This is a genomic window from Pseudomonas brassicacearum subsp. neoaurantiaca, assembly GCF_013608025.1.
Taxonomy (GTDB): Bacteria; Pseudomonadota; Gammaproteobacteria; order Pseudomonadales; family Pseudomonadaceae; genus Aquipseudomonas.
In genome coordinates this window covers 66,534-124,204 of the sequence record NZ_VDLV01000027.1, presented here as the reverse complement: position 1 = coordinate 124,204, position 57,671 = coordinate 66,534, and the positions used below count along the sequence as shown (strand labels likewise).

The 57,671-nt window shown below is 61.7% G+C and carries 47 protein-coding genes (2 of these 47 cut by a window edge); 19 read left to right on the top strand and 28 right to left on the bottom strand.

Features of this window, described 5'->3' with window-relative positions; all coding sequences use genetic code 11:
- The coding region annotated (locus FHK92_RS16190; protein WP_181288941.1) for a non-ribosomal peptide synthetase crosses the window boundary (this coding region is incomplete at its 3' end): on the bottom strand, positions 1-283 show 283 of its 10,412 nt. The annotated region extends 10,129 nt beyond the left edge of the window.
- Between the two features lie 477 nt (positions 284-760).
- On the opposite strand from FHK92_RS16190, the gene nirB reads away from it, so the two are divergent.
- The 4 genes from nirB to cobA are packed head-to-tail and all read left to right on the top strand — an operon-like array spanning position 761 to position 7,011.
- Positions 761-3,214 carry a nitrite reductase large subunit NirB gene (gene nirB / locus FHK92_RS16185; protein ID WP_181288940.1) on the top strand — a complete coding sequence of 818 codons (2,454 nt, stop codon included), beginning with the start codon at positions 761-763 and terminating at the stop codon, positions 3,212-3,214.
- Positions 3,211-3,528: a nitrite reductase small subunit NirD gene (gene nirD / locus FHK92_RS16180; protein WP_181288939.1), complete on the top strand. Its 318-nt coding sequence runs from the start codon at positions 3,211-3,213 to the stop codon at positions 3,526-3,528. Before nirB ends, nirD begins: the two co-directional genes overlap by 4 nt.
- The gene (locus FHK92_RS16175) at positions 3,528-6,245 is read left to right on the top strand and encodes a nitrate reductase (RefSeq protein WP_181288938.1); all 2,718 of its coding nucleotides are present in this window, start codon (positions 3,528-3,530) and stop codon (positions 6,243-6,245) included. The genes nirD and FHK92_RS16175 overlap by 1 nt, the downstream gene beginning before the upstream one ends.
- 10 nt (positions 6,246-6,255) lie before the next feature.
- Positions 6,256-7,011, top strand: coding sequence for a uroporphyrinogen-III C-methyltransferase (gene cobA, locus FHK92_RS16170; protein WP_181288937.1), 756 nt, complete (start codon positions 6,256-6,258; stop codon positions 7,009-7,011).
- 254 nt (positions 7,012-7,265) lie between these two features.
- Here cobA and FHK92_RS16165 read toward each other — a convergent pair whose 3' ends face one another.
- From FHK92_RS16165 to ppsA, 8 genes are all read right to left on the bottom strand, one after another.
- Positions 7,266-8,300: an OmpA family protein gene (locus FHK92_RS16165; protein ID WP_181288936.1), complete on the bottom strand. Its 1,035-nt coding sequence runs from the start codon at positions 8,298-8,300 to the stop codon at positions 7,266-7,268.
- A 107-nt stretch (positions 8,301-8,407) separates the two neighbouring features.
- Positions 8,408-8,998, bottom strand: coding sequence for an RNA polymerase sigma factor SigX (sigX, locus tag FHK92_RS16160; protein ID WP_025212681.1), 591 nt, complete (start codon positions 8,996-8,998; stop codon positions 8,408-8,410).
- Between the two features lie 91 nt (positions 8,999-9,089).
- On the bottom strand, positions 9,090-9,914 hold the full coding sequence (locus FHK92_RS16155; RefSeq protein ID WP_003199523.1) for a mechanosensitive ion channel family protein: 825 nt from the start codon (positions 9,912-9,914) through the stop codon (positions 9,090-9,092).
- Between the two features lie 2 nt (positions 9,915-9,916).
- Entirely contained in the window at positions 9,917-10,162 is a 246-nt protein-coding gene (locus FHK92_RS16150) for a hypothetical protein (RefSeq protein WP_014337331.1), read from the bottom strand.
- 63 nt (positions 10,163-10,225) lie between these two features.
- A complete protein-coding gene (locus FHK92_RS16145; RefSeq protein ID WP_181288935.1) occupies positions 10,226-11,221 on the bottom strand; it encodes a zinc transporter ZntB in 996 nt (331 codons plus the stop codon).
- Between the two features lie 24 nt (positions 11,222-11,245).
- The gene (gene rraA, locus FHK92_RS16140; RefSeq protein WP_030141937.1) at positions 11,246-11,737 is read right to left on the bottom strand and encodes a ribonuclease E activity regulator RraA; all 492 of its coding nucleotides are present in this window, start codon (positions 11,735-11,737) and stop codon (positions 11,246-11,248) included.
- A 127-nt stretch (positions 11,738-11,864) separates the two neighbouring features.
- Positions 11,865-12,854: an alpha/beta fold hydrolase gene (locus FHK92_RS16135; protein WP_181288934.1), complete on the bottom strand. Its 990-nt coding sequence runs from the start codon at positions 12,852-12,854 to the stop codon at positions 11,865-11,867.
- A 227-nt stretch (positions 12,855-13,081) separates the two neighbouring features.
- On the bottom strand, positions 13,082-15,457 hold the full coding sequence (gene ppsA / locus FHK92_RS16130; RefSeq protein ID WP_181288933.1) for a phosphoenolpyruvate synthase: 2,376 nt from the start codon (positions 15,455-15,457) through the stop codon (positions 13,082-13,084).
- Between the two features lie 184 nt (positions 15,458-15,641).
- Here ppsA and ppsR point away from each other — a divergent pair, with 184 nt between their 5' ends.
- Positions 15,642-16,460 (top strand): posphoenolpyruvate synthetase regulatory kinase/phosphorylase PpsR, encoded by an 819-nt coding sequence (gene ppsR, locus FHK92_RS16125; protein ID WP_003199510.1) that lies wholly within the window; start codon positions 15,642-15,644, stop codon positions 16,458-16,460.
- A gap of 147 nt (positions 16,461-16,607) precedes the next feature.
- Here ppsR and FHK92_RS16120 read toward each other — a convergent pair whose 3' ends face one another.
- Positions 16,608-17,453: a type 1 glutamine amidotransferase domain-containing protein gene (locus FHK92_RS16120; RefSeq protein WP_181288932.1), complete on the bottom strand. Its 846-nt coding sequence runs from the start codon at positions 17,451-17,453 to the stop codon at positions 16,608-16,610.
- A 98-nt stretch (positions 17,454-17,551) separates the two neighbouring features.
- On the opposite strand from FHK92_RS16120, the gene FHK92_RS16115 reads away from it, so the two are divergent.
- Positions 17,552-18,448: a LysR family transcriptional regulator gene (locus tag FHK92_RS16115; RefSeq protein ID WP_181288931.1), complete on the top strand. Its 897-nt coding sequence runs from the start codon at positions 17,552-17,554 to the stop codon at positions 18,446-18,448.
- Positions 18,449-18,631: 183 nt separating this feature from the next.
- Here the strand turns inward: FHK92_RS16115 and FHK92_RS16110 are convergent, their stop codons facing one another.
- The 4 genes from FHK92_RS16110 to FHK92_RS16095 form a co-directional block, all read right to left on the bottom strand.
- Complete coding sequence (locus tag FHK92_RS16110) at positions 18,632-18,856, bottom strand: MbtH family protein (protein ID WP_181288930.1); 225 nt, start codon at positions 18,854-18,856, stop codon at positions 18,632-18,634.
- A gap of 84 nt (positions 18,857-18,940) precedes the next feature.
- Positions 18,941-20,350 (bottom strand): aspartate aminotransferase family protein, encoded by a 1,410-nt coding sequence (locus FHK92_RS16105; protein WP_181288947.1) that lies wholly within the window; start codon positions 20,348-20,350, stop codon positions 18,941-18,943.
- Positions 20,351-20,614: 264 nt separating this feature from the next.
- A complete protein-coding gene (locus FHK92_RS16100) occupies positions 20,615-21,949 on the bottom strand; it encodes a sensor histidine kinase (protein WP_181288929.1) in 1,335 nt (444 codons plus the stop codon).
- Entirely contained in the window at positions 21,946-22,626 is a 681-nt protein-coding gene (locus FHK92_RS16095; RefSeq protein WP_181288928.1) for a response regulator, read from the bottom strand. Before FHK92_RS16095 ends, FHK92_RS16100 begins: the two co-directional genes overlap by 4 nt.
- A 174-nt stretch (positions 22,627-22,800) precedes the next feature.
- Here FHK92_RS16095 and dsbD point away from each other — a divergent pair, with 174 nt between their 5' ends.
- From dsbD to dsbG, 3 genes are read left to right on the top strand one after another with little or no spacing between them, the layout of a single operon-like run.
- Positions 22,801-24,528, top strand: a complete 1,728-nt coding sequence (dsbD, locus tag FHK92_RS16090; protein ID WP_181288927.1) for a protein-disulfide reductase DsbD — start codon at positions 22,801-22,803, stop codon at positions 24,526-24,528.
- A complete protein-coding gene (locus tag FHK92_RS16085) occupies positions 24,528-25,397 on the top strand; it encodes a TlpA family protein disulfide reductase (RefSeq protein ID WP_181288926.1) in 870 nt (289 codons plus the stop codon). The genes dsbD and FHK92_RS16085 overlap by 1 nt, the downstream gene beginning before the upstream one ends.
- On the top strand, positions 25,373-26,140 hold the full coding sequence (dsbG, locus tag FHK92_RS16080; protein WP_181288925.1) for a thiol:disulfide interchange protein DsbG: 768 nt from the start codon (positions 25,373-25,375) through the stop codon (positions 26,138-26,140). The genes FHK92_RS16085 and dsbG overlap by 25 nt, the downstream gene beginning before the upstream one ends.
- Positions 26,141-26,291: 151 nt before the next feature.
- Here dsbG and FHK92_RS16075 read toward each other — a convergent pair whose 3' ends face one another.
- Together FHK92_RS16075 and FHK92_RS16070 are read right to left on the bottom strand one after the other, a co-directional pair.
- Complete coding sequence (locus FHK92_RS16075; protein WP_181288924.1) at positions 26,292-27,104, bottom strand: alpha/beta fold hydrolase; 813 nt, start codon at positions 27,102-27,104, stop codon at positions 26,292-26,294.
- 192 nt (positions 27,105-27,296) lie between these two features.
- Positions 27,297-40,283, bottom strand: a complete 12,987-nt coding sequence (locus FHK92_RS16070) for a non-ribosomal peptide synthetase (RefSeq protein WP_181288923.1) — start codon at positions 40,281-40,283, stop codon at positions 27,297-27,299.
- Between the two features lie 283 nt (positions 40,284-40,566).
- Between FHK92_RS16070 and FHK92_RS16065 the strand changes: the two genes are divergently transcribed.
- Positions 40,567-41,115, top strand: a complete 549-nt coding sequence (locus tag FHK92_RS16065; protein WP_030141922.1) for an RNA polymerase factor sigma-70 — start codon at positions 40,567-40,569, stop codon at positions 41,113-41,115.
- A gap of 104 nt (positions 41,116-41,219) precedes the next feature.
- On the opposite strand, the gene FHK92_RS16060 is transcribed toward FHK92_RS16065, so the two are convergent.
- From FHK92_RS16060 to FHK92_RS16050, 3 genes are all read right to left on the bottom strand, one after another.
- A complete protein-coding gene (locus FHK92_RS16060) occupies positions 41,220-42,233 on the bottom strand; it encodes a GNAT family N-acetyltransferase (protein ID WP_181288922.1) in 1,014 nt (337 codons plus the stop codon).
- A 68-nt stretch (positions 42,234-42,301) separates the two neighbouring features.
- Positions 42,302-43,078 carry a substrate-binding periplasmic protein gene (locus tag FHK92_RS16055; protein WP_181288921.1) on the bottom strand — a complete coding sequence of 259 codons (777 nt, stop codon included), beginning with the start codon at positions 43,076-43,078 and terminating at the stop codon, positions 42,302-42,304.
- 116 nt (positions 43,079-43,194) lie between these two features.
- Positions 43,195-43,821, bottom strand: a complete 627-nt coding sequence (locus FHK92_RS16050) for a TetR/AcrR family transcriptional regulator (RefSeq protein WP_181288920.1) — start codon at positions 43,819-43,821, stop codon at positions 43,195-43,197.
- Positions 43,822-43,991: 170 nt separating this feature from the next.
- On the opposite strand from FHK92_RS16050, the gene FHK92_RS16045 reads away from it, so the two are divergent.
- Together FHK92_RS16045 and ppnP are read left to right on the top strand one after the other, a co-directional pair.
- Positions 43,992-44,534, top strand: coding sequence for an exonuclease domain-containing protein (locus tag FHK92_RS16045; RefSeq protein ID WP_181288919.1), 543 nt, complete (start codon positions 43,992-43,994; stop codon positions 44,532-44,534).
- A gap of 87 nt (positions 44,535-44,621) precedes the next feature.
- Complete coding sequence (gene ppnP, locus FHK92_RS16040; RefSeq protein ID WP_181288918.1) at positions 44,622-44,906, top strand: pyrimidine/purine nucleoside phosphorylase; 285 nt, start codon at positions 44,622-44,624, stop codon at positions 44,904-44,906.
- 80 nt (positions 44,907-44,986) lie between these two features.
- On the opposite strand, the gene FHK92_RS16035 is transcribed toward ppnP, so the two are convergent.
- Together FHK92_RS16035 and FHK92_RS16030 are read right to left on the bottom strand one after the other, a co-directional pair.
- Entirely contained in the window at positions 44,987-45,796 is an 810-nt protein-coding gene (locus tag FHK92_RS16035) for an MOSC domain-containing protein (RefSeq protein ID WP_181288917.1), read from the bottom strand.
- A gap of 68 nt (positions 45,797-45,864) precedes the next feature.
- Positions 45,865-46,788 (bottom strand): chemotaxis protein CheV, encoded by a 924-nt coding sequence (locus FHK92_RS16030; RefSeq protein WP_030141915.1) that lies wholly within the window; start codon positions 46,786-46,788, stop codon positions 45,865-45,867.
- Between the two features lie 480 nt (positions 46,789-47,268).
- On the opposite strand from FHK92_RS16030, the gene FHK92_RS16025 reads away from it, so the two are divergent.
- The 3 genes from FHK92_RS16025 to FHK92_RS16015 all read left to right on the top strand — a co-directional run bounded on the left by FHK92_RS16025 (position 47,269) and on the right by FHK92_RS16015 (position 49,523).
- Positions 47,269-47,739, top strand: coding sequence for a hypothetical protein (locus tag FHK92_RS16025; RefSeq protein ID WP_181288916.1), 471 nt, complete (start codon positions 47,269-47,271; stop codon positions 47,737-47,739).
- A 234-nt stretch (positions 47,740-47,973) separates the two neighbouring features.
- Positions 47,974-48,867, top strand: coding sequence for a sensor histidine kinase (locus FHK92_RS16020; protein WP_181288946.1), 894 nt, complete (start codon positions 47,974-47,976; stop codon positions 48,865-48,867).
- A complete protein-coding gene (locus tag FHK92_RS16015; protein ID WP_181288915.1) occupies positions 48,864-49,523 on the top strand; it encodes a response regulator in 660 nt (219 codons plus the stop codon). Before FHK92_RS16020 ends, FHK92_RS16015 begins: the two co-directional genes overlap by 4 nt.
- On the opposite strand, the gene yegS is transcribed toward FHK92_RS16015, so the two are convergent.
- Complete coding sequence (yegS, locus tag FHK92_RS16010) at positions 49,507-50,424, bottom strand: lipid kinase YegS (protein WP_181288914.1); 918 nt, start codon at positions 50,422-50,424, stop codon at positions 49,507-49,509. The genes FHK92_RS16015 and yegS overlap by 17 nt on opposite strands.
- A 315-nt stretch (positions 50,425-50,739) precedes the next feature.
- Here yegS and FHK92_RS27800 point away from each other — a divergent pair, with 315 nt between their 5' ends.
- Complete coding sequence (locus FHK92_RS27800; RefSeq protein ID WP_258232674.1) at positions 50,740-51,048, top strand: hypothetical protein; 309 nt, start codon at positions 50,740-50,742, stop codon at positions 51,046-51,048.
- Positions 51,049-51,109: 61 nt separating this feature from the next.
- Here FHK92_RS27800 and FHK92_RS16000 read toward each other — a convergent pair whose 3' ends face one another.
- Together FHK92_RS16000 and moaB are read right to left on the bottom strand one after the other, a co-directional pair.
- Entirely contained in the window at positions 51,110-52,300 is a 1,191-nt protein-coding gene (locus FHK92_RS16000) for a molybdopterin molybdotransferase MoeA (protein WP_181288944.1), read from the bottom strand.
- 22 nt (positions 52,301-52,322) lie between these two features.
- Positions 52,323-52,862: a molybdenum cofactor biosynthesis protein B gene (gene moaB / locus FHK92_RS15995; protein WP_030141908.1), complete on the bottom strand. Its 540-nt coding sequence runs from the start codon at positions 52,860-52,862 to the stop codon at positions 52,323-52,325.
- Between the two features lie 78 nt (positions 52,863-52,940).
- On the opposite strand from moaB, the gene mobA reads away from it, so the two are divergent.
- Positions 52,941-53,543, top strand: a complete 603-nt coding sequence (gene mobA / locus FHK92_RS15990) for a molybdenum cofactor guanylyltransferase MobA (protein ID WP_181288913.1) — start codon at positions 52,941-52,943, stop codon at positions 53,541-53,543.
- A 75-nt stretch (positions 53,544-53,618) separates the two neighbouring features.
- The gene (locus FHK92_RS15985; protein ID WP_030141906.1) at positions 53,619-53,840 is read left to right on the top strand and encodes a YgdI/YgdR family lipoprotein; all 222 of its coding nucleotides are present in this window, start codon (positions 53,619-53,621) and stop codon (positions 53,838-53,840) included.
- Positions 53,841-53,917: 77 nt separating this feature from the next.
- Here FHK92_RS15985 and FHK92_RS15980 read toward each other — a convergent pair whose 3' ends face one another.
- The 3 genes from FHK92_RS15980 to FHK92_RS15970 all read right to left on the bottom strand — a co-directional run bounded on the left by FHK92_RS15980 (position 53,918) and on the right by FHK92_RS15970 (position 55,531).
- Positions 53,918-54,808, bottom strand: a complete 891-nt coding sequence (locus tag FHK92_RS15980) for a pseudouridine synthase (RefSeq protein ID WP_181288912.1) — start codon at positions 54,806-54,808, stop codon at positions 53,918-53,920.
- A 72-nt stretch (positions 54,809-54,880) separates the two neighbouring features.
- On the bottom strand, positions 54,881-55,201 hold the full coding sequence (locus FHK92_RS15975; protein ID WP_181288911.1) for a transcriptional regulator: 321 nt from the start codon (positions 55,199-55,201) through the stop codon (positions 54,881-54,883).
- 90 nt (positions 55,202-55,291) lie between these two features.
- Positions 55,292-55,531, bottom strand: coding sequence for a glutaredoxin family protein (locus FHK92_RS15970; protein WP_181288910.1), 240 nt, complete (start codon positions 55,529-55,531; stop codon positions 55,292-55,294).
- A gap of 189 nt (positions 55,532-55,720) precedes the next feature.
- On the opposite strand from FHK92_RS15970, the gene FHK92_RS15965 reads away from it, so the two are divergent.
- Positions 55,721-57,433 (top strand): cation:proton antiporter, encoded by a 1,713-nt coding sequence (locus FHK92_RS15965; protein WP_181288909.1) that lies wholly within the window; start codon positions 55,721-55,723, stop codon positions 57,431-57,433.
- Positions 57,434-57,439: 6 nt separating this feature from the next.
- Here FHK92_RS15965 and FHK92_RS15960 read toward each other — a convergent pair whose 3' ends face one another.
- Positions 57,440-57,671 carry the 3' end of an ammonium transporter gene (locus FHK92_RS15960; RefSeq protein WP_181288908.1) on the bottom strand. Its footprint extends 977 nt past the window's final position, so the window shows 232 of its 1,209 coding nt (coding positions 978-1,209); its start codon lies off the right edge, out of view — the gene reads right to left on this strand; its stop codon occupies positions 57,440-57,442.

Sequence of the window (57,671 nt, the reverse complement as noted above, 5' to 3'; positions counted from 1 at the left end):
TGGCGAAGGCCTGTTCCAGCGCCGACAGGCTCAATGCGCCCTTGAGCCGTACCGCCCCGGGCAGGTTGTAGGCGCCGCTTTCCGGGTCCAATTGCCAGAGAAACCACATGCGCCGCTGGGCATAGGACAGCGCCTGGCGATCCTCGGCTTCGACGCCCTGGGGAATAGGGAAACGGCTGAAGTCCACGCCCTCCTTGTCCAGCGCGGCGAGGAACATCTGGCGCTTGTCCAGGGGCAGCCCGATAAACCGGCGAGCAAGTTTCAAGGCGTCTTCAGCATTCATTTCTGGGTATCCGGAATCAGTGGGCACAAGGCACAAAGGCATGTCGTCCCTATGAAACGAACGCAAACCGGAAAAATTAGCGATTGGGAATAAGTGTCAGCAAGCGCTGACAGAACGGGATTCAGGCCCGCGCGCAGTGACCGCTTGCCTGCCATTACCAGGCCATCGGCCCGACGCTCCATTACTGGGCAATACGCTTTGATTCGGTGCAATAAATCTTCCTGCCACTCACCCAACCTGGGTATCGGCCAGTAGATCCAGGCGTCCGAGCCACTTGGCACAACCACTGCATAACGTCTATCAACATACATTTGGCAACGCCTTCAACGATGAGGGCGGTGCTTCCCGAGAGAACGGGACCAGGACAAAGGCGTCCTCGCTAGCTTGCTAGCGAGACGCCTTTTTTTGTTTTCGAAAAAATTGCCGAGCCAGCCTGACCGCCGTGATGAGACAGGCCTGAGCCCGCGGAGAACCCTGATGAAAAAACTCAAACTGGTGATGATCGGCAACGGTATGGCCGGGGTTCGAACCCTCGAGGAACTGCTCAAGCTGAGCAACGAGCTCTACGACATCACGGTGTTCGGTGCCGAGCCCCACACCAACTACAACCGCATCCTGCTCTCGCCCGTGCTGGCCGGTGAGCAAACCTTCGAAGAGATCGTGCTCAACGACCTGAGCTGGTACCTGGACAACAACATCAAGCTGCTGCTCAACCGCAAGGTCGTGGAGATCGACCGGGTCAAGCGCCGGGTCATCGCCGAAGACGGCAGCGAAGCCGAATACGACCGCTTGCTGATCGCCACCGGCTCCACGCCGTTCATCCTGCCGATCCCCGGCAACACCCTGGACGGCGTGATCGGCTACCGCGACATCGCCGACACCCAGGCGATGATCAACACCGCCAAGACCCACAAGCACGCCGTGGTAATCGGAGGTGGCCTGCTCGGCCTGGAAGCCGCCAACGGCTTGAAGCTTCGCGGCATGGACGTGACCGTCGTGCACATCGGCGAATGGCTTCTGGAACGGCAGCTGGACAAGACCAGCGGTCAGCTGCTGCAAACCGCGCTGGAAAACCGTGGCCTGAAATTCCGCCTCTGCGAACAGACCCAGGCCCTGCACGACGCCGGCAATGGCCGGGTCGGCTCGGTCCAGTTCAAGAACGGCGACATCATTCCTGCCGACCTGGTGGTGATGGCCGCCGGTATCCGCCCCAATACCGAACTGGCGGAAAAATCCGGCATCCCGTGCAACCGCGGGATCCTGGTCAACGACACCCTGCAAACCTACGACCCGCGCATCTACGCCATCGGCGAATGCGCCAGCCATCGCGGCACCGCCTACGGCCTGGTAGCGCCGTTGTTCGAACAGGCCAAGGTCTGCGCCAACCACCTCGCACAACTGGGCTTCGCAACTTACAAAGGCTCGGTCACGTCGACCAAATTGAAAGTCACCGGTATCGACCTGTTCTCCGCCGGCGACTTCATGGGCGGCGAAGGCACCGAGACCATCACCCTTTCCGACCCGATCGGCGGCGTCTACAAAAAACTGGTGATCAAGGATGACGTGCTGGTCGGTGCCTGTCTGTACGGCGATACGGCGGATGGCGGCTGGTATTTCCGTCAGATCCGTGAGAATCACGCCATCAGCGAGATCCGCGATCACCTGATGTTCGGGGAAAACGCCCTGGGCGACGTAGGACATCAAGGCCAGGACAAAGCCATGAGCATGGCCGACACCGCCGAAGTCTGCGGCTGCAACGGCGTGTGCAAGGGCACCATCGTCAAGGCGATCCAGGAACACGGACTGTTCAGCGTCGATGACGTGAAAAAACACACCAAGGCCGCCAGTTCCTGCGGCTCTTGCGCCGGGCTGGTGGAGCAGATCCTGATCAACACCGTCGGCGGCGCGGCGGATGTGAAGCCGAAAAGCGAGAAAGCCATCTGCGGTTGCAGCGACCTCAACCATGGCCAGATCCGTCAGGCGATCCGCGACGAGCACCTGCTGACCATCGCCGGGACCATGAGCTACCTGAACTGGCGCACCCCGAATGGCTGCGCCACTTGCCGCCCTGCGTTGAACTATTACTTGATTTCCACCTGGCCCGGCGAAGCCCACGATGATCCACAGTCGCGCCTGATCAACGAACGCGCCCACGCCAACATCCAGAAAGACGGCACCTATTCCGTGGTCCCGCGGATGTGGGGCGGCGTGACCAACCCGTCCGAACTGCGGCGCATTGCCGACGTCGCCGACAAATACAACGTGCCCATGGTCAAGGTCACCGGCGGCCAGCGCATCGACCTGCTGGGCATCAAGAAGCAAGACCTGCCCGGCGTGTGGAAAGACCTCGACATGCCGTCCGGCCACGCCTACGGCAAATCCATCCGCACCGTGAAAACCTGCGTGGGCAGCGAGTTCTGCCGCTTCGGCACGCAGAACTCCACTCAGTTGGGGATCGAACTGGAGCACGACCTGTTCAACATGTGGTCGCCGCACAAGGTGAAACTGGCCGTCTCCGGTTGCCCGCGCAACTGCTCGGAAGCGGGCATCAAGGACGTAGGAATCATCGGCGTCGATTCCGGCTGGGAGATGTACATCGGCGGCAACGGCGGGATCAAGACCGAGGTCGCCGAGTTCTTCGTCAAGCTCAAGACCGCTGAAGAAGTGCGCGAATACAACGGTGCTTTCCTGCAGCTCTACCGCGAGGAGGCCTTCTACCTTGAACGCACTGTGCATTACATGCAGCGGGTCGGCATGGAGCACATCAAGAAAGCCGTGCTGGAAGACCCGGAGCGGCGCAAAGCGCTCCATGAACGCTTGAAGTTTTCCCTGTCGCTGGAACAGGACCCTTGGAAACAGCGGTTGGAACAGCCCCAATTGAAGAAAGAGTTCGAGATCATCCCCGTCAAGAACCTGGAGGTGCCGGCATGAACTGGCTGGATATCTGCGCGCTGGAAGAAATCAACGCGCTGGGCTCGCGCATCATCAATGGCCCGAAAGGCGACATCGCAATTTTTCGTACCAGCGACGATGAAGTTTTCGCACTCGACGACCGTTGCCCGCACAAGGGCGGCCCGCTGTCCCAGGGTTTGATCTACGGTAAACGCGTGGCCTGTCCGCTGCATAACTGGCAGATCGACTTGGAAACCGGCCTGGCCCAGGCCCCGGACGTGGGTTGTGCCCATCACCATTCGGCACGGGTCGAGAACGGTCGCGTGTTGCTGGCCCTGCGGGACGCAAGCTGATGAGCCGCCAGACCACCGCCTCGACCTGCTGTTATTGCGGGGTCGGTTGCGGCGTGCTGATCGAGCATGACGGCGAGCGCATCCTCGGCGTCAGCGGCGATCCCGCCCATCCGGCCAACTTTGGCAAATTGTGCAGCAAGGGTTCGACGCTGCACTTGACCGGCGACCTCGCCGCACGCGCGCTCTACCCCGAGCTGCGCCTGGGCAAAGGCCTGGCTCGCAGCCGCACCGACTGGGACAGCGCCCTGGACCACGCCGCCAGCGTGTTCGCCGAGACCATCGCCGAGCACGGCCCGGACAGCGTGGCGTTCTACATCTCAGGCCAACTGCTGACCGAGGATTACTACGCTTTCAACAAACTCGCCCGGGCCTTGGTCGGCACCAACAACATCGACAGCAACTCGCGGCTTTGCATGTCCTCTGCCGTGGTGGGCTACAAGCGCAGCCTGGGCGCCGACGCCCCGCCGTGCAGCTATGAAGACCTTGAACTGAGCGACTGCGTGATGATCGTGGGCAGTAACATGGCCTACGCCCATCCGATCCTGTTTCGTCGCCTCGAAGAGGCGAAATCCCGCCGACCAGAGATGAAAATCATCGTCATCGACCCTCGGCGCACCGACACTTGCGACCTGGCGGACCTGCACCTGGCGATTCTGCCGGGCACCGATGTCGCGCTGTTCCATGGGATTTTGCATTTGTTGCTGTGGGAAGACTGGATCGACCGCAGCTTCATCAAGGCCCATACCGAAGGCCTCGCGGACCTGAAAAATCTGGTGCGCGACTACACACCCACCATGGTCGCTCAACTCTGCGGTATCAGTGTCGAGCAACTGCATCAATGCGCCGAATGGGTCGGCACATCGCCCAGTTTCCTGTCGTTGTGGTGCATGGGCCTGAACCAATCCACCTCCGGCAGCGCGAAAAACAGCGCGCTGATCAATCTGCACCTGGCCACCGGCCAAATCGGCCGGCCGGGCGCGGGGCCGTTCTCATTGACGGGCCAGCCCAACGCCATGGGCGGCCGGGAAACCGGCAGCCTGTCAAACTTGCTGCCGGGCCATCGCGAAGCCGCCAACCCGGAACATCGCGCTGAAGTGGCCGATTACTGGGGCGTCGACCAACTGCCCGCGACCACCGGATCAAGCGCCATCGAACTGTTCGAACAAGTGCGCAGCGGCAAGATCAAGGCCCTGTGGATCGCCTGCACCAACCCGGCACAGTCGATGCCTGACCAAGCCGCCGTACGCGAAGCCCTGCAAGCCTGCCCGTTCGTGGTTCTGCAGGAAGCTTTCCGCACCACCGAAACCGCCGCATTCGCCGACCTGCTGCTGCCGGCGGCCAGTTGGGGCGAAAAGGAAGGTTCGGTGACCAACTCCGAACGGCGCATTTCCCACGTTCGCCGGGCAATCAACGCACCGGGTGAAGCGCGACCTGACTGGGCGATCACAGTGGATTTCGCACAACGCCTGGAGAAACGTCTGCGCCCGGGGCAATCCAGCCTGTTCGCCTTCGACGCGCCGGCCCAGTTGTTCGATGAATACAAGCAACTGACCCGTGGTCGCGACTTGGACCTGTCCGGCATCAGCCATGCGCTGATCGATCAACTCGGCCCCCAGCAATGGCCTTTCCGCGAGGGTGCCACGGTCGGCACCGCCCGTTTGTACGTGGATGGGATTTTTCCTACCGAAAGCGGCCGTGCCCGATTCATCGCTGACCCTTATCGCGCCGCCAAGGAACTGCGTGACGCCCGCTACCCGTTGACCTTGAACACCGGTCGCTTGCGTGACCAGTGGCACGGCATGAGCCGAACCGGTACCGCCGCACAGTTGTTTGGCCATGTGAACGAAGCGGTGCTCAGCCTGCATCCCGATGAATTGATTCGCCATCGCCTGCAAGCCGGTGATCTGGTCAGCCTCAAGAGTCGTCGCGGCAGCCTGATCGTCGCCGTCGACAGCGACGAAAGCGTGCGTCCCGGCCAGGCGTTCCTGCCCATGCATTGGGGCGACCGGTTTCTCAAGGGTGGGGTCAATACCCTGACCCAGCCGGCATTCGATCCGCTATCCAAACAGCCAGAGCTCAAGCACAGCGGAGTACGCCTGGAAGCAGTCGACCTGCCCTGGCAACTTTTCGCCTTGGTCGAAGGCGATGTTCAACAGCATTTGGAGACGTTGCGCCCACTGTGCGAGGCGTTTGCCTACGTCAGCCTTAGCCTGACCGGTCGTGAACGTCCCGCGTTGCTGATTCGCGCCGCCAGTGCCGTTGCGCCCGAAACACAACTGTTGAAGGCGATTGACGAACAATTGGGACTGATCGAAGGGCCGGTATTGGCCTACGACGATCCGCGTCGCGCCATCGGTAAACGGGTGCGGATCGAAAACGGCCGTATCACCGCCATACGCCTGGCCGGCGAAACCGTGGCTCGGCATTGGCTGCAGAACCTGTGGCTGGAAGGTCGCGCCGACGAGCAACTGCGGCGTTGGCTGCTGGCGCCTTTGAGTGCACCACCGGGCAACGCCGGCGCCGCCGTGGGCGGCGGGAAGACGCTGTGCAACTGCATGAATGTCAGCCAGCGAGCGGTGTGCGCAGGCATCGAGCGTGGCCTGGATTTGCAGGGCCTGAAGAAGGAGCTGGGCTGCGGCACGCAGTGCGGCTCCTGTGTACCGGAAATCAAGCGTTTGCTGGTTGCCACCGCGCAACCGGTGGCCGCGATATCGTGAGGAAAACACTATGAACGCAAAAGTCTGGCTGGTAGGTGCGGGTCCCGGCGACCCTGAATTGCTGACCCTCAAAGCCGTGCGCGCCTTGCGCGAAGCCGACGTGGTGTTGATCGATGACCTGGTCAACGACGCGGTGCTGGAGCACTGCCCCGGTGCGCGCATCATTGCCGTGGGCAAGCGCGGCGGCTGCCGCTCGACCCCTCAGGCGTTCATTCACCGGTTGATGCTGCGTTATGCCCGCCAGGGCAAATGCGTGGTACGCCTCAAGGGCGGCGACCCGTGCATTTTCGGCCGGGGCGGTGAAGAAGCGCAGTGGCTGCGCGAGCATGGTGTTGAGGTGGAACTGGTCAACGGCATCACCGCTGGCCTCGCGGGGGCGACCCAGTGCGACATTCCCCTGACGTTGCGCGGCGTTGCGCGGGGCGTGACGCTGGTCACCGCCCACACCCAGGATGGCAGCAGCTTGAACTGGCAAGCGTTGGCAAAAGGCGGAACCACCTTGGTGGTGTACATGGGCGTGGCAAAACTCAGCGAAATCCGTGAGCAATTGCTGGCCGGCGGCCTCGCGGCGGATACGCCCGTGGCCATGATCGAAAACGCTTCCCTGCCTCATCAGCGCGACTGCCGCAGCGACCTGGCCTCGATGGAAATCGATGCCGGTGCGTTTCAACTCAAGAGTCCGGCGATCCTGGTGATTGGTGCGGTGGCCGCTGCTGCCGAATTGGCCGTCTCCCCACCTGCCTTCGCGCAGGCTTCAGCCCTCTAAAAGACAACTCCAAAACCTGTGGGAGCGAGCTTGCTCGCGATGGCGGTGGTTCAGTCACACATACAATGACTGACACACAGCCATCGCGAGCAAGCTCGCTCCCACAGTTGGATCTGCATACGCCGGGGGAGATAAGTCGGCAGTATGGTGGCCTTCGCGAGCAGGCTCGCTCCCACAGGTTCTATGCCCCCTGTACAAATCCCAGGCAAAGAAAAACCCGGCCTGGGCCGGGTTTTTCCAAAGCTTCGGGCTAATTACTTAGCTTGGGCTTCAACCTGCGCTTCTACGCGACGGTTAACTGCACGACCAGCTTCAGTGGCGTTGTCGGCAACTGGGCGGGATTCGCCGTAGCCAACAGACTGAACGCGGGACGATTCAACACCGTACTGGTTGGTCAGAACTTGCTTGACGGCGTTTGCACGACGCTCAGACAGCTTCTGGTTGTAAGCGTCAGGACCGACGGAGTCAGTGTGACCTTCAACAGTGGTGCTGGTGGATGGGTACTGCTTCATGAAATCAGCCAGGTTCTTGATGTCGCCGTAGCTGTTTTCTTTAACAACAGACTTGTCGAAGTCGAACTTGACGTCCAGCTCAACACGTACGACTTCAGCAACAGCTGGGCAGCCATCAGCGTCAACGGTTACGTTGGCTGGGGTGTCAGGGCACTTGTCGACGTTGTCGCACACGCCATCGTTGTCGCTGTCGGAGCAGACTTCAGCTGGTGCTGGAACTGGAGCAGCAGCAGGCTTGGAACCGCCACCGAAGTTCACACCGATACCGACGCTAGGAGCCCACTCGGTGTCGCCCTGGTCGATGTTGTACTGAGCTTCAACGCCGGCACGGGCGTAGAAGTTCTCGGTGAAGTACAGCTTGGCGCCGCCGCCAACGTTGGCGAAGGTAGAACGGTTACGACCGTTGCTGCCGTTCTGGTCGATGCTCTGGTCCGAGAAACCGGCAGAGACGTAAGGACGAACCATGTCACCTGGGTTGTTGAAGTGGTACAGAGCGTCCAGAGCGGTGTTGGCGCCCTTGACGTTGGTGCCGTCGTCAGTGCGTGCGTTGTGCACTTCGTCGTAAGCCAGACGCAGTTCTACGTCGTCGGTCAGGAAGTAACCAACCGAACCGCCGAACAGGTTGCCGTTGTTCTTGAAGTTACGAGCGCTGTCGAATTGCTCTTTCTTGGCGAAGCCTTCGATTTCAACTGCGCCTTGGCCTTGTGCCAGAGCGCCGAACGAAGTGGCGGCAATAAGAGAACCAATGGCAAAGCCCAAGGTGTTTTTCAGTTTCATCCGTTAAATCCCCATCTGGTGATTGTGAAGCAGTCCCGCAAACCGGGGGACAACTCGGCGGCAAGTCTATCAGAACTTGCCTACACGTAAGAGATATTTGCGCCGAACTAAGTTTCAGCAATGCCTGCAAATTTCTCACGCAGCTTGTCAAGAGCGCGCTTGTAACGCATTTTTGTCGCGCTCAAACCCATGTGCATTATGTCTGCGATCTCTTGGAATTCCAGTTCTGCGACAAATCGTAGCACCAGAATTTCCCTGTCGATCGGGTTCACATAAACTAACCAGCGATCCAGTCCGCCCTTTTCCTCAGGTTTGGGCGCCTTTTCTTCAGACGCTTCCTCGAGAGGGTCAAGGCTCAACGCGTCCATCAACCGACGCTTTCGCCGTTCCTTGCGATACTGTGTGATGCATTCGTTGTAGGTGATGCTATATAGCCACGTCTTGAACTTCGATTTCCCCTCGAAGTTCTTCAAGCCGTACAGCACCTTCAGCATCACCTCCTGACAGACATCGTCAGCATCGCGATCGTTCCCAAGATACCGTGCACAAACGTTAAATAATGTCCTCTGGTAACGCCGCATCAATTCTTCATAAGCGCGTGTTACGTGGAACAGCTCCGTATGCGCGCGCGCAACCAACTCCTCATCGGAGAGATCACGGGGGTCGTAGCGCGTGGATAGCGATTGGGGTTTGTTCAAAACAAGTCGGGCCGACAGTCTAGGTCAATGTGCGCCGCAATCTGCGATGACAGGCATTTTGCGGCGGCATACATTAGCAGGATTTGCCGGGTTAGCGGCTACTCACATGCTGTTCCAGCAGGATCCGATTGGAAAGCGACACCAACTCGCCCTCCTCGGTCAGCAATGTGGTTTTCACCGTGCCGATCTCTTCGATCTGGCCTTCGACCTCGCCAACACGCACTTGTTGCCCAACCTCATACAGTTCACGCACATAGATTCCCGCAAGAATCTGGCCGGCGATTTCCCGGCTTCCCAACCCCATTGCCAGCGCGACCGCCAGACCAACGGTAATCAAGACAATCACGATCACATGGTTGAGCAGGTCTGTCTTGACCTCCAACTGACTGATCGCGACCGAAATACTGATGATGATCACCAGGCCCTGGGCGATTCGCCCCACGCCGGCGGCGTAATCCAGACCGACGCCTTCGGCTGCGCCGCGTACCAACCCGTTGGCCAGTTGCGCCAGCAGCACGCCGACCAGCAGCACCAGCGCGGCACCGAAGACCTTCGGCAAATACAGCGCCAGCATGTCGAGGGTCGCCGAAACGCGTTCAAGACCAAGGGACTCAGCGGCGGAAACCAGGAATATAAGCAGCACGAACCAATAGACGATCTTGCCCACCAGCGTCGAGATTGGCACCTGGATGCCGCCACGGGACAACAGCTTGGTCAGGCCGGTGCCGCCCATCAGGCGATCAAGACCCAATTTGGCGAGCAGTTTGGACAGCAGCGTGTCCAGCAGCTTGGCCACGACGAAGCCCAACAACAGCACCACCAGGGCGCCGAACAGATTGGGAATGAAATTAGCCACCTTGGTCCACAACGCGGTCATTGCCGTGACGAGGCTCTGGGTCCAGAGATCGAGTTCCATATTCAGTCAGCCTTATCAGCGGTGCGAGTAACAGGTTTGCGACGGGAAACCGGCGAGACGTGGGCCGACCCGTTGTTCAGGGCGATCATCAGCGCGGGCAGCCAACGGCCCAGCAGACTGAACAGATCGCCAGCGCCGACCTGGCGGTTGGCGGTTTTGAGTACACGGCCCAGGCAAGCGTCATCGTCCCGGCTGGACGGCGAGGCCTTGAGCATGTCGCGCAGAGACTGTTCAAACGGATCGTGCATACGCACCTCTCGTGATGTCTGTGGAAGACGCGATCAAATTTCGTCGGGTCACATGAAATCCCATCACACCCAACGCAAACGGCGGAACAGCCACCATTGCCCCAGGGCCACGCAGACCATCAGCAGGCAGGCGACCACGAAGCCGTAGGGGCTCGCGGAAAACGGAATGCCGCCGACGTTGATGCCCAGCAGCCCGGTGAGAAAACTCATCGGCAGGAAAATTCCGGTGATGATGCCGAAGCGGTACATGGTGCGGTTCATGCGCACCGAAAGACGCCGGTCCTCCGCCTCCAGCACAAGCCCCACGCGCTCTCGGGTCAACTCCAGCTCCTCGAGATAACGGGTCAGGCTGTTGTTCAATTCATTCCAGTAATCGCCATCGTCCTCGACGAACCAGGGCAACTTTATCCGTGACATCTGCCCGAAAATGTCCCGCTGCGGCGCCAGGAATCGCTTCAGTCCGGCGGCCCTTCGGCGGATGTGCAAGATAGCGTCATGCTCGGGGGTGTACCGTTCGTCGGTGTCGAGTTTTTCTTCCTCGGTATCGACGATTTCGGACAGGCACGTCACCAGATCCTGCACTTTGTTGGTCAGGTATTGCGCCATATAAAGGATGAGTTCCGACGCCGTCCTCGGCCCCTTCCCTTCGGCCAATTCGGCCAACAGCTCATCGGTGGCCCGCAACGGACGCAGCCGCAGGGAAATCACCCGCTGGGCGGCGGCGAAGATGCGCACCGAGACCATGTCTTCCGGCTCGGCACCCGGGTTCAGGTTGATTCCGCGCAAAAACAGCAGCAGCTCGGCGTTGGGCAGCGGCAGCAGGCGCGGCCGGGTGTTCTCTTCCAGCAGCAGATCGCAATTGAACTCACTCAAGCCACTGGATTTGCGCAACCACGTATGAGTTTGCGGATGACTGCGATCCCAATGCAGCCACAGGCTTTCATGGGCCTGCAACTGCAGATCGTCAAGTTCGGTCCGGGCTATTGAACGCGCGCCGCCTTTACCGTCCAGCACCAGGGCATGCACCAGCCCCCATTGCGCGTTTTCTTCCTCGAACATCCTCATCCCTTATGGTCAAGACGCTTATTCAGGCATTTTCAGCGGGCTCGGCGAGACGATCACGCCGTTGTTGTCGGCATAGACATACTCGCCCGGACGGAACGTCACGCCAGCGAAGGTCACTGCCACATTGAGCTCGCCGACGCCACGCCGATCAGTCTTCATCGGGTGGCTGGCCAGTGCCTGGACGCCAAGGTCGGTCTGGGCAATGACGTCGACATCGCGGATGCAACCGTAGATCACCAGCCCTTCCCAGCCATTTTTCGCAGCCTTTTCAGCCAGCATGTCGCCCAGCAACGCCCGGCGCAGGGATCCACCGCCATCGACAACCAGCACCTTGCCCTTGCCGTCGAGTTCAACCTGTTCCTTGACCCGCGAATTGTCCTCGAAGCACTTGATGGTCACGATTTCACCGCCGAAGGAATCGCGGCCACCGAAATTGCTGAACATCGGCTCCAGGACTTGCACCAGGTCCGGGTAGGCATCGCACAGGTCGGGCGTGAGGTAATGGTTCATCGAACAACTCCTGCTGGGCTTGAACGTCTGGCTGAATGAACAACCGTTTGTGACCGGAACAACGTAGCGCGTCATATCTTAGCCGCAAGCCGGCCAGAGCGAAATGCCCCTGGCCAGAGCCTCGGTATCAGACCGCTTCGGCCAGCCTGGGCTGATCCGGCAGCAATGACGCCTGCTGGTCTTGCAGCCAGCGCGCCACCAGCGGCCAGACCTCCGTTTGCGCGGCCTTGCTGACGAGCATCTCGACATGGCCAAAATCACTGGTGAAACCCTGTTCCCGCCCCAGGCAGACAAACTGCTTGTGCTCGGAACCGATCTGTTCGAACAGTTTGCGGCAAGCCCAGGTGGGATCCTGATGATCGTTGGCAGCGCTCACCGCCAATACCGGCACCTGCACATCGGCCAGGCCTGCCCACCAGTTCTTCTCGGCATCGCCGAAACGCCCGAACAGGCCATACCAACGCATGCTCTCCAGGGCCAGGCCAATGGGTTCATCTTCCGGTCCGCGCTTGAGCCTTGAGCCGGACAATTGCGCGAAACGCTTGAGAATGAAGCGCCCGCTCCATTCCACCGGCGGGATTTTCAACGGCCAATAGGTGCGGCTGACCTGGGTACCGAAAAATGCCGCCGACGCCATGGCGGGCTCGCCCAGGTAATGGCCACCCAGGGCTGCCGCCAAGGTGATACCGCCCAAGGAATGGCCAACCCAGTGCGGCACTTGTCCACTTTGCTCGCGCACAAAGGCGCCGATCGCCGGCAGGTCATAACGGGCGTAGTCAGCCACGCGGTTGTTGCGATAGCCCTGGTTACGCTGGGACAACCCATGGCCACGCATCTCGGGAATCCAGACATCGAAGCCCAGGCGAGCCAGGTACGCTCCCAGGCCGAGGCCCTTGGGCGAGTACCAGAAGCGTCGGTTGGAAAAACTGCCGTGCAGCAGGATTACCGGGACACCACGGGTTTCGCCGGCATCGGCCATACCCAGCCGGGTGACGGCCAGCTCGACGCTGTAGTCCGGGCTGTTGCCAGGTTTGAGGCGATAGACATCTTCGCTCAGATCACCGCGCCGCTCGGCGCTGATCAGGGCGACGGGAAATAGATTGCTGCTGCTTTGCATGATCTTCTTGCACAAAAAAGGGCGGTTTCCTTGTGGAGCCCGCCCTATTTCAAATCAAAAGGGGCCATCTGACCGAATACTACTGAGAGGAAACGGTGGCGATGGAGCTTGCTCCCGCTGGGCTGCGCAGCAGACCTTCTATGAGTGCTTCGCACTCAAGCGGGAGCAAGCTCCCTCGCCACGGTGGATTCCACCAACCGATATTCCGGTGAGGCCCCTTCACTCGATCAGGCCGAAGCCTGACCCTCAGCCAGGAAAAACCAGGTTTCCAGGACGGAGTCCGGGTTCAATGAAACGCTTTCGATGCCCTGCTCCATCAGCCACTTGGCCAGGTCCGGGTGGTCCGAAGGGCCCTGGCCGCAGATGCCGATGTACTTGCCAGCCTTGTTGCAGGCGGCGATGGCATTGGCCAGCAGCTTCTTGACCGCCGGGTTACGCTCGTCGAACAGGTGGGCGATGATGCCGGAGTCTCGGTCCAGGCCCAAGGTCAGCTGGGTCAGGTCGTTGGAACCGATGGAGAAGCCGTCGAAGAATTCGAGGAATTCCTCGGCCAGGATTGCGTTGGACGGCAGCTCGCACATCATGATCACGCGCAAGCCGTTTTCACCACGGGCCAAGCCGTTTTCCGCCAGCAGGTCGACCACCTGGCTCGCTTCACCGAGGGTCCGCACGAACGGCACCATGATCTCGACGTTGTCCAGGCCCATCTCGTTGCGCACGCGCTTGAGGGCACGGCATTCGAGCTCGAAGCAATCGCGGAACGACTCGCTGATGTAGCGCGAAGCACCACGGAAGCCCAGCATCGGGTTCTCTTCTTCCGGCTCATAGAGCTTGCCGCCGATCAGGTTGGCGTATTCGTTGGACTTGAAGTCCGAGAGGCGCACGATGACTTTCTTCGGCCAGAACGCCGCCGCCAGGGTGCTGATACCTTCAACCAGTTTTTCGACATAGAAACCGACCGGATCGTCGTAGCCGGCAATGCGCTTGTCGACGCTGTCCTTGATTTCCTGCGGCAGGCCGTCGTAGTTCAGCAGTGCCTTGGGGTGCACGCCGATCATGCGGTTGATGATGAACTCCAGGCGGGCCAGGCCCACGCCGGCGTTCGGCAACTGCGCGAAGTCAAAGGCGCGGTCCGGGTTGCCGACGTTCATCATGATTTTGAACGGCAGCTCCGGCATGGCGTCCACGGAGTTTTTCTTGATGTCGAAGCCCAGCTCGCCTTCGAAGATGTAGCCGGTGTCGCCTTCGGCACAGGAAACGGTCACGCCCTGGCCATCCTTCAGCAACTCGGTGGCGTTGCCGCAACCGACCACGGCCGGAATACCCAGCTCACGGGCGATGATCGCCGCGTGGCAGGTGCGGCCGCCGCGGTTGGTGACGATGGCGCTGGCGCGCTTCATCACCGGTTCCCAGTCCGGGTCGGTCATGTCGGACACCAATACGTCGCCGGCCTGGACCTTGTCCATCTCCGAGACGTCCTTGATGATCCGCACCTTGCCGGCGCCGATGCGCTGGCCAATGGCGCGACCTTCCACCAGCACGGTGCCGGTTTCCTTGAGCAGGTAGCGCTCCATGACGTTGGCCTGGGTGCGGCTCTTCACGGTTTCCGGACGGGCCTGCACGATGTACAGCTTGCCGTCGTCACCGTCCTTGGCCCACTCGATGTCCATCGGGCACTTGTAGTGCTTCTCGATGATCATCGCCTGCTTGGCCAGCTCGCTGACTTCGGCGTCGGTCAGGCAGAAGCGCGCGCGGTCGGCCTTGTCGACGTCGACGGTCTTGACCGAACGACCGGCCTTGGCTTCGTCGCCGTAGACCATCTTGATCGCCTTGCTGCCCAGGTTGCGACGCAGGATGGCCGGGCGACCGGCTTCCAGCGTGCCTTTGTGGACATAGAACTCATCCGGGTTCACCGCGCCTTGTACGACGGTTTCACCCAGGCCGTAGGCGCCGGTGATGAACACGACGTCACGGAAGCCCGACTCGGTGTCGAGGGTGAACATCACGCCGGCAGTGCCGGTTTCGGAACGGACCATGCGCTGCACACCGGCGGACAGGGCGACCAGCTTGTGGTCGAAGCCCTGGTGCACGCGGTAGGAAATGGCACGGTCGTTGAAAAGGGAGGCGAAGACTTCCTTGGCGGCCCGGATGACGTTTTCCACGCCACGGATGTTCAGGAAGGTCTCCTGCTGGCCCGCGAACGAGGCGTCCGGCAAGTCTTCGGCGGTGGCCGAAGAGCGCACGGCGACGGCGATGTCGGGGTTGCCTTCGGAGAGCTTGGCGAAAGCGGTGCGGATCTCGGCGTTCAGTTTCTCGGGGAACTCGGCTTCCATGATCCATTGGCGGATCTGGGCACCGGTCTTGGCCAGGGCGTTGACGTCATCGACGTCCAGGGCATCGAGCGCATCGTGGATCTGCTTGTTCAGGCCGCTCAGTTCCAGGAAATCACGATAAGCCTGGGCGGTCGTGGCGAAGCCACCTGGCACCGAGACGCCAGCGCCGGCGAGGTTACTGATCATCTCGCCCAGGGATGCGTTCTTGCCCCCCACATGCTCTACATCATGGACGCCGAGCTTATCGAGGGAAACTACGTACTCTACCAAGGTGATCTCTCCACTAACTGTGTTGGAAAAGCTCAAGGCACCGGCGACTCCAGGGGAGCGCTTGCCGGCGATATGGCCTGGACCTGGAAAATAAGTGAGAATGCGGGCCAAGGGCGGCCGGCAAATCGCGCCTATCATATCCAAGAATCGTGACTAGCTCACTAGCTTAAGGCCCAAGGCGCAAATGAAACGATCTGCTTTCTTTATCTCCGACGGCACCGGCATCACGGCCGAAACGCTAGGCCAAAGCCTGTTGGCACAGTTCGAAAACATAACCTTCGCCAAATTCATACGTCCGTACATCGACAGCGTCGACAAGGCGCGGGCCATGGTACAGCAAATCAATAAAGCCGCCGAAACCGACGGTTTCCGGCCGATCATCTTCGACACCATCGTCAATCAAGACATCCGTGAGATTCTTGCAACGTCGAATGGTTTCATGATCGACATTTTTTCCACGTTCCTGGCGCCCCTGGAGCAGGAGCTGAGCGAGCATTCCTCCTACTCGGTCGGCAAGTCCCACTCCATTGGCCACAACTCCAACTACATGGAGCGGATCGAGGCGGTCAACTTCGCGCTGGACAACGACGACGGCGCCCGCACGCATTATTACGACAAGGCCGACCTGATCCTAGTGGGTGTGTCGCGGTGTGGTAAGACGCCGACGTGCCTGTATATGGCGATGCAATTCGGCATCCGCGCGGCCAACTATCCGCTGACCGAAGACGACATGGAGCGCCTGCAACTGCCCAGCGCCCTGCGCGCCCACCAGCACAAGCTGTTCGGCCTGACCATCGACCCGGACCGCCTCACCGCGATCCGCAACGAGCGCAAGCCCAACAGCCGCTATTCGAGCTACGCCCAGTGCGAATTCGAAGTGCGCGAGGTGGAAAACCTGTTCCGGCGGGAGAACATTCCCCACATCAACTCCACGCATTTTTCCGTGGAAGAGATATCGGCGAAGATCCTGGTGGAGAAAGGGGTGGAGCGGCGGTTCAAGTAAACCCGCGACACAACAAAACCCTGTGGGAGCGAGCTTGCTCGCGATAGCGGAGTGTCAGCCAACACTGATGCTGCTGACGAACCGCAATCGCGAGCAAGCTCGCTCCCACAGGTGAGTCTTCCACAGGGACTCGGTGGTGTTCTTGAATCAGCGTTTCAACCGCTTGACCAACGCCTGCCCCACCTCCAGCGCCGACGCCGGATTCTGGCCGGTGATCAACTCCCGATCCGTCACCACATGGGACGTCCACGGCGACGTATTGCTGCTGTATTGGCCGCCCGCCTGCTCCAATGCACTCTGTGGGTAGAATTTCATGGCCCCGCCGCCCAGCAGCCCCTTGGCCAATTCTTCTTCCTGGTTACTGATCACCGTCATTTTGTACCCGGCGTAGATCCAGCCGGACTGGGCCGAGGCCTGGCCCTTGGCGGTCAACTGGCCGACGAAGCCGCTGGCATCGGGTAGCGTCGACAACAAGGCTATCGGCCCGTGGCAAACCAGCGCGGTGGTCTTGCCTTTGCCATGGAAATACGTCAATACCCGGCCCAGCGGCGCGCTGGTGAGCAGATCCTGCATCGGCGCGTGCCCGCCGGGAATGTACAGCGCATCGAACCGATCCAGGCCCATTTGCTCGACACGGGCCAGGCTGATCACCGGCGACTCCTCGGAGGAGGTGATTTTTAGCTGGGCCAGCAATGCCTGGTAGCGCTCGAGCTCCGCCGCGTCGTTATTGAAATACATCTTGTCCACCGAGGAGCGGTCCAAGGTCGGCGCCCTGCCCTCGGGAGTGGCAAAGGTCACGTGGTGACCGGCGTCCAGCAACAGTTTCACCGGCTGTAGCAACTCGTTGAGGTAGAAGCCGGTGGAGAAGACCTGGCCATTTTTCAGATCCAGATGATCGGCGTCCGACAGAACCACGAGCACGTTGTCGGCACGGGCTGCGGCACTGATGCCTGCCAGAACGACAGACGTTGCCAAGGTAGTGAGCTTCTTCATGATGACTCCGCTTCGATAAAAGATGCGCTCACTGTATTGATGCGCCTGCCGGCGATAAACTGGCCGCCAGGAACATCACTTGGCCTCTGGAGGCAATAATGGCCCGTCGATTCGATCATTTGGCCGACGTGGAAGCCTTCGTCACCGTCGTGGAAAAAGGCACCCTCAGCGCCGGCGCCGTGGCGCTCGGGACCACGCCTTCGGTCTTGAGCCGCGCCATCTCGCGCCTCGAAGCCCGGCTCGGGGTGCAACTGTTGCGCCGCACGACGCGCCGGCTGAACCTGACCGATGCCGGAACGTTGTACCTGGAACAGTCCCGCTCGGCCTTTGCCCTGATTGACGATGCCGAACGGCGAATCCAGGGCCAGGATGGCGTGTTGACCGGTCGCGTGCGCCTGAGCGTGCCAACCACCTATGGCCATTACCGCCTGCCAGCGCTGCTCTCACGTTTCGCCCAGGCGTGCCCGCAGGTGCGGGTCGAGCTGAGCATCACCAACCGCAACGTCGACCTGGTGGCCGAAGGGTATGACCTGGCGATCCGCCTCGGGCCGCTGCCGGACAGCGGATTGGTCGGCCGCAAACTGGAAGACGCCCGCCTCTGCCTGGTGGCCGCGCCGCGCTACCTGGAGCATGCCGGCACGCCCAGGCACTTCGACGAACTGGCCGCCCACGCCTGCCTGCCCTTCGTGATGCCCAGCAGCGGACGCGTCGCCCCATGGCTGTTCCGTGACAATCAGGAAGACCGGGAATGGTTGCCGACAGGCAATGTTCAAGTGTCCGACGACGTGCTGGGCATCGTTTCCCTGGCACAGGCCGGACTGGGGATCTGCCAGACCTATGAATTCATCGTCCGGGAACGAGTCGAGCGAGGGGAACTGGTGGAATTGCTCGAGGACTTCGGTGGGCGCAGCCGACCGTTTTCAATCATCTACCCGCCCCATCGACAATTGCCAGCGGCGGCACGGGCGTTGATTGATTTTCTGGTAAAGCAGTAACGGGTAACGCCAGCCCCTGTGGGAGCGAGCTTGCTCGCGATTGGGGAGTGTCAGCCAGCGTTGATATTGCTGATCCGCCGCCATCGCGAGCAAGCTCGCTCCCACAGGGTTCTGATGTTACTGCAGGGTTTGTATTCCACATCCCTCCTGTGGAAGGCCTCCTTGCTGCCACAGGTTCTTCATTCAGTGAGCCGCCGCCTGCTCTTCCATCTTCTTGCGCAAGCTCAACGGCCGCATGTCGGTCCAGACCTCTTCGATGTAGGCCAGGCATTCCTTTTTGAAGCCGCTTTTGCCGACGGCGCGCCAGCCTTCCGGAACGGCCTTGTAGTCTGGCCAGATCGAATATTGTTCTTCGTGGTTGACCACGACCTGGAAGAGGATGTCCTCGCGGTCGAATACTGAAGTCATGGTGTTTCTCCGTCGTTGCTCAAGGTTTGCCGCGCCATCGGCGCTGCCAAGGTATGAAAAGGAACGTACCGGGCCGGCTCAAAATTAGGCATCGGCGACGGCGGCTTCCAGGGCGCGCCGGAAAATCTCGGCGACCCGGTCGATTTCCGCTGCGGTAATGATCAACGGCGGCAGGAAACGCACCACCCCGCCCTGTCGGCCACCCAGCTCGAGGATCAATCCGCGCTTGAGGCATTCACGCTGCAACCGTGGCGCCAGGCGTGCATGAACCGGCGGATGTCCCAGGGCGTCCGGCTTGCCGGTCGGGTCCACCAACTCGACGCCAAGCATCAGCCCGCGACCGCGAATGTCGCCCAACTGCGGGAAATCCCGCTGCAGGATGTGCAAGTGCTCGCTCAAGCGCTCACCCATGGCGGCGGCGTGGGCCGACAAGTTGTGCTCCACCAGGTAGCGCATCACCGCCGAACCGGCGGCCATGGCCATCTGGTTGCCGCGGAAAGTCCCGGCATGGGCTCCCGGCAGCCAGGTGTCGAGCCAGTCGCGATACACCACGACCGCCAGCGGCAGGCTGCCGCCAATCGCCTTGGACAGCACGACCACGTCCGGAATGATTCCGGCGTGCTCGAACGCGAACATCTTGCCGGTCCGGCCAAAGCCACTCTGGATTTCATCGACGATCAGCGCCACCCCGGCCTGCTCGGTGATTCGCCGCAGGCCGCGCAGCCAATCCAGGTCGGCCGGTATGACACCGCCCTCGCCCTGCACCACTTCGACGATGACCGCTGCTGGCAATTGCACGCCGGCCTCAGGATCGTTCAACAGGTTTTCCAGGTAATGCAGGTTGGCCTTGATCCCCTCCGCACCGCCCAGTCCGAACGGGCAGCGGTAATCGTAGGGATACGGCATGAACTGGACGCCATTGCTGAGCAAGGCCCCCAAAGGTTTCTTCGGCCCCAGGCTGCCCATCAGGCTCAACGCGCCCTGGCTCATCCCGTGATAACCGCCCTGGAACGACAACACCGTACTACGCCCCGTTGCGGTGCGGACCAGTTTGAGCGCCGCCTCCACCGCGTCGGTACCGGTGGGTCCGCAAAACTGGATTTTCGCTTCGGCGGCGAGGGCCGGCGGCAACAGGCCGAACAGGTCCTGGACAAAGCGGTCCTTGACTGGCGTGGTCAGGTCCAGGGTATGCAGGGGCAATTCATCGGCGAGCACTTGCTGGATCGCCTCGATCACCACCGGGTGGTTGTGCCCCAGCGCCAGCGTGCCGGCGCCGGCCAGGCAATCGATGAACGTGCGGCCCTCGACATCTTCTACGTACAGACCCTTGGCGCGCTTGAGGGCCAGGGGGATTCGCCGTGGATAGCTGCGGGCATTGGATTCCTGGCGGCTCTGACGAGCCAGCAAGGGTGATTCGTTGAATTGGTAAAGCGTCTCGACCGGCGCAGGGCTGACCCGTGCTGGCGGTGCTTGGACAGGACTGGTGACTGGCATGTTCTCGACCCCGGGATGAGTGACCAAAAGGCGCACCGGGCAGGTGCGCATTCCGAAGCGCACATGCAGGTTTCCTTGTTGTGGAAACGCATCAGCGAGGCAAGGATTTACTGCCGAGTGAAGACCGTGGCGAGGGAGCTTGCTCCCGCTGGGCTGCGGAGCAGCCCCTCAAGCCAGGACACGCGGACTGTCAGATGAATCAAGCCCACAGGTTTGGGCACGCTGCGCGGTCCAGCGGGCGCAAGCTCCCTCGCCACGGGTTATCTACGAACCGGGCGATAGTTGTACCGGCACGGTCAACTCGACCCGCAGCCCGTCCGGGCGGCTGTCGAATTGCAGGCCACAGCCGCAACGCTGGACGATGGCTTGGACAATTGCCAGCCCGAGCCCGCAGCCATTGCTCTGGCCATTGCGCCAGAAGCGCTGGGTCAGGTGTTGGATATCGTCGGCAGCGATGCCAGGGCCGTGATCGCGCACTTGGAAACGCACGCGCTGGCCAACCATTTCCAGGTTCAGCTCGACGTCAGTATCGTCCGGCGTATGGCGCAAGGCGTTTTCCAACAGGTTACGCAGCGCGGCGATGGACAGCACCGCCGGCATCTGCACAGGCGCATCGGTCAGTTGAGGCGACACCTGCAACCTGATCCGCTGGGGCGCGCCGCCGGTCGCGTCCTGGATGGCCAGCCGCGCAACCTGCTCGGCGTTGCATTGCACCCCGTCATCGAACGACAGGCTGCCCTCCACCCGGGCCAGCAGCAACAGTTGTTCCAGCGTGCGATGCAACCGGTCGGCGCCCTCTTCCGCCCGGGCCAGGGACTGGTCACGGGCGGCGCCGTCGGTCATGCGCGCCACTTGCAGGTGAGTCTTGATGGCCGTCAGCGGGCTGCGCAGTTCATGGGCGGCATCGCCGGTCAACCGTCGCTCGCGCTCGATGGTCTTGCCGATGCGCAGGAGCAACTGGTTCTGGGTTTCCAGCAAGGGCCGCAACTCGCTGGGCAGTGGATGAATCTGCAGCGGCTCGAGGGAATCGGCGTTGCGCCGCGTCAGTGCATCGCGCATGCGGTTGAGCGGCGCCAGGCCCTGGCCGATGCCCAGCCACAGCAGGCACAGGCAACCGAGCAAGGCCACGCCGACCGGCACCGAGGCCGCCAGCAGCACCGACAGGTTCAAGGCCTCGCGCTCGATCTGGCGGTCGGCGGTGGTGATGCGCAAGTCACCTCGGGCCAAGGTGAAGCTGCGCCATGGTGCGCCATCGATCATCTGGTCGTGGAAGCCCATTTTCTCGGCTTCCAGGGGCTGCCCCGGGGTGTCATGGCTGCGCGCGAGAATTTCCCCGCGCAGGGAGCTGACCTGGCAGGCCATGCCGCCCGGGACATTCAATTGCTCGGCGCTGAAATGGGTGCCTTCACCTTTGCTCGGAACCGGCGGCAACTGCTCCAGCAACCCGGCGACCATCCGCGCCGAGGCCACCAGGCGTTGGTCGAGGGAGAACATCATCTGGTTGCGCAGGTCGCTGAGCATCCATGCCGCAGCCAAGGCCCAGATCAGGGTAAAGGCCGCGCCGAGGGTCAGGCTCAAGCGCAGTCGCAGGCTGATCACTTGGAGGATTCCCCGCCATCGGCCGGCCCCAGGCGATAACCCAGGCCGCGCACCGTCTCGACAATCCCGTTGCCCAACTTGCGCCGCAGGTGATGGATATGGACGTTCAGGGCGTTGCTTTCCAGCTCGTCGTTGAAGCCATAGACGCTGTCCTTGAGCTGCTCGGTGGAGAGTACCCGGCCACGGCTGTGCAGCAACGCCTGCAACAACGACTGCTCGCGGCGGGACAAGTCCACCGGCTGGCCGGCCAATGTGGTTTCCCGGCTGCTCGGGTCATAGGTCAGGCGGCCATGTTCGATCAGGTTGACACTGCGCCCAGCCACGCGCCGCAGCAGCGTGTGCAAGCGCGCCGCCAGTTCGCGCAGGTCGAAAGGCTTGAGCAAGTAGTCATCGGCCCCGGCCTGCAAGCCATCGACACGGTCAGTCACCGAATCCCGCGCGGTGAGGATCAGCACAGGCATTTCCAGGCCTTGCTGGCGCAGTTGCTTGAGCAACTTGAGGCCGTCTTCATCCGGCAGGCCCAGGTCCAATACCATGACGTCGAACGTCGCCACGCCGACCATCGCGCGGGCCGCCGATGCGGTGGCGACGTGCTCGACGGTCAGGCCTTGAGCCGTGAGCCCGGCAACGATGCCGCTGGCAATCAACTCATCGTCTTCGCAGACCAGTACGTGCATGGTTAGCCCCACGGAAAAAGGTAGATTAGGCGGGCGGCCGATTAAGCCGACATTATGCGACGAGTCGGGCAAATATGGGCGATCATTGGCACTTGCCAGTATCGCTGGGTTAATCGACGGTTAATCGCCAGTCGCCACTGTGCCTCTCACTAGCTTCGTTCTAAGGCTTTGTCCATGCGTCGATTGTTTTTGCTGTGGCTGTTCGTGATCTCGGGCCTGGCCCAGGCCGCCAATCCTTTCGAAACCAAACCCGATTTCCTGCCGGTGGAGAAGGCATTCGTCTTCACTTCCGAACGCCTGGATTCTGGTGAAACTCAATTGTTCTGGCAGATCGCCGACGGGTATTACCTATATCAGCAGCGGCTCAAGTTCGATGGCCTGGCCGATGCGCAGAAACCGAAGCTGCCCGAGGGCGAAGCACACAGCGACGAATTCTTTGGCGACCAGCAAGTGTATCGCCAGGCCCTGGAGCTGAAGATTCCCGCCGGGGCGACCGGCAAGATCAAGGTCGGTTTCCAGGGCTGCGCCGATGCAGGCCTGTGCTATCCGCCCCAGACCCAAGTCGTCGATCTGGGCGGTGCCGCGCCGGCAACAGCCACGGGCGAGGCGCAGGACCAGGCCCTGGCCAGCGGCCTGCAACAGCGCGCATTGGGCTGGAGCCTGCTGGTGTTCTTTGGCCTGGGACTGTTGTTGGCGTTTACCCCCTGCTCACTGCCGATGCTGCCGATCCTGGCGGGATTGGTGGTGGGCAGCGGCGCCGGACCCCGTCGCGGCCTGGCATTGGCCGGCAGCTACGTGATCAGCATGGCCCTGGTGTACGCCGCCATGGGTGTGCTCGCGGCGGTGTTGGGGGCCAATCTCCAGGCATTGCTGCAGCAGCCCTGGCTGCTGGGAGCTTTCGCGGCGGTGTTCGTGGTGCTGGCGTTGCCGATGTTCGGATTCTTCGAGCTGCAGCTGCCGGCCGCGCTGCGCGATCGGCTGGAAAACGCCGGCCGTCAGCGCCGTGGCGGCAACCTGCTGGGCGCCGGCATTCTCGGGGCGTTGTCCGGTCTGTTGGTCGGCCCTTGCATGACCGCCCCCTTGGCCGGCGCGCTGCTGTACATCGCCCAGAGCGGCAATGCGCTGCACGGCGGCCTGATCCTGTTCACCATGGGCGTCGGCATGGGCCTGCCGCTGTTGCTGCTGGTGACTGTCGGCAATCGCTTCCTGCCCAAGCCCGGCGCCTGGATGAACCTGCTCAAAGGCGTGTTCGGCTTTCTGTTCCTGGGGACCGCGCTGCTGATGATCCGCCCGGTCATCGATGGCTCGCTGTGGATCGGCCTGTGGGGCGCGCTGCTGGTGATCGCCGCCTACTGCGCCTGGCGCCAGACCGAAGGGTTCGGTCGCGCCGCCTATCTGTGGGGCAGCGTATCGCTGCTGTTCGGGTTGTGGGGCAGCTTGCTGGTGATCGGGGCAGCGGGCGGCAGCGATGACCTGTTCAAACCGCTGGAGGTCTACGGCGGTGCCCGCACCACCGCGACCGCCGAGGCCCGGGACGCGTTCACCACCGTCAGCGAACCCGCCGCCCTGCAACGCGAACTGGACGCCGCCAAGGCCCAGGGCCAGTGGGTCATGCTGGATTACTACGCCGACTGGTGCGTGTCCTGCAAGATCATGGAAAAACAGGTATTCGGCCGCGCAGAGGTGCTCGACGCCCTGAAAGGCGTGCGCCTGCTGCGCCTCGACGTCACCGCCGACACGCCCGCCAGCCGCGAACTGCTCAACCGCTATCAGGTACCGGGACCACCCAGCCTGTTGTGGATCGGCACCGACGGTGAAGAACGTCGCAACCAGCGGATTACCGGCGAAGTCGACGCCAAGGGTTTCCTGGAGCGCTGGAACATGACCCGGAACGCGCCTTGATGCTGACGTTGACCTTGGGCACCTTTGCCATCGCCCTCAATCACTTGCTGCTGATCAGCGCATTGGCCTTGGCGACTTTCGTCGGCTGGAGGGTCGCAAGGCGCGGCGGCGAAAACCCCGAATCGGTGCTGTTCGGACTGTTCTTGCTGGGACTCCTGGCCGCAAGGATCGGGTTTGTCATCGCTTACTGGGCCCATTATCGGGATGACCCGTGGCAGATCGTCGACCTGCGCGACGGCGGCTTCCTGGCCTGGCCGGGCATCGTCGCGCTGCTGGTCGGCGCCCTGTTATGGGCGCGCCGCCGTCCGGGCCTGCGTCGACCGCTGGCTTTCAGTGTCACCGGCGGCCTGCTGTTCTGGCTCGTAGGAACAATGTCACTGACGATCTATGAACAAGGCACCCGCTTGCCGGAGATTGACCTGCGCACTGCCGACGGCGAAACCGTGAACCTCATCGATTATCAGGGCGGCCCGTTGGTGATCAATCTGTGGGCCACCTGGTGCCCGCCCTGCCGGCGCGAAATGCCTATATTGGAAGAAGCCCAGAAACAGCGCCCGGACCTGACGTTCCTGTTCGTCAACCAGGCCGAAAGCATGCAGAGCGTCAGCACCTACCTCGCCACGCAGGGCTTGAGCCTCACCAACGTGTTGTTCGACGGCAGCGGTCGCCTTGGCCAGGCTGTCGGCTCGATGGCGCTGCCAACGACGCTGTTCTACGGCGCCGATGGCCGCCTGCTCGGCAGTCATCTGGGCGAGTTATCCGAAGCGAGCCTGGCCCGGGCACTGGAATACTTCGAAACGCCGGGTTCGACCACGGCGGCCCACCCCGCGACAAGGAAACTGCCATGCCCCGCCTCCACCACCTGCTGACCCTGGCCTTCGCCGGCGCGCTGTTGCAAGCACCGCTGCTCCAGGCCGAAGAGTTGCCTGCGGCTATCAAGAAGATCGAAGCCAAGGGCGCGAAGATTGTCGGCACCTTCGAAGCACCGGACGGCTTGCGCGGTTACGCAGCGCAGTACCAGAACCGTGGCATGGCCTTGTACCTGACGCCGGATGGCCAGCACGTGCTGCTGGGCAACCTGTATGACACCGACGGCAAGGACCTGAGCGCCGAACCGCTGCAAAAGCTGGTCTACGCCCCGATGGCCAAGGCCATCTGGGCGAAGATGGAGACCAGCCACTGGATCGCCGACGGCAACAAGGACGCTCCGCGCACGGTGTACCTGTTCAGCGACCCGAACTGCCCTTATTGCAATATGTTCTGGGAACAGGCTCGGCCCTGGGTTAAGGCCGGCAAGGTGCAGTTGCGCCACATCATGGTGGGCATCATCCGCGAAGACAGCCCGGGTAAATCGGCCGCGCTGCTCGCCGCCAAGGAGCCGGAAAAAGCCCTGGCGGACCATGAGAAGGCCGGCAAGGCCAGTCCGCTCAAGCCGCTCAAGGAGATACCGCCGGCCATCCAGGCAAAACTGGACGCCAACCAGGCGTTGATGGACGAGCTGGAGCTCTCCGCCACGCCGGCGATCTTCTATCTGGATGACCAGGGCGAACTGCAACAGCAGCAAGGCGCGCCGTCGCCGGACAAACTGGTGAAGATTCTCGGGCCGAAGTGATCCGGTACACCGACCTGTGGCGAGGGAGCTTGCTCCCGCTGGGTTGCGCAGCAACCCCAAGAAAAGCGGATGCAATCAACCTGACGAACCGCAGCAACTGAACCAGGGGCTGCTGCGCAGCCCAGCGGGAGCAAGCTCCCTCGCCACAAAGTCAGTGCATCCGTTTCAGGAATTTCAACAACGCCTCGGTTACAAACTCCGGATTCTCCAGGTTGGAAATATGCCCCGCCTGCGGAATCATCACGTGGTCACACCCGATCAGCTCGGCCATTTCCAACGCTTCGGACGGTGGCCGCGGCTTGTCTTGGTCGCCGCACATCACCAGCGTGCGCTTGGCGTTCAATCCGGGCAGGCGCGGCAGGATGTCGTCCCGACCAAAAATGATCCGCCCCAGCGGCACGATGCTGTCGTGCAGGCGGTCGGTCGGCAGTGCGGCCAGGGTGGCACGGAATTGTTGATAGAGCGCCGACTGCGGATCGATGCCCGGCCGGAAGAAGATCGGCACAATGATGTCCAGCAAAGGCTCGGGAATCGCACCGCTGGCTTCGATCTTGTCGAACAGCGAGAAGTAATACAGCCGGGTCGGTTCCGGCTCGACGCCGACGTAGGTGTCCATCAGTACCAGCGACTTCACGCGCTCGGGCGCGGCCAGCGCCAACCGTGCGCCCCACATCCCGCCCACCGACAATCCGACCAGGTTGAAGCAATCGATTTCAAGGTGATCCATCAACGCCAGCGTTTGACGGGACAGGTCGTCCAGCGAGTTCATGCCCTCAGGCAAACGCCCGGACTGCCCATGGCCCCACAGTTCCGGGACGATGACTCGATAGTGCTCCGATAAAGCATCAATCTGCGGCGCCCACATGCTCTGGTCCCACAAATAACTGCTGCCCAATACCACCACCGGGCCATGGCCTTGATCCAGGTAATGGAGCGGTTGTCCGTCGATTGTTGCAAAGGGCATGGGTGACCTCCGTGATCGTCTGAAAAAACCTTGGGGAGACTGGGCCGCGAAGCGCCAGACGTCAACCTTGGGTCCTGAGGTGCTGTCAATGGCCTCATCGCGAGCAAGCTCGCTCCCACAGTGGATTTGTGAACACCGGTCCATTGTGGGAGCGAGCTTGCTCGCGATGGGGCCGCTACAGGCACCGCAGCACTACAACCCTTCCAACTCCGCCATCAAATCATTCAACCGATCCACCTTTTCCTCGGTGATTTCACTGGCCTCCAACCCACCGATATATTCAGCCAATTCCCGCACGGTGCTGCACTCGAACATCGCCCTGAGCGGTACGTCGCGTTGCAGGGCTTTTTGCACACGGGAGGCGATTTGTGTCGCCAGTAACGAATGCCCGCCCAGCTCGAAGAAATTGTCCCGTACGCCCACCCGCTCGACCTTCAATACCTCGGCCCAGATATCGGCCAGGGTTTGCTCAAGATCGCTGGTGGGCGCCTGGTAGTCCTGGCTCTGCAACTGACCGATCTCCAACACAGGCAAGGCCTTGCGGTCGAGTTTTCCATTGGCATTGAGGGGAAAACGGTCGAGCCACAGCCAGTGCGGCGGCACCATGTATTCCGGCAACTCGCTGCGCAAGCGCTGTTTGATTCGATCCAGGCGTTCGCTCGGGCTGAGCGTGGCGTCGGCGGCGACCAGATACCCCACCAGGTGCTTGCCATTGGCGCCTTCCTGCACGCCGACGGCCGCGTCGCGGACTTCGGGCTGCTCGTGCAGCCGTGCTTCGATTTCCCCCAGTTCGATGCGATAGCCACGAATCTTCACCTGATGGTCGACGCGCCCGACGTATTCCAGCACGCCATTACTGCGGCGGCGCGCCAGGTCGCCGGTGCGGTACAGCCGCTCGCCCGGTGCGCCGAACGGGTTGGGCACGAACACCGGCGCCGTACGCAGCGGATCACTGACATAGCCACGCCCCACTCCGGTGCCGGCGACGCACAGCTCGCCCACCGCGCCCACGGGCACCAGTTCCAGCGCGCCGTCGAGCAGGTACAAGCGGTTGTTGTCGGTCGGGGTGCCGATGGGCAGGTAGGTGCCACGGGTCGAGGCCATGTCAACTCGGAAGAACGCCACGTCATCGGAACATTCGGCCGGGCCGTAGGCATTCACCAGGCCAATGTCCGGGTAACGCGCCAGCCATTGATGGGCCAATTCCGGTGGCATCGCTTCGCCGGTGGGCAGCATCCAGCGCAAGCCATCCAGGCCAATGCGCTTCTGGGCGAGCAGGCCCTGGATCAGTGACGGCACGCTCTCCAGCACGGTAATGCCCTGACGTCCGACATGGTCCAGCAGTGCTTGCGGATCGTGGGCGATGGCATTGGGCACGATGTCCACCCGAGCGCCGAACAACGGCGCGGCCAGGAACTGCCAGACCGAAATATCGAAGCTCTGTGACGCGGTCTGGGCAATTACATCGGTTTCATCCAGCGCCAGGTACGGCACCTTGCTGAGCTGGTTGTTGAGCATGCCGCGCTGCTCGACCATCACACCTTTGGGCAACCCGGTGGAGCCTGAGGTGTAGATCACGTAGGCGAGGTTGTCCGGCCCGCTGTAGACGCCGGGATTGTCCACCGCCCTGTCACTGGCCTGGATGTCTTCCCAGACCAGCAGCTTCGGCCGCCCGGCGCAGGCGAATTCTTCCAGCAACGCCAATGCCTGCTCATGACAGGCCCGCGTGCACACCAGCAACGGCGTGCGACTCAATTCGATGATGCGACTCAGGCGTTGGCTCGGCAGGCCCGGATCCAGCGGCAGGTAACCGCCGCCGGCCTTGAAGCTGCCGACAATCATGCCGAGCAAGTGCAGGTCGCGCTCGGCCAACAGCGCCACTGGTTGGTCGAGACCGACGCCCGCCTCGATCAGCGCATGACCGAGGCGGTTGCTGCGCTCGTTCAACTCGGCATACGTCCAGGTGTCGTCCTGGCAACAAGCGACGATACGTTGCGGATGCGCCGCCACCTGGGCCTCGAACAGCTCGACGTAACTCTGCTCCAGCGGATAGCTACGCGCGCTCTGGTTGCAACCTTCGATGAGGAAATCTATCTCTTCAGATCCGATCAGCGCCAGCTCGGCCATGTCGCCGTGGAAACCTTCCATCAACGCCAGCAGCAATCGCTTGAACTCGCCCAGCAGCCCTTGGACCGTCGACTCATCGAAGTAACGCTGGTCGTAGGACAGATGCAGCCCCAGGTCGTCGCCCGGATAGCACACCGCCGTCAGCGGGAAGTTGGTGTGGGTGCGCCCTGAATCGGAGGTGGCATTGAGGCTCTGGGCGCGGTCCAGCACCGAGACCTCCACCGGTGCGTTCTCGAACACGAAAAGACTGTCGAACAACGGCTGGCCCTTGGGCAGCTCGCTGACCTCCTGGATGCTCACCAGCGGCAGGTATTCGTACTCGCGCAGTTGCATGTTGCTGTCCAGCAAGCCGTTGAGCCATTGGCGCACGCTGCAGCGCTGGTCATCCGCCGGGATCCGCACCCGCAAGGCAACGCTGTTGATGAACAGCCCCACCGTGCGCTGCATCTGCGGCAGCTCCACCGGACGCCCGGCCACGGTGACGCCGAACAATACGTCGCGATCACCGCTGATACGGCGCAACACCAGGGCCCACGCGGCCTGGGCGAAGGTGTTGACGGTCAATTGATGGGCCTGGGCCAGCTCCCGCAGGCGCGCACCGTCACGGGCATCGAGGCGGGTGTAGCAATCGCCGACAACCATGCCGCCGCTGTCGCCGGCGTGTTCGCGCAGGAACGGCCGGTCACCAGGGATCGGCGTGGTCCGCTCGAAGCCTTGCAGGTTCTGCTGCCACCACTGCCGGGCTTCGGCCAGGCCCTGGTGCTGCAGCCAGCCGATGTAGTCGCGATAGCGCGGCGGCACGGCCAGGCGAGGCTCGCGCTGTTCACCGAGGGCGGTGTAGATCTCGAAGAAATCATCCATCAGCAACGAACGGCACCACGCATCGATGAGGATGTGATGGTTGCTCATCATGAACCAGTAGCGCGTCGCGCCGACCCGGATCAAGCGCAAGTGGAACGGGGCCTCGTTCAACAGATCGAAACCGGCCTCGCGTTCGCTCTTGAGCAGCGCCTGGAGCTTGGGCTCCTGGGCGTCCTCGGGCACCTGCGTCCAGTCGAGGTATTCCATCGGCGAGCGGCCGGGCTTGTGGATAACCTGCAGCATGTCTTCGCCGACGTTCCAGCAGAACGAGGCGCGCAAGGCTTCGTGGCGGGCAATCACCGCTTGCCAGGCCTGGGCGAAACGTTGCGGGTCGAGCTCGCTGTTGATGCGGTAGCGGTCCTGCATGTAATACAGGCCCGTGCCTGGTTCCAGCAAGGTATGCAGCAGCATGCCCTCCTGCATCGGCGTCAGTGGGTAGACGTCTTCAATCTCCGCGGCCGGCACCGGCAGGTTGTCCAGCTGTGCCTGGGTCAGTTTCGCCAGCGGGAAGTCCGACGGCGTCAGGCCGCCCGCCTCGTCCGTGAGGCAGTGTTCGATCAGGTGCTGCAATTCCTTGAGGTAGGCGTCGGCCAGCGCGGCGATGGCCTGGCGGTCATGACGATCGGCGCTGAAGGTCCAGCGCAGGGCCAGTTCGCCGCCACTGACCTGGCAGTCGAGGCTCAGCTCGTTGGGCAGCGTCGCGTCGGGGTCATGGATTGTGCCAAGCGGTTCGTCCAGCGGGCGGAACAGCGCGTCCTGGCCGAGGGTATGGTCGAGCTGGCCGAGGTAGTTGAACGTGACGGGCGCTTGCGGCAGGCCGGCCATCGCCTCGCGGCTAACGGCGTCTGCGAGGTAACGCAGCACGCCATAGCCGAGGCCCTTGTGCGGCACGGCACGCAGCTGTTCCTTGATGGCTTTGATCGAGGTGCCGATATCAGCGACCGACGGGCTCAGGCGCAGCGGATAGACACCGGTGAACCAACCCACGGTGCGGGTCAGGTCGAGGTCATCGAACAATGCCTCGCGGCCATGACCTTCGAGCTGGACTAGCACCGATTCGTGTTGGCTCCAACGGCACAGCACCCGGGCCAGTGCGGTGAGCAACAAGTCATTGACTTGGGTGCGATAGGCACTTGGCGCCTGTTGCAGAAGCTGTCGGGTGCGCTCGGCATCCAGGCGCAGGCTGACGATGTCGGCATGACGTTCCTGTCGCCCGCCGTCGGGCCGCGCGCAAGGCAGCGTCATGACCGGGCCATTCAACTGGCCTTGCCACCAGCTCAACTCTTCGCGCAGGGACTCGCTGCCGGCGTAGGCCTGCAAACGCGCTGCCCAGTCACGGAACGGGCTGGTCTTGGCCGGCAGTTGCAACGTTTGCCCATCGACGCATTGGCGGTAGGCCGTCTGCAGGTCGTCCATCAATACTCGCCATGACACACCGTCCACCACCAAGTGATGAATCGCGATCAGCAAACGCTGCCGACCGTCAGGCAGCTCCGCCAGCACGGCCCGCAGCAGCGGCCCAGTCGTCAGTTCAAAGCCCTGCTGCGCCTGGGCAAACACGGCCTCGCAGGCTTGCGGCGAATCCACCGACACTGCCTCCAGCAGCGTTCCTTCGAACACTGGCTGATGCTCGGCGCGCCAGTGCCCGGCGCGGTTGCCGAAGCCCAGGCGCAAGGCATCGTGCTGCTCGAACACCGCGCGCAACGCTTGCTCCAGATAACCCGGTTCCAAGCGGGTGGTCGGCTCCAATAACAGTGCCTGGTTCCAGTGATGACGGTTGGGTATCTCGTTGGCAAAAAACCAATGCTGGATCGGCGTCAGCCCCGACTCACCGCTCAACAATCCTTGCTCGGCGCTCACCTGCACGCTGCGCGTGGCAACGGCCGCCAGGGCCTGCACGGTCTGGTGTTGGAACAAATCCCGCGGCCTGAAATGCAGGCCCTGTTGCCGGGCCCGGCTGACAACCTGGATCGACAGGATCGAGTCGCCGCCCAGCTCGAAGAAATTGTCGTCGAGGCCGACCTGCCGGATGTTCAGCACGTCGCACCAGATCGCCGCCAGCGCTTGCTCCAGGGCATTGCTCGGCGCCACGTACTGCTGACGATTGAGTTCCGGATCCGGCATCGGCAAGGCGCGGCGGTCGAGCTTGCCGTTGGCGGTCAGCGGCATGCTCGCCAGCAGGATCAAATGTGCGGGCACCATGTAGTCCGGTAGTTGCGCCTTGAGGTGATTTTTCAATGTTTCACGCAGGGACGCTTGCCCGGCGGCATCCTGTTCGGCGATGTCGCTGACCAGATACCCGGCCAATTGCTTGCCGCCCGGCATGTCCAGGGCGAGAACCACCGCCTCGCGCACGGCGTCGTGTTCCAACAGGCGGTTTTCGATTTCCCCCAGTTCAATACGGAAACCGCGAATTTTCACCTGGTGGTCGATCCGACCCAAATACTCCACCTGCCCGTCGGCGCGCTGGCGCACTAAGTCCCCAGTGCGATACAGCCGTGCGCCATCAGCGCTGAACGGGTCGGCGACGAAACGCTCGGCGGTCATGCCCGGGCGCTGGTGATAACCCTGGGCCAACCCGGCGCCGCCGACATACAACTCACCCGTCGCGCCTTGCGGCACCAATGCCAAATCGGCGTCAAGAATGTAGGCCACCCGAGCGCCGATCACGTTGCCGATCGGTACGCTGCCCGCGCCCTCTTCCAGTTGTTCCGGGGCCAGGCTCGCCAGAGGCATGACCACGGTTTCGGTCGGGCCGTAGGCGTTGAAGAACAGGTTCGGGCTGAACGCCGCGCGGATGCGCTGCAAATGTTCGCCGGTCAGCGCCTCGCCACCGGTGATGCACATGCGCACCGGCAGCGTCTGGCCCTGGGTCGCCAGCCATTGCGCCAATTGGCTGCCATAGCTGGGCGTGAAACCAAGAATATTGATGCGGTGCTGGCGAATCAGCCCGCACATCTCCTCGGCATCCCACTGGCCCTGGGCGCGCAGCACCACATGGGCACCACTGAGCAACGGCACCAGCAAGCGCTCGGTGGCGGCGTCGAAGTTGATCGAGTAGAAATGCAGTTCGCAGTCGTCCGGGCGCATGCCGAAACGCTGGATCACCGCTTGGCAATGCATGGCGATCTCACCGTGGGACACCACCACCCCCTTGGGTTTTCCGGTGGAGCCTGAGGTGTAGATCAAGTAGGCCTGGTGCTGCGGCAGGTTGATCAGCGGCGGCGACTGGTCGGGATAATCCGCCAGCGCCGCGCTGTCGTCTTCCAGGCACCAGCGCTGCACGCCTTCCGGCAGTTCGCCGAGGGCCTGGAACATGGCCCGATCGCTGAGTAGCAGGCCGATGCCGCTGTCCTCGATCATGTAGAGCAAGCGGTCCAGCGGATATTCCGGGTCCAGCGGCACGTAGGCGCCACCTGCCTTGAGGATCGCCAGCAGGCCGACGACCATGTCCAGCGAGCGCTCAAGAGCCAGCCCTACCCGGACCTGCGGCCCGACGCCACGCTCGCGCAACATCCAGGCCAGGCGATTGGCCCGTCGCTCGAGTTCGGCATAGGTCAGGGTCTGCCCGGCGAATGTCAGCGCCGGCGCGTCCGGGCGCACCCTGGCCTGTACTTCGAACAATGAATGAATGCATTGATCCAGGCGATGCTCGCCCGGCTCCTCGCCGAGGCTGTCGAGCAACTGCCGCTGTTCGTTGGCATCCAGCAACGGCAGTTCGCTCAACCGCCGAGCCGGATCCACCAGCAGCGCTTCCAACAGGTTGCGCCAGTGCCCGGCCATGCGGGCGATGCGCGGTTCATCGAACAGGTCGGTGCTGTAGGTCAAGCAGCAACCCAGGCGTTGGTCCAGGTCGGTGACTTCCAGGTTGAGGTCGAACTTGGTGGCTCGCGCATCGTTGACCAGATAGTCGACGCTCATACCGGCCAGCGTACGGCTCTGCTGGAATTCCCAACGCTGCACGTTGCACATCACTTGGAACAGCGGGTTGTACGCCGCGCTGCGCGGGGGCTGCAAAGCTTCCACCAGATGATCGAACGGCAGGTCCTGATGGGACTGCCCCTCGATCACCGTGTGGCGCACCTGCTCGAACAGCTCGCCCACCGACATCTGCCCGTCGAGCTGGCAACGCAGCACTTGGGTGTTGAGGAACGCGCCGATCAGTCCTTCGCTTTCCGGACGGATGCGGTTGGCCACCGGCGCGCCGATGCGCAGGTCGACCTGGCCGCTGTAGCGATAGAGCAGCACGGCCAGGGCGGCGGTCATGGTCATGAACAGGGTCAAGCCATGTTCGGCGTTGAAGGCACGGACCCGTGCGGCCAAATCATCGTTGAGGTCGAAACGGAACAGTTCGCCGCAGTGACTTTGCACCGGCGGACGCGGACGGTCCGCCGGCAATTCCAGCAAGGGATGTTCGCGGCCCAGTTGTGCCGTCCAGTAATCGAGCTGGCGCTGGCGCTCGCCGGATTCCAGCCAATGGCGCTGCCAGGCGCTGTAGTCCAGGTATTGCACCGGCAAGGGTTCCAGCGGCGACTCGCGGTCATCGATGAAGGCTTCGTACAGCGCACTGAGCTCGCGGGCAAAAATATCCATCGCCCAGCCTTCGGTGACGATGTGATGCAGCGTCAGCACCAGGTAATGCTCGCGCTCGGCGGTCTTGACCAGGCAGGCCCGTAGCAGCGGCCCGGTTTCGAGGTCGAAGGGCTCGTGGGCTTCGCTGTCCGCCAGTTGCTGCACGCGTTGTTGGCGAAGGTCGGCGTCGAGCATGGAAAAATCTTTCCAGTCCATGCGCAGGCCCGTCTCGTCGTGCACCTGTTGGCGAGGCACACCGTCGACGCTCGGGAACGTGGTGCGCAGGGTTTCATGACGCAAAATCAGCGCCTGCAACGCCGCTTCGAAGCTCCCGACATCCAGCACCCCACGCAAGCGCGCCATGCCGCCTACGTTATAGGCCGGGCTGTCCGGCTCCATTTGCCAGAGGAACCACATGCGTTGCTGGGAATAGGACAGCGGCACCGGTTGGCTGCGGTCGACTTTCTCGATCGGCGGCTGGCGGTTGGTCTGGCCGCTGGCCTGGATCAACCGCACCTGCTCGACAAAGGCGCCCAGCTCGCTGGCTTCGAACAACGCACGTAACGGCAGCTCGACGTCGCAGACCTGGCGCGTGCGGGAAATGATCTGAGTCGCCAGCAACGAATGGCCACCCAGGGCAAAAAAATCGTCCCGCAGGCCGATGCGGGCAAGGCCCAGCACGTCGCGCCAGATCGCAGCGATCTGCTGTTCGAGGGCGCTGGCCGGCTCGACGTGTTCGCGCACCTGCCATTGCGGCTCGGGCAAGGCGCGGCGGTCGAGCTTGCCGCTCGGGCTCAAGGGCATGGCGTCCAGGCGCAACAATTGCGCGGGCACCATGTAGTCAGGCAACTCGCTGGCGAGGGCGTTTTTCAGGCGCGCGGCCTGGGCAATCTCGTCTTCGTCGGCATCGGCCGAGGTGTAATAACCGATCAACTGCGGACCGGCCGCCGTGTCGCGCACCAGCACAGCGGCCTGCGGGACGCCGTCCTGAGCCAGCAAGCGCGCCTCGATTTCCTGCGGCTCGACGCGGAAACCCCGCAGCTTGACTTGCTGATCGAGGCGGCCGAGGTATTCGATCACGCCATTGGCATCCCAGCGCGCCAGGTCGCCAGTGCGGTACAGCCGCGCGCCAGCCGGTGCTTGAGGATCGGCGACGAAGCGTTCCGCCGTCAGCGCCGGACGCCCGAGATAACCCCGGGCCAGGCCCAGGCCACCGATGCACAGCTCGCCCGACACGCCGACCGGCACCGGATTGAGTTCGCTGTCGAGGATGCGGCACAGCACGTTGGCCAAGGGACGGCCGATGGGCGAGCGCTCGCCATCGTCTACGGTGCAATGCCAGTGGGTAACGTTAATGGCGGTTTCGGTCGGCCCGTAGCGATTGTGCAACTGCACCGTCGGCAGTTGCGCGAGCACGCGGCTGCGCAACTCGGCCGGCAAGGCTTCGCCACCGGAGAAAATCCGTCGCAGGCTCGTGCAACGGGCGCTCAAGGGCTCGTCGATGAACAGGCTCAGCAGCGGCGGGACGAAGTGCAGCGTGGTCACGCCAAACTGCTCGACCAACTGCGCAATGCGGTGCGGGTCGCGGTGTTCGCCCGGGCCGGCCAGAACCAATCGGCTGCCGGTAATCAGCGGCCAGAAGCATTCCCACACCGACACGTCGAAACTGATCGGCGCCTTTTGCATCAACGCGTCGGTTTCATCCAGGCCATAGCTGGCCTGCATCCATTGCAGGCGCTCAGCCAGGGCCGCGTGGGTATTGCCGACGCCCTTGGGTTGGCCGGTCGAACCGGAGGTGTAGATCACGTACGCCAGGTGATCGCCGTGCAAGTGCAGGCCCGGCGGATTGCTCGGCCATTGCTCCAGATGCAGCGCGTCCATGGCGATGACGCTGACGCCCTCGCAGGCCGGCAAGCGTTCGAGCAGCGCGGTTTGCGTCAGCAGCAGATCGACGCCGCTGTCGTGGAGCATGTAGGCCAGGCGTTCACTCGGGTAATCGACATCCAGCGGCACGTATGCGCCGCCGGCCTTGATGATCGCCAGCACGCCGATAAGCAACTGCGGCGAGCGCTCGGCGGCAATCGCCACGCACACGTCCGGGCCGACACCTTTGTCTCGAAGATAATGGGCCAGCCGATTGGCCTGGGCGTGCAGGTCGGCGTAGTCCAGCGAACCACCGTCCCACTGCAATGCAGTGCGTTGCGGGGTACGGCGGGCCTGTTCGTTGAGCAGTTCCGGCAGCCATTGCGTGGCGGGCGCGCAGGGTGCCGCCGCCCAACGCTGCTGCTGGGCGTATTCTTCGGCGCTCAATAACGGTAGATCGCCGAGGGCTCGCTGCGGATCAGCACAGACTGCCCGCAGCAAGCTGCAAAAATGCTCGGCCAGGCGTGCGATGGTTGCCGCCTCGAACAGCTCGTCCGCGTAGTCGAACGACAGTGTCAGCCGGCCATGGCGGTCTTCTTCGCTGTGCAATTGCAGATCGAACTTGGCTTCGCGGCTGTGCCATGGCAACTCTTCGGCCAACAGCCCCGGCAGACGCCGCAACGCGCCGAGGTCGCGCTGCTGGTGGTTGAACATCACCTGGAACAGACCTTGATCGCGCGCCTGGGGGAAGGCTTCCAGCAACTGCTCGAAGGGCAAGTCCTGATGGGCCTGGGCGCCGAGCGTCGCCTCTCGGGCCTGGGCCAGCAGCGCGGCGAAGGACTGACGCGAATCGGTTTGCGCGCGCAGCACCTGGGTGTTGATGAAAAAGCCGATCAACCCTTGGGTTTCCAGGCGCGGGCGGTTGGCGTTGGGCACGCCGATGCGCAGGTCGGACTGGCCGGTGTAGCGCTGCAACAAAGCCTGGAACGCCGCCAGCAATAGCATGAACACGGTGGCGTCATGGGCCTGGGCGACCTGGCGCAGGGCATCACCGAGCGTCTTGTCCAGACGCAGGCTATGGCGCGCGGCGCTGCGATGTTGCTGCGCACTGCGCGGATGATCGGTACTCAGCGCCAACGTCGGGTGCTCGTCGCCCAATTGCTGTTTCCAATACGCCAACTGGCGCTCGGCTTCGCCTTGGGCAAGCCATTGGCGCTGCCAACTGCCGTAGTCGGCGTATTGCAGCGGCAACGGCGCCAGTTCGGCGACCTGCCCTTGGGACGCTGCGGCGTACAGCCGCGAGAGTTCATCGATCAAGACGTTCATCGACCAGCCATCGGCGATGATGTGATGCATCGTCACCAACAACTGATGATCGTCCTCGGCCAGGCGCAACAAGGTGACCCACAGCAGCGGTCCCTGTTCCAGATCGAATTGAGTGGCCGCTTCGTCTTCGCGGATCTGCCGCGCCCGGGCTTCGCGCTGGTCGGCGGGCACGTCGCTGAGGTCGATCACCTGAAGGTTGAATTCGCCGGCCGGATCGATCCGTTGTAGGGCCACGCCATCACGTTCGAGGAAGCGTGTGCGCAAGGATTCGTGGCGCTCTATCAGTTGCTGGAAGCTCAGGCGCAGCGCTTGTTCGTCCAATTCACCGCGCAGGCGCAGGGCACCGGGAATGTTGTAGGCGCGGCTCGCTGGGTCCAGTTGCCAGGTCAGCCACAAACGGTTCTGGGCCAGGGACTGCGGCAGCGCTTCATCGCGCGCCAAGGAATTGATAACGCCCTGGGGCTGGCCGCCGTCTTGTTGCAGGGTTTCCACCGCCGCCGCGAAAGCGCCCAGAGTCGGCGCTTCGAAAAGCAGGCTCAGGTTGATTTCCAGGCCAAGAACTTCACGCAGTCGAGCGATGACTTGGGTGGCTGCGATGGAGTTGCCGCCCAGCAGGAAGAAATGATCGTCGCCCCGCACCCGATCGATCTGCAACTGCTCGCACCAGAGTTGGCCGATCAGATCTTGCAGCTCGGATGACGGCGCGAGCTCGTCGACAGCCTCGGCTTTGGCCGAAGGAAACAGTGCATAGCTGTCGAGGCTGCCGTCCGCCAATCGGGCGCGGCAAGCCGAACGTTGCAGTTTGCCGCTGGACGTCTTCGGCAGCGCCCCCGGGTTGAGCAGCACCACCACGCTCGGCGCTTGCTGGCAGGCATCGGCCACGGCTTGGCGAATCGCGTTGATCAGGGTTTCGGGAGGCAGGATCTTCTGCACGCTGCGGCTGATTTCAGCGGCGATGCCGATGCCTTCCTCACCTGCCTCATTGACGGCGAAAGCGGCAACCCGGCCTTTGCGCACCACCTCTACTTCACGCTCGATTGTTTGCTCGATGTCCTGCGGGTAAAGATTGTGTCCGCGCACGATCAGCATGTCCTTCAAGCGCCCGGTGATGAACAGTTCGCCTTCACGGACAAAACCCAGGTCGCCGGTGCGCAGCCAAGTGCGGCCGTCATGCTCGACGAAGGTCTTGGCGCTCGCCTCGGGGTTGCGCCAGTAACCGTGGGCGATGCTCGGCCCGGCGGCCCAGACTTCGCCGACCTGGCTGTCAGCCAGTGGTTGCAGGGTGTTGGGCTCGACGATCAGCACCGCATGGCCCGGCTGGCTTACACCACAGCTCATCACCGCGCTGCCCTGCCCCGGCTCGGCACGGTTTTGCGTCAAGGCTGCGTCGTCCATGCGCATCGAAGGAATGCCCTGGCCGCGCGGCGTGCCGGCCACGAACAACGTCGCTTCGGCCAGACCGTAAGAAGCCATGAAACTGTCCGCGGTGAAACCGCACGCCGCGAATTGCTCGGCGAAGCGCTCCAGGCTGTCGAGGCGGATCGGCTCGGAGCCGGAATAGGCCACGCGCCAGCCGCTCAGGTCGAGGCGGCACAAGGCAGTCTCACTGACCCGTTCGCTGCACAAGCGATAGGCGAAGTCCGGGCCGCCGCTGATAGTGCCGCCGTATTCGCTGATCGCTTCGAGCCAGCGCAACGGCCGGGCGAGGAAATAGGCCGGCGACATCAGCACGCAGGGCACGCCACTGAAAATCGGCTGCAGCAACCCACCGATCAGCCCCATGTCGTGGTACAGCGGCAGCCAACTGACGATGACATCGTCGGGATTCACGTCGATGCCGAAACCATGACGAATCAACAGCTCATTGGCGACGAGGTTGCCGTGGCTGACCTGCACGCCCTTCGGCAACGCGGTGGAGCCGGAGGTGTATTGCAGGAAAGCGATGTCATCGTCTTGCAGCTCCGGCGCCTGCCATTGCTCGGCGCAGGCCGGATCGAGGGTGTCGACGCACATCACCGGCGGCGCCGATTCGATGGCCTGCAGTGTGTCGAGAAATTCATCAGTGGTCAGCAACAGCCGGGGTTCAGCGTCGACGATGATCGACAGCAAGCGCTCTTGATGATGCCGACGGGTGGACTCCGGCGGGTAGGCCGGCACGGCGATCACGCCGGCGTACAGGCAGCCGAAGAACGCCGCGACATAATCCGGGCCGCTGGGAAACAGCAGCACCGCCCGATCGCCCATTTTCGCTTCGACCTGCAACGCCGCCGCGATGGTCCGGGCGCGCTGGTCCAAGTCGCGATAACTCAGTACCACGCCCTGCTGCGGACTGTCGGCAAGGAAGCGCAAGGCGACTCGATCCGGTGTCAACGCGGCGCGGCGCTGGAGGGCATGGGCCAGAGTGCTGGGGAGTTCGAACGCGTCGGTCATGGGGGGTTCCTGCCTGAAATTCGGCTTGCAAGTAGTCACCCATGGGGACGGATAACACCGCCAGATAATTAGTCGCAGCCCCCGGGCAACGCGTACGCAGCGGCGTCCAGGCCTGCCGCACCCCGTGACAACAAGTCGCAGCGCTCAGGCTGGACTTCCTTTCATCAATAATTCTTTTTCTCAATTGACAATAATTATCATTAAGCCTAATTTGGCCCCCGATGTGTAGGACGGATCCGCTGGCCCGACCGTCCTGCTAACTAATTGCAGCAAGGTGAATTCCATGACGGAACAAGTATCCACAAGCAGGTGCGACTCACCGCTACTTCAGGCATTCGTCGATAATCGAACCATCCTGGTCAAGATCGCAGCGCGCATCACCGGTTGCCGGTCCCGCGCGGAAGATGTGGTCCAAGACGCGTTTTTCCGGCTGCAATCGGCGCCGCAGATCACCTCCTCCATCAAGGCCCAGCTCAGCTATCTGTTCCAGATCGTGCGCAACCTGGCGATCGACCATTACCGTAAGCAAGCGCTGGAACAGAAATACTCGGGCCCTGAAGAGGAAGGCTTGAACGTGGTGATCCAGGGAGCTTCGCCGGAAACGTCGCATATCAACTTTTCCACGCTCGAGCACATCGCCGACGCGTTGACCGAGCTGCCCAGCCGTACTCGCTACGCCTTCGAGATGTACCGCCTGCACGGGGTGCCGCAGAAAGACATCGCCAAGGAATTGGGCGTCTCGCCAACCCTGGTGAACTTCATGATCCGCGACGCCCTGGTGCATTGCCGCAAGGTGTCGGGGGTACGCGGGGATACGTTTGCGCGGCGGTAATCCTGCGGTGGACTGACTGGCCTCATCGCGAGCAAGCTCGCTCCCACATGGACTGCTGCGATACTGGCGTGGGAGCGAGCTTGCTCGCGATGGGGCCCTGGGGATTACATCAACGAACACCGATCAAAAAACCGCTCCCGCCCCAGGATCATCAATGCTGCCCGTTTGTGCGGGAAATCGAATTCCTTTTCACAATGGAAGCTTTGGTTGTGCAGATGTCCGATCATCCGGGCGTTATCGGCCCGAGGCTCGGCCACCACGCGCTGGGTACGTGGATCGTCGAGAAACAAGTAGTGCACCAACGCTGACAGCCAGCTCGCGACTTTATGCGGGCCCCGGTGCTGCTCCTCGCCCACCAGCATGTGAATGCCGCGGTCGTAATCGTGGGCGTCATAGAACGGCGCGATTCGATCTTCCTTGGCCCAATAGGCTTCGAAATAGGCGAATGGCTGGTCGTCGAAACAGCCGATCAACGTCAAGACCCGAGGGTCGTGCTGCAGTTTGCCCAGATACTCGCGATGCTGGTCCAGGCTACCCTCCTCTTGCCAGAAGCTGGCAACCCGAGGGCTATTCTGCCAGCGATTGAAGCGCGTCAGGTCCTGCTCGATTTCGAGGGTTCGCAGGGACACCCAAGCCCCCAGCCGCGCATCGAAACGTCGATACACCTCACCGCGTGGCTTGATCGGGCGACGAGGATGGCGTTTGCCATCGGTGATGAGCATTTGCTGCGGATAACTGCCGTTGAATGATTCCCCCAGCCAGGGCTGCGGCAGTTGCCAGAACAAGACGCGCTCACAGACGTATTCGCTCACCTCTGACGTGCCCGCCAGAAGGCCACTGAGCAAGGCTTCGCCGGGACGTTCGTCAAGGTGCCAGACCAGTTGCTGGCAATCGGGATCCCTGGCGAACAACCAATAACAGGCGGCCCACAGCGCGGGCCCTACAGGCCGGTCGCTGGGTTCTTGAAGATGCACATGAAGTTGAGGGCCGCGCTCCAGGCGCAGGCGGATCAGGGGCGCGCCTTCGAGCATCAGGCTCAGATGACGCTCGGTTTCATCAGCGCCGAGGTTGCGGCCACCCGGCAAGGGCAACGTCGTTGAAGGCTTGAAGATGGGCATTGAAGCGGCTCACGTATTCGTCGATGGTCAACGTGTGACGTGAGCCAGAACAGGAAATTTAGTCCGGCTCAATGAACGTGGGGTGGCACCAACTCGATCCGGTAAGGCTGGAAAATCTGCAACATTTGCCCGCTGTCTCGCAGTTTCTGCAGCAACTGCTGGAACACTTCGGCAGTGATGGGCGCCTGGGGGCGGATCAGCGCGTAATGGTGGTAGATCTGATCGATGCGCTCGGAAACCAGCAACTGGGGGCCTACCTCAGGATTGCGCAACAGGTAGTCGCTGAGGTACGAGCGGGTCACCAAGGCAATGTCCGCGCGCCCGCGCACCACCATCTGCAAATTGCTGTCGTGGGAATAGGTCAGCGTGGCGTTGTACTGCCCGATGAGGAACTTGGGGTCGGGGTTGAACTCGGCAAAGGCGTAGTGATAACCGCTGAACAAGGCCAGGCGTTTGCCCCTCAGGTCGGCGAAATACGATTGCTGGCGATCTGGCTGGCGCTGGGTCACAAAGATCTCGGCGTCTTCCAGCCCCATGTCGACTGCGGTGTGCGGCACATCCTGCCAGCCCCAGTCCGGGTTCTCGAAAATCGCCATGTCGACCCGTCCCTGCTTGAAATCATTGAAGCGGCGCGGAATCGAAGTGGGCACCAGGATGAACTGGTAATCGGCTTGCGATCGGTTCAAGGCCTCTACCAGCTGTGGCAGCAGGCCGGTGTCGGCGCCGTTTTCTGGCCGAACGGTATAGGGTGGAAAATGTGCCGCGCCAATCCGCACCAACTGCGCCGCCTCAAGGGAAGACGTCAGGAAAAGGGTCAGAGCGGCCAGCAAAACACGCGAGGTCATCCCCATCGGCAATAACGTCAAGATAACCCACTCCCCAATAGACCCATCAATACAATGACGCTAGGCGGTTTCAGCCGCTTAGCCAGCCATGCGGCCAATTTTAAGCCGTCGCTTGCTTATTGTTTTTCTGCCAACACGAGGATCAGGGCCTGCTCGGCCAGTTCATCGAGACTCAGGCTGCCTTCCGTGCGAAACCAGGTGGTGCTCCAGGACAACGCACCAGTCAGGAAGCGCCGGGTAATGGACACATCCCCGCGAATATACCCGGCCTCCTTGGCCTGCCCCAAGACTTCAAGCCAGACATCTTCATAAATGTTGCGCAGGGCCAGTATTTGGCGCTGCCCCTCCACGGAAAGGGAACGCCACTCATAGAACAGCACCGCCATCGCCTCGCCGGTGCCGCCCATGATCGACTGCAATTCGCAGCGGATCAGCGCCAGCACCTGCTCACGCACGCCGCGCGCCTCGGCCAGGGCCGCGCGCATCAACGCAGTGTTGTAGCGGATGGTTTCCTCCATCACCGCTCGAAGGATCTCGTCCTTGCTCTTGAAGTGATGAAAAATGCTCCCCGACTGGATGCCCACGGCACTCGCCAGGTCGCGCACCGTGGTGCGCTCGAAGCCTTTGTTGCGAAACAGGTGAGCCGCCGTCTGAAGCAATTTGCCGCGCGCACTGTCCGGGTCGGTCAGTTGCCCGCTGTCGACCAGCTCGCGCATCACGCCCTGGGTTTTTTGCTCGTCCACCTGCGTTCTCCCACAGTCGATCAACCCATGCACGGCTATTTCATCAAGTCGGCGTGGCAATTTAAGCTGGCCGGGGCAACCTAGCAAGCGCTCGGGGCCAGGACTAGGCGGATGCGCCGGGTTTGACTACGCTCAAACCCATCAGCACGTCGATACCGGGAACCTTAGCGATGCCTCACTGGCTGGTGATTGATCTGGAGGCCACCACCGATGAAGGTGGCTGGCCGATAAGCGAAATGGAAATTATCGAAATCGGCGCCAGCCTGGTGAACCGAGACGGCCGGGAGGTGGATCATTTCCAGCGGTTTGTCCGGCCACTGCGGCGACCGCTGCTCACCCCTTTCTGTCGCCAGCTGACTCACATCAGCCAGGCCAACATCGACAGCGCCGCCCCGCTGACCGAGGTCTGGCCTGTGTTCGAGCGTTGGTTGGCGCCCTATCACACCAATTTAGAGGGCTGGATCAGCTGGGGTGACTACGATCGCAAGCAATTGCTGCAGGAATGGCAGCAACAACAACTTCAAAGCGTGCTTGGCCAGGTTCAGCACATGAATCTCAAGCAACGCTTCGCCAAGGCCCGCCGGCTGGAGCGTCCGTTGGGGCTCAATGCAGCGTTGCAATTGGCCGGGTTGCAGTTCTGTGGGCAACAGCACCGCGCACTGGAGGACGCCCGCAACACCGCGCGATTATTGCCTCTTGTGCTGACAGGCTGAGCGGCTTGCCGGGCGCGACAGATGACGGCTGTTGTGGCCTTGTGCATACTGGCCGGCCTTTTTCAGCCCTTTCTCGAGGAATCGCCCATGTTTAAAGTCAACGAGTACTTCGACGGCACCGTCAAGTCGATCGCCTTCGGCACTGCCGAAGGCCCTGCGACCATCGGCGTCATGGCACCGGGCGAATACGAATTCGGCACCGCCCAGCGGGAAATAATGCACGTCGTGTCCGGCGCCCTGACCGTAAAGCTGCCTGACAGCACCGATTGGGAAACCTTCGCCGCCGGCAGCCAGTTCAATGTCCCGGCCAACAGCAAGTTCCAGCTCAAGGTGGCCGTCGACACGGCTTATCTGTGTGAATATCGCGCCTGATATTCTCGTCGCGAAAACGGTAGCCTGGTAAATAAAAATGCCCGTGTCATTGGACACGGGCATTTTTGTTCTTGAGTGCTTTATTCCAGCACTTCGACCGGCATGCCCACTTCAAGCCTGCCATTGCCATCATTTACCAGATTCTGCCCGAACATCGCGCCGTCAGGCGTCGAACGGTACTGCTGCAACGTCGCGAACGGTTCACGATTCGGATCGCGTTCACCGGTTTGCGGATCGACGGTGGTCATGATGCATCTTGAGCATGGCTTGACCACCCGCAATTCCACGTCGCCGATACGAATCCGCTTCCAGCCGTCCTCGGCAAACGCCTCGCTGCCCTCGATCACCAGGTTGGGGCGGAAGCGCAGCATTTCCAAGGGGCGGCCGACCTTGCCAGACAGATCCTGCAAAGAGGCCTGTCCAATCAACAACAAAGGAAAACCATCGGCGAAAGCGACCTTGTCGTCGTCCCGGCCATAGCCCGCTGCCGTGGTACGCGCCAACTCCACCGGTACATGGACCAGCCGGGTGCGCTGGCCGATGAACTCACTGACCCAGGCAGCCGCCTCGTCTCCGGCGTCCGGCACCCGCAAGGTGTCGCGCCAGATGATTACACCGCGTCGTTGCTCTTCGATGACCGGCGGCAACGCCGCTTCGAAGGTGCCGTAGCCCGGCGCACTGAGCGTCAGGCCGCCCGCCTCGTTCCACAAGGCCGAGAGCTGGCTCATTTTCGCCACGGCGCGCTGGGTCAGGAATCGCCCACTGCCTTCATCGACGAGCATCCAGCGGCGATCGCCGTCCAGCCCCAGCTTATCCAGGCCAATCCCTTGCAGCGATTGGCCCTTGCCGGATTTCAACGGATAACGATACAGCGCGCTCAGCCGCAACATGGTCAGCTCCCCAGGCGAAAAAAAGCCACCTTATACGAGCCGGCCACCGAAGCAAACCGGGATCGGTATCAGTCGAGCATCAGCCGCTGGCGCACCACGTCTACCAGCTTGTCCGGCTGGAATTTGGAAAGGAAATTGTCGCAGCCGACCTTCTTGACCATCGACTCGTTGAAGCTGCCGGAGAGCGAGGTATGCAGCACCACATAGAGCCCACGCAAGCGCGGATCGTTGCGAATCTCGGTGGTCAGGCGATAACCGTCCATCTCCGGCATTTCGGCATCGGTGAAAATCATCAGCAACTTGTCAGTCATCACCTCGCCGAAGTCCGCCCAGGCCTTGAGCATGTTCAGCGCCTTCAGGCCGTCGCTGGCGATGTGCATCTTCACGCCCAACTGGCCCAGGGTGTCGCGCAATTGCGAGAGGGCGACGTTGGAGTCGTCCACCAGCAGGACCTCACGGCCACGTGCGCGCTCCAACACCGGGTCTTCAAGCTTGTCCCGGGATACCTTGGCGTTGTAAGGCACGATTTCGGCCAGGACTTTTTCCACGTCGATGATTTCCACCAACTGGTCGTCCACCTTGCTGATGGCCGTCAGGTAATGCTCGCGGCCGGCGCTGGTCGGAGGTGGCAGGATGGCTTCCCAGTTCATGTTGACGATGCGGTCTACGCCACCCACCAGGAACGCCTGGACGGAGCGATTGTACTCGGTGACGATGATGGTACTGTTCGGCCCCGGCACCAACGGACGCATGCCAATGGCCTGGGACAGGTCGATGACTGGCAGCGTCTGGCCACGCAGGTTGACCACGCCGCAGACGAATGGATGGCGCTGGGGCATCAAGGTCAGCTTCGGCAGTTGCAACACTTCCTGGACCTTGAATACGTTGATGGCGAACAATTGCCGCCCGGCCAGCCGAAACATGAGAATTTCCAGGCGATTCTCACCCACCAGTTGGGTTCGTTGATCTACTGTGTCGAGAATGCCGGCCATCGATGACTCCTGGGCTTGTTCGGATGAATCCTGTAATGGCGCTATCGGCGCCCCGCGCCAAATCTTGACCCTGAAATGAAATATCAAGGCGAGAGATTGATATCACATTAACATCATGCTTTACTGGCCTCTCTGCTTTTTTCAACCCTTATATTTGCCGCGCGACTTCGGTTTGCGGGCAAAGTTCCCCTGCCTAAGGGTTTCCCCTAGGCACAATCAGGTCCAACCTGATATTCCCGCTATTCAATAGCCATTAATGTGACGCCATTCTCATTGCTGAACGGAGTCAGGCTTTTGTGCGCGACGACTGGACATCGACCTTCCTGCCTTTTGGCCGACCCCGCCCGTGCAATCGTTTGCGTGCCGACCTCTGCCAAGCGGCGGGCAGGCGCGAGGCGCCGTCATTCATTCGCAGCCGTGAGATCCAGCGTTCGCCACACGCGATTTACTTTCGCCTGACATGATGTTGTGGAGATAAGCATGCCGAACGATCGCAAGAACTGGAGCCAGCGCCTTCCAGAGTTCCTGACTGAAGCCGAGACGCTCTTGGCCAAGTCGGAGGAATGCCTGAGCCACCTGCAACTGATCAACAACGACAAGGACGCCATTGATTGCATGCTCAGCACGTTGCTGAAACTGGCAAACAAGGCCGATGCCCTGGCGTTGGAGGCCGTTTCGGAGTTTTCCCTGCATATCCATGGCCTGCTCACCCATGCGCAAAATCACATGGAGTTGCACGACCAGGCGCTGGGCGCATTGAAGGATTGCTTCACACTGATGGCCTGGCAGCTTGAACTGGTTGACCACACCACCGGCAAATTGAGCCTGGACAGCAGCGAGCAGACCTCTCTGATCGAAGCGTTTGCGTTCCATGTGGGCCAGAATCCTTGCCAGGCGCTGCAAACCCCACGCCCGCTGGCGCTGGTTCCCTACGCTCAGAAACAAGCATGAAACCGCCTGTCGTGACTGCCAGCCAAGTGCCCGGCTCACCGAGCTTTGCTACCACCAAACCGAGCGCGACCAACGATATTTGAAGTGGTACTATGTCTTCCGTCAGTCACTTCGAACCGCCGCGCCAAAAGCCGCCAACCGAAGCCGTCCTCGACCTGAACCGTTTACCCGACCCGGCCCGTCAGATTCGCTGACTGGCCTGCCCGCAGCGAACATCCATTGGCTCCATCCGTCATGCACGCCAGCTTCAAGTCATTTACCACCTGGCCACCTTCCCGAGAAAACGCCCGTCGGTTCACACTTTTGCTGTGCATCTGCTCAACCCTCGGCTGCCTGTTGGTTTACTGGTCGTCCATGACGTTGCCGCTGGGCTTGCTGGCATTGAACATGGCGGCCTTGGCCTGCGTCTGGATCCAGTATCGGCTGTCGCGCAAGTCGATCAAGTTCCAGCCCCAGGAACTGGCCGACCGACTCCTGGAAGTCCAGGAAAACGAACGTCATCGACTCAGTCGCGAATTGCACGATGACATTGGCCAGTTATTGACCGCGGCCAAGCTGCAGAGCGAATGGCTCAAGCGCCGCATGCCGCAAGAACTCCAAGACCAATGCAACGTTCTCAGCGAAACGCTCGACGAGACCCTGAACAAAGTGCGTGATGTGTCGGCGATTCTAAACCCGAGGCAACTGACCAGCCTGGGCCTGGAAGCCAGCCTGCGCGCGCATTTGCTCAAGACACTGGCCAATACGCCGGTGAACTGGAGCCTGGATTGCCACCAGCGCATGACCGGCATACCGGAAGAAATGACCGTCGCCGCCTTTCGCATCACCCAGGAAGCGGTCACCAACATTCTGCGCCATGCCCAGGCAAAGAATCTCCTCGTGCGCCTGCAACGGCTGCCCGAGGGTTTGACATTAGTGATCAGCGACGACGGGCAGGGATTTGTTCCGGCGGACCACCCCGCCCGCGAAGGACAACGCGGCATGGCCGGCATGTCGGAGCGGGTCGAGCAACTGGGCGGTACGCTCAAAGTAGTCAGCGAGGCCGGCAAAGGCACGCATATCGAAGCTCGTTTTCCCTGGGCGCCTCGCGCCTTGGAACGGGCCAGCAAGAATAAGGTTCTCCATTGACTTGTAATTTGCTTCTGGTAGATGACCATTCGCTTATCCGTGCGGGTGTTCGCGCCCTGGTCCTGGACCTGCCTGGCTACGCCGTTGTCGGCGAAGCCAATGACGGCTCGCAGTTAGTGGAGCTGGTGGAACGGCTCAATCCCGACATCGTGCTGCTGGATATTTCCATGAAGGACACCAGCGGCCTGCAAGCCTTGCAGCAGCTCAAGCGAGTGCGCCCTCACAGCAAGGTCCTGATCCTGTCCATGCACACCGACCCCGCCCTCATCATGCAGGCGCTGGAATCAGGAGCACACGGCTACCTGCTCAAGGACACGACCCCCACCGAACTGGGCCACGCGTTGGAAGCCCTGCGCAACGACGAACGCTACCTGAGCCCGGCCATTGCCCACACCGTGATCAACCAGGCCCTGACCCGTGTTCAAAAATATCAGCCCGATCCTGCCCAGACCCACAACCTGACGGCACGCCAGCTGGAAATCCTGCGCCTGATCGTTCGCGGCAAGTCCACCCGGGAAATTGCCAACGGCCTGAGCCTGAGCATCAAGACGGTGGAAACCCATCGAGCTCAAATCATGAAGCGCCTGCAAATCCACGACGTGGCCGGTTTGGTCTTGTTTGCCGTGCGCGAGCAGATCATCAGCCTGGACGATTGAGCTTCGTCGAGCCTCCCAACAGAGGCGAATCGGCAGGCAGATGCACACGGAGCGCCTGAGGTCGAACCGTGAAACGCAGGTCATCTACTTGCAACGGTTCGCCGTCCAGATTGATATCGAGGCCTTGAGCCACCTTGATTTCCACCCACGGCAAGCGTGCTCGCACGAACATGTTGTCGATGCCCAGCCCACCGGCCAGCAAATCCTTGAGCGTACTCACCACTTCCTGGGGCGCCGGCAGAATGCTGATATCGAGCAGGCCATCGTCGGCCAGTGCTTCCGGACACAACAAATGCCCCCCTCCGGCCTGCCGGCCATTGCCAATGCCCAGCGCCAACAGATCGCCCCGCCAATGGAAACCGGGCCCCTGCAGTTCACCATAGGCTGCGCTCAACTCGCTGAAGCGCGATAAGCCGGTGAACAGATAGGCAGCGCCACCGAGGATTTTTTTCAGGTCCTCGGAGGTGTTCGCCGTCACCTGGCTACCGAAACCACCCGTGGCCATGTTCAGGAAGATCTGCCCGCCGACTTCCCCAAGATCGACCGCCCGCGGCGTGACATCCAGAAGATCCAAAGCGAGATCAGGCTCCAGCGGCACGCCGGCGGCCCGGGCAAAATCATTCGCAGTACCCAACGGCAGCAATACCAGGCTGGCATCACCGGATTGCTGGGCAATCGCTTCGGCAATATCGCGCAAGGTCCCGTCCCCGCCGCCAGCAACCAATCGGGTATAACCAGCGTTCAAGGCCTCGTCGACACACCGTCGGGCGTCGCCCGCTTCCCATGTCAGCCGTACTGCCAAGTCCCAGCCTTGTTTGCGCTTGAGCATCACTGCCGCGCGAACCTCTTCGTTGAGCGCTTGCTTGCCGTGCAGAATCAATAGCGCCTTGCCTTTGCTCATCGTTGTCTCCGTCATTGGAAGGTTCAGGAAATGGGACCGCTCATTCGCTCGAAATAGCCCGGACCTGGGCAATATCCGCAAAAAATCAGATCAAGTTCTCGATTCCAAGATTTTTCTTACAAGACCTGGCGAATCAGCTCAATTGACCCTCTGACTGTATTGAGACACCTTGACAGGGTGTCGTGCTGAACCGTTCAAACAATCAATCAATCGATCAATCAGACAAGGATTTGTTACCCATGGATGGATATGTCAAAGCTCCCAGGGGCCCGCTCATGCGCTCAAGAAATCATGGCAACTGGGAGGAAACGCTCCATGCATAGCCATGAATACAAGCTGTCGCCCCGCCACCTCGCGTCCTTCGGGAACGAACCGGCCGATATCAAAAGCGAATGCAAACGTTGCACTAATCCCGTTGGAGGAATTGATTTGGAACCGCGCGTCGTTGAATTGGAAACTCACCTCAAGTACATCCGAAAAGACGTGGATGAAATCCGTACCGACGTCAAGGCCGTACGATACCGCCTTGCCTATCTGGCCGGCGCGGCGGCAGTCGTGGTCGGGATGCTGGGGTGGGTCGCGAACAATCGTTTCGACCAGTTGGTGATGCTGCTGTCGCGATAAAGGCAACGGCGCGTAGAGGCCCGATACAAAATCGGGCCGCAGCACGTCGGCGATTGCCGGGCTAGCCCAAGACTTCGCTCAAGGGAATGAAACTGACGATATCGCCTTCAGCCAGCGTCCTTCCTTCAAGGACCTCCACCAGCCCTTCGGCCCAGGCGGCGCTACGCAGGACACCGGAGCTCTGGTTGCGATAAATAATGGCTCGACCATTTTCGATGCGCCCTCTCAAGAACTCTCGTCGATTGCCTGCCTTCGGCCAGACGAAACCGGCGGGCACCTGGAACTTGAGAGGCGATACCGCTTGCACACCTTGGCGACGCAATAGATAAGGCCGCGCCAACAGGGCGAAGGTCACCAGGGTCGAGGCTGGGTTTCCAGGCAGGCCGATTACCGGCACGCCGCGAAAATGCCCGAACGTCAGCGGTTTTCCCGGTTTGATGGCGAGTTTCCAAAGCGTCAGCTCGCCTTCTTCACGCAACGCAATGCCAAGGAAATCTGCCTCCCCCACCGATACACCGCCCGTGGAAAGAATCAGGTCGACATCCGATAGCTGAGCCAGGCATGTGCGAGTAGTGGCCAGGTCATCAGGCAGGATACCCGCATCGACCACCTCACAACCCAGGCGCCGCAACCAACCACAGAGCAATACGCGATTGCTGTTATAGATCTGTCCCGGCCCTAGCGGCTGGCCGGGCTCCACCAGCTCGTCACCAGTGGACAGCACAGCAACTCGCACCTTGCGTATCACGTCCAGCGATGCACAACCCAAGGATGCCGCAAGCCCCAACTCAATCGGCCCCAGGCGAGTGCCGGCGGCGAGAACCTGCTCTCCTACGGTTGTTTCCTGTCCCTGGGGACGGATGTTCTGCCCGCATACCATGGCCTGGCTGAATCGCACCCGCTGGTCGTCTTCGACGATGACGTTTTCCTGCATCTCGACGCAATCGGCGCCCATCGGGATCGGCGCCCCCGTAAAGATCCGCGCACACGTGCCTGCGGCAAGAGGGTCCGGAGATTGCCCGGCAAAAATCCGCTGGCTGATCACCAGCGGCGTTTCACCATCCCAGTCAGCCAGGCGTAAGGCGTAACCGTCCATGGCGCTGTTGGACCAGGGCGGGAGGTCGAGCGTCGAAACCAGATCCTCCGCCAGTACTCGTCCCTGCGCCTCGGCCAACGATACGCGCTCGTGCTGGACAATGGGCGTGGAGGCCGCCATCTCGAGCAAGCGCTCCAAGGCGACCTCGACGGCCATCAAGGCACCTGCCTTGCCCGGTTTACCCACGGGATTCACAAGGGGCCGCCTGTTTCAAATGGGCCACGAAATTGCACGGCCTGTGCCGCGCATCCAGCTGCTCGGCCAGGATCCCATCCCATCCCGTACGCACCGCGTTGGTCGACCCGGGCAGGCAACACACCAGCGTCCCGTTGGCCAGGCCGGCCAATGCCCGCGACTGGACCGTGGAAGTGCCGATGTCCGCCACGGAAATCTGCCGGAACAGCTCGCCGAAACCATCGACCTGCTTGTCCAACAGGCACGCAACGGCCTCCGGCGTGCTGTCGCGCCCGGTAAAGCCGGTACCGCCAGTGATCAACACCACTTGCACGACATCGTCGGCGATCCAGGCCGCAACTTGTGCTCTGATCTTGTACAAATCATCTTTGAGCAACACCCGTGCCGCGAGGTTGTGCCCTGCCTCCGTGAGGCGATCGACGAAGACCTGCCCCGAGGTGTCGGTTTCCAGGGTACGGGTATCACTGACAGTCAGCACCGCGACATTGAGCGGCACGAAAGGTACATCAGCCTTGGCTTTCATAGGCTCGTCCAGTTGTAGGGGAAACAGCCTGGTGTTATATCACAGCGTCCCATTTTTTCGCCCATGCGGAGACACCCGATGACCTCGAACAATCCCCTGCCACCTTGCTCCGTCCTGCTCCTCGCTGGCGGACGCGGCCAACGCATGGGTGGGCAGGACAAGGGCTTGCTGGAGTGGCGAGGTGAACCGCTGATTGCCCACCTTCATCGGCAAACCCGCACCCTGAGTGACGACTTGATCATTTCCTGCAACCGCAACCTGGAACGCTATGCAGCGTATGCCGACCAGTTGGTTCATGACGATGAAGGTGATTTTCCGGGCCCGCTGGCTGGAATCCGGGCAGGACTCAAGGCGGCGAAGCATCCCTATCTGCTGGTGTTACCGTGCGACGTACCGCAAATCGACTCGAGTCTTCTGGACAGCATGCGCGAAACCGCCAGCAGACATCCCGACAAACCATTGATGGTGCGTCACGGCGAACATTGGGAGCCGCTGCTGTGCATCATTCCTCGCGCCCTGTCAGCCACTTTCGAACGGGCCTGGAGCGACGGGGAACGCAGCCCGGGACGCATCATGCGCACACTGCAAGCAGTCGCCTTGCAATGTCCGTCCAACGATCCCCGGCTGGCCAATCTCAACACGCCGGAACTTCTCGCCCAGCACAAAGGCGTGTCAGATTGACACTAGCCAGGAACTTGCGCGCGATGTATACGTCTGAAGGTCAGTAACTTGAAGAATCCATTTCGGAGAAACACCATGAATCAACGGACCCTCGCTACTTTCATGCTCGCGCTGGGCCTCGCCACTCTCGCCGGGTGTGCATCGCCAACAGTGATCACCTTGAATGACGGTCGCGAAATCCAGGCCGTCGATACGCCTAAATACGATGAAGAGAGCGGCTTCTACGAATTTGAGCAACTGGACGGCAAGCAGACTCGCGTAAACAAGGACCAGGTTCGTACCGTTAAAGATCTGTAATCTTTAACGTCACAGCCCGATACAGAAAAGCCCGCATTGATTGCGGGCTTTTTGTTGCCTGTCCGAAAACGCAGTGGCTACCACTGCAGCACGATCCTGCTTTCAAAAACCCGATTCTGATTCGTGACCGGGTCGACGAAACGCAACCCTTGGGCCAACAACTTGAGCTGATTGCAGTAGTCATCCTGGGCATCCCGAATCACATCGGGGTAGAACGGATCGTTACAGATAGGTGCGCCCAAGGCATTCATATGCACGCGCAGCTGATGTTTTTTCCCGGTGACCGGATACAGGCCATAGCGCCACAGGTCACCGTTTTTTTCCAGCACGTCGATGGCCGTCTCGGTATTGGGTGTGCCCGGCCCTTCCTGCATTCGGAAGAACGGCTCGCCATCGACCAACCGGCTCTCATGCACCCGTGGGAAACTCATTCCAGGTAACGCGGGCGCAATCGCCTGATAGCACTTTTCGATTTGGCGCGTCGGAAACAAGGATTGATAGATCGAACGGGTCTGCGGGTTGGCTGAAAATAGCACCAGCCCGGCCGTGTGCCGATCGATACGGTGCAAGGGCACCAGATGGGGGTTATCCAGCCGACGGATCAACCGCCGCAACAAGGTCTGCTCGACATATTCGCCCGCCGGCGTGACAGGAAGAAAATGCGGCTTGTCTGCCACCACCAGATGCTCGTCGGCATAGAGAATCGACTCGAGCACCGGGATCGGTTTTTCATCGGGCACTTCACGAAAATAGTGGATACGGAGGCCTTCACGGTATGGCAGATCGGCACGGATCGCCTTGCCCTCCCCGTCCAGAACCCGGCCCCGCGCAATCCGGTCCAACCATTGCTCGCGGCTGATCGCACTGAAATGCTCGCAGAGGCATTCCAGCACCGTCTGCCAGGCACCGGGCGGCAGGTACAAAGTGCTGGCCTGCTGATGAGCTGGGGAAAACGATGAACCGGGCATTGAAGACTCTTTACTTTTTGCTGGGGCCTGCATTATCCGATAGTCATGCAAGCCAGCCCAGTGATGATTGGCTCAGGCAGAGACCGTTGTCCGCCTTGCAGCGGCTTCGGTGAATTCCTTCAACCAGCGCAGCACTTCGACCGCCTCCCAGCGCCCCGGATCGTACAAGGCATACAAGAGGCCCTGATATCCCACCACATCCAGTTGCCTGTGGTAGCCGGCGCGCTGAAACAACGCTTCTATCTCGGCGAAACAGGTATTGAAGTGCAGCTTGTTGAAAGGTGTCTTGCCCTCCGTGACCAGACCGTCCAGACGCAACTCCAGTACCGCTTCGCGTACAACGTCCGCGGACATCCGGTTCACGCTGTTTTTCAATTGCTCGACATTGACCAAGGGCTGCACTCCAGTAGCTGTATGGACATACAGTAACCGAAGAACACCCTTTCGCCAATGGCGGCATGCAGGTCCAACCGATGGAAGGCGTCAACGCAGAAAGGAAGCAACCCGGTCGGGATCATCGAACGGCCAATCCAGTTCCGCGCCCGTGTCAATCCTGCGCAACACGGGAATGCGCAGGCCGTAGGCTTCGGACAAGGCATCACTCTCGGCAATATCGACCAGTTCCACCAACAGTCCATGTTCGACGAAAGGCATCAGCACGCCCTCGGCGACTTCACACAAATGGCAACCCAGGGTGCCGAACAACTGGCATTCCGGCGTCATGGCAGGTACCCCAAAAAGACAGATCGCCATTCTAGGCCCGCCCCACGCAACCGTCGAGCCGAGTACCATGTCGCAGGATATTTCGGTAAAACGCTGACGCAAATCACTGAGTCCAAATGGTTTTCCAGTGATGCTCGATGTTTTTTCTGTTCTACGCTGGGTCTCGTAAACCTTGAAACGGAGTTTCTCTTGTTCGCCAACCTGCTGATCATTCTCGCCTCGTCCCTGGTGGTCATCGCCCTGTTCAGGCGCCTGCGCCTGCCACCGGTGCTGGGCTACCTGTGCGTCGGCCTGGCTGTCGGGCCCACCGCGCTGGACTGGGTGAATGACAGCGAAGAGCTGCCCGACCTGGCCGAGCTTGGGGTGGTTTTCCTGTTGTTTTCGTTGGGGCTGGAGTTTTCGCTGTCGAAGATGCTCGAACTGCGTCGGGTCGTGTTTGGCCTCGGAAGCCTGCAGGTCCTTTGCTCAGCCGCGCTGCTCGGGGTGCTGCTGGCAGGCAGCGGCGCTCCGCTGGCGGCGGCACTGCTGCTCGGCGCAGGACTGTCACTGTCTTCTACGGCCATTGTCAGCAAGGAACTGTCCAGCCAAGGAGAGATTTTCAGCAGCCACGGCCAGAACGCCATCGGAGTGCTGCTGTTCCAGGACGTCGTCGCGGTATTGCTTTTGACCTTGGTGCCAGTGTTTGCCGGTAACAGTGACGACGCCTGGTATTGGGCGTTGCCCTTGACCCTGGGCAAGACGCTGGTGCTGTTTGGCGGCCTGTTGCTGGCCAGCCGGCTCCTGCTGCCGCGCCTGTTCCATGAAGTGGCGGCATCCCGCTCCGCCGAGCTCTTCGTGTTGCTGGCCCTGGTGATTGTGTTGCTCACGGCCTGGCTTACCCACCTGCTCGGCCTGTCGCCGGCCCTGGGCGCGTTCCTGGCTGGGATGCTGCTGGGTGAAAGCCATTACCGGCACCAGATCGAGGCAGATATACGCCCGTTCCGCGATATCCTGCTCGGGCTGTTCTTCGTCAGCATCGGCATGCTGATCGACCTGCAACTGTTCATCGACGACGGCCTGCTGATCCTTGGATTGACCCTCGGCTTGATGGTCATCAAGGGCAGCGCGGTTGCCGCGCTGGTGAAATGGCGCGGCAGCGATGGCGAAACGGCCTGGCGCAGCGGCCTGGCCCTGGCCCAGGGTGGCGAGTTCTGTTTCGCCTTGATGGCACTGATGCAACAGAACCACTTCATGCCCGCCGATATCGGTGGCCTGCTACTGGCCGCGACATTCTGCTCGATGCTGCTGACCCCATTATTGCTCCGCGCCGCGCCGGGCATCGCTGCCCGCCTGCACCGCAAACCCAACGAAGAAGCGCAACTGGAGCAGATCAGCGAACTCAATGCAGGCCTGTCTGGCCACGTGGTCATTTGCGGGTATGGTCGCGTCGGCCAGTCCATTGGGCGTTTCCTACGCCGCGAGGGGTTGGAGTTCGTCGCCCTGGACGACGACCCGGTCATCATCCGGGAAGCCACCGCGGGCGAACATTGCGTGCATTATGGCGATTCACGCCGAGCGGACCTGCTGACCGCGGTCGGGCTCGGCCGCGCAAGATTGGTAGTGATCGCGGTGGACAAGACAGACATTGCGATGACGGTACTCAAGGAGGTCCGGCGGGTGAATTCGCACGTACCCGTCCTGGTGCGCACGCGCGACGACAGCCAGCTGGCCGAATTGCAGGCCGCCGGTGCCACCGAAGTGGTCCCGGAACTGCTGGAGTCCAGCCTGATGCTGGCGTCCCACGCGCTGATCATGCTCGGGTTGCCTGAACAGCGAGTCCGGCATCATGTCGATCAAGTCCGCCACGAGCGTTATGGGCTCCTGCACGGCTTTTATCCGGGTAACCAGGACAAGGAGCCGTGATACCGATCAGTCCAGGTTGAGCGCGCCGATCTTGTGGATCGACAGGTCGGCGCCGTAATACTCTTCTTCCTGGGTCAGGCGCAGCCCCAACAAAGCCTTGATCGTCCCGTACACCGCAAACCCGCCGACCAGCGCAATACCCACGCCGAACGCCGTACCGATCAGTTGGCTGGCCAGGCTCACCCCGCCCAAGCCGCCCAAGGCCTGCTGGCCGAAGATCCCGCAGGCGATACCGCCC

Coding starts and splice junctions, on each gene's coding strand:
- FHK92_RS16035 (WP_181288917.1), bottom strand. CDS start 45,796: ATGTTGCGGCTGAGCGCGCTGTATCGTTATCCGTTGAAATCCGGCAAG.
- mobA (WP_181288913.1), top strand. CDS start 52,941: ATGACCTCGAACAATCCCCTGCCACCTTGCTCCGTCCTGCTCCTCGCT.
- FHK92_RS15980 (WP_181288912.1), bottom strand. CDS start 54,808: ATGCCCGGTTCATCGTTTTCCCCAGCTCATCAGCAGGCCAGCACTTTG.
- nirD (WP_181288939.1), top strand. CDS start 3,211: ATGAACTGGCTGGATATCTGCGCGCTGGAAGAAATCAACGCGCTGGGC.
- FHK92_RS16150 (WP_014337331.1), bottom strand. CDS start 10,162: ATGCACGATCCGTTTGAACAGTCTCTGCGCGACATGCTCAAGGCCTCG.
- FHK92_RS16095 (WP_181288928.1), bottom strand. CDS start 22,626: ATGCACGTACTGGTCTGCGAAGACGATGAGTTGATTGCCAGCGGCATC.
- FHK92_RS15985 (WP_030141906.1), top strand. CDS start 53,619: ATGAATCAACGGACCCTCGCTACTTTCATGCTCGCGCTGGGCCTCGCC.
- dsbG (WP_181288925.1), top strand. CDS start 25,373: ATGCCCCGCCTCCACCACCTGCTGACCCTGGCCTTCGCCGGCGCGCTG.
- rraA (WP_030141937.1), bottom strand. CDS start 11,737: ATGAACCATTACCTCACGCCCGACCTGTGCGATGCCTACCCGGACCTG.
- yegS (WP_181288914.1), bottom strand. CDS start 50,424: ATGAGCAAAGGCAAGGCGCTATTGATTCTGCACGGCAAGCAAGCGCTC.
- cobA (WP_181288937.1), top strand. CDS start 6,256: ATGAACGCAAAAGTCTGGCTGGTAGGTGCGGGTCCCGGCGACCCTGAA.
- nirB (WP_181288940.1), top strand. CDS start 761: ATGAAAAAACTCAAACTGGTGATGATCGGCAACGGTATGGCCGGGGTT.
- FHK92_RS16155 (WP_003199523.1), bottom strand. CDS start 9,914: ATGGAACTCGATCTCTGGACCCAGAGCCTCGTCACGGCAATGACCGCG.
- FHK92_RS16110 (WP_181288930.1), bottom strand. CDS start 18,856: ATGACTTCAGTATTCGACCGCGAGGACATCCTCTTCCAGGTCGTGGTC.
- ppsR (WP_003199510.1), top strand. CDS start 15,642: ATGAAACGATCTGCTTTCTTTATCTCCGACGGCACCGGCATCACGGCC.
- FHK92_RS15970 (WP_181288910.1), bottom strand. CDS start 55,531: ATGACGCCGGAATGCCAGTTGTTCGGCACCCTGGGTTGCCATTTGTGT.
- FHK92_RS16020 (WP_181288946.1), top strand. CDS start 47,974: ATGCACGCCAGCTTCAAGTCATTTACCACCTGGCCACCTTCCCGAGAA.
- FHK92_RS16175 (WP_181288938.1), top strand. CDS start 3,528: ATGAGCCGCCAGACCACCGCCTCGACCTGCTGTTATTGCGGGGTCGGT.
- dsbD (WP_181288927.1), top strand. CDS start 22,801: ATGCGTCGATTGTTTTTGCTGTGGCTGTTCGTGATCTCGGGCCTGGCC.
- FHK92_RS16135 (WP_181288934.1), bottom strand. CDS start 12,854: ATGCAAAGCAGCAGCAATCTATTTCCCGTCGCCCTGATCAGCGCCGAG.
- FHK92_RS16070 (WP_181288923.1), bottom strand. CDS start 40,283: ATGACCGACGCGTTCGAACTCCCCAGCACTCTGGCCCATGCCCTCCAG.
- FHK92_RS16120 (WP_181288932.1), bottom strand. CDS start 17,453: ATGAAGAAGCTCACTACCTTGGCAACGTCTGTCGTTCTGGCAGGCATC.
- FHK92_RS16075 (WP_181288924.1), bottom strand. CDS start 27,104: ATGCCCTTTGCAACAATCGACGGACAACCGCTCCATTACCTGGATCAA.
- FHK92_RS16065 (WP_030141922.1), top strand. CDS start 40,567: ATGACGGAACAAGTATCCACAAGCAGGTGCGACTCACCGCTACTTCAG.
- moaB (WP_030141908.1), bottom strand. CDS start 52,862: ATGAAAGCCAAGGCTGATGTACCTTTCGTGCCGCTCAATGTCGCGGTG.
- FHK92_RS16105 (WP_181288947.1), bottom strand. CDS start 20,350: ATGCCAGTCACCAGTCCTGTCCAAGCACCGCCAGCACGGGTCAGCCCT.
- FHK92_RS16145 (WP_181288935.1), bottom strand. CDS start 11,221: ATGTTCGAGGAAGAAAACGCGCAATGGGGGCTGGTGCATGCCCTGGTG.
- FHK92_RS16045 (WP_181288919.1), top strand. CDS start 43,992: ATGCCTCACTGGCTGGTGATTGATCTGGAGGCCACCACCGATGAAGGT.
- FHK92_RS27800 (WP_258232674.1), top strand. CDS start 50,740: ATGCATAGCCATGAATACAAGCTGTCGCCCCGCCACCTCGCGTCCTTC.
- FHK92_RS16030 (WP_030141915.1), bottom strand. CDS start 46,788: ATGGCCGGCATTCTCGACACAGTAGATCAACGAACCCAACTGGTGGGT.
- FHK92_RS16055 (WP_181288921.1), bottom strand. CDS start 43,078: ATGACCTCGCGTGTTTTGCTGGCCGCTCTGACCCTTTTCCTGACGTCT.
- ppnP (WP_181288918.1), top strand. CDS start 44,622: ATGTTTAAAGTCAACGAGTACTTCGACGGCACCGTCAAGTCGATCGCC.
- FHK92_RS16000 (WP_181288944.1), bottom strand. CDS start 52,300: ATGGCCGTCGAGGTCGCCTTGGAGCGCTTGCTCGAGATGGCGGCCTCC.
- FHK92_RS16085 (WP_181288926.1), top strand. CDS start 24,528: ATGCTGACGTTGACCTTGGGCACCTTTGCCATCGCCCTCAATCACTTG.
- FHK92_RS16165 (WP_181288936.1), bottom strand. CDS start 8,300: ATGAAACTGAAAAACACCTTGGGCTTTGCCATTGGTTCTCTTATTGCC.
- FHK92_RS16025 (WP_181288916.1), top strand. CDS start 47,269: ATGCCGAACGATCGCAAGAACTGGAGCCAGCGCCTTCCAGAGTTCCTG.
- FHK92_RS16060 (WP_181288922.1), bottom strand. CDS start 42,233: ATGCCCATCTTCAAGCCTTCAACGACGTTGCCCTTGCCGGGTGGCCGC.
- FHK92_RS16115 (WP_181288931.1), top strand. CDS start 17,552: ATGGCCCGTCGATTCGATCATTTGGCCGACGTGGAAGCCTTCGTCACC.